The sequence below is a fragment of the Bombella intestini genome (assembly GCF_002003665.1).
Taxonomy (GTDB): domain Bacteria; phylum Pseudomonadota; class Alphaproteobacteria; order Acetobacterales; family Acetobacteraceae; genus Bombella; species Bombella intestini.
The window spans coordinates 57672-115342 of the sequence record NZ_JATM01000005.1; the positions used below are offsets into that span (position 1 = coordinate 57672).

At 56.4% G+C, this 57671-nt stretch carries 47 protein-coding genes and 2 tRNA genes (2 of these 49 cut by a window edge); 25 read left to right on the forward strand and 24 right to left on the reverse strand.

Annotated features, from left to right (window positions below):
• Both AL01_RS08095 and AL01_RS08100 read right to left on the reverse strand, forming a co-directional pair.
• Nucleotides 1-350 carry the beginning of an aspartate-semialdehyde dehydrogenase gene (locus tag AL01_RS08095; protein ID WP_077397043.1) on the reverse strand. The gene continues 715 nt to the left of window position 1, outside the view, so 350 of the gene's 1065 nt are visible here — the first part of the coding sequence; it begins with the start codon at nt 348-350; its stop codon lies off the left edge, out of view.
• Nucleotides 351-432: 82 nt separating this feature from the next.
• Entirely contained in the window at nt 433-1071 is a 639-nt protein-coding gene (locus AL01_RS08100; protein WP_077397044.1) for a 2OG-Fe(II) oxygenase, read from the reverse strand.
• Between the two features lie 143 nt (nt 1072-1214).
• On the opposite strand from AL01_RS08100, the gene AL01_RS08105 reads away from it, so the two are divergent.
• The 3 genes from AL01_RS08105 to trpA are packed head-to-tail and all read left to right on the forward strand — an operon-like array spanning nt 1215 to nt 6007.
• On the forward strand, nt 1215-3917 hold the full coding sequence (locus AL01_RS08105) for a 2-oxoglutarate dehydrogenase E1 component (protein ID WP_077397045.1): 2703 nt from the start codon (nt 1215-1217) through the stop codon (nt 3915-3917).
• Between the two features lie 30 nt (nt 3918-3947).
• Complete coding sequence (gene trpB / locus AL01_RS08110; protein ID WP_077397046.1) at nt 3948-5180, forward strand: tryptophan synthase subunit beta; 1233 nt, start codon at nt 3948-3950, stop codon at nt 5178-5180.
• An 11-nt stretch (nt 5181-5191) separates the two neighbouring features.
• Nucleotides 5192-6007, forward strand: a complete 816-nt coding sequence (trpA, locus tag AL01_RS08115) for a tryptophan synthase subunit alpha (RefSeq protein WP_077397047.1) — start codon at nt 5192-5194, stop codon at nt 6005-6007.
• A gap of 81 nt (nt 6008-6088) precedes the next feature.
• Here trpA and AL01_RS08120 read toward each other — a convergent pair whose 3' ends face one another.
• On the reverse strand, nt 6089-6334 hold the full coding sequence (locus AL01_RS08120; RefSeq protein WP_077397048.1) for a hypothetical protein: 246 nt from the start codon (nt 6332-6334) through the stop codon (nt 6089-6091).
• A 292-nt stretch (nt 6335-6626) separates the two neighbouring features.
• On the opposite strand from AL01_RS08120, the gene AL01_RS08125 reads away from it, so the two are divergent.
• Nucleotides 6627-9101, forward strand: a complete 2475-nt coding sequence (locus AL01_RS08125; protein ID WP_077397049.1) for a heavy metal translocating P-type ATPase — start codon at nt 6627-6629, stop codon at nt 9099-9101.
• Between the two features lie 57 nt (nt 9102-9158).
• On the opposite strand, the gene AL01_RS08130 is transcribed toward AL01_RS08125, so the two are convergent.
• Entirely contained in the window at nt 9159-10361 is a 1203-nt protein-coding gene (locus tag AL01_RS08130) for an amino acid aminotransferase (RefSeq protein ID WP_077397132.1), read from the reverse strand.
• A gap of 8 nt (nt 10362-10369) precedes the next feature.
• Nucleotides 10370-12061, reverse strand: coding sequence for an alpha-keto acid decarboxylase family protein (locus AL01_RS08135; RefSeq protein WP_077397133.1), 1692 nt, complete (start codon nt 12059-12061; stop codon nt 10370-10372).
• Nucleotides 12062-12235: 174 nt separating this feature from the next.
• Between AL01_RS08135 and AL01_RS08140 the strand changes: the two genes are divergently transcribed.
• The 4 genes from AL01_RS08140 (at nt 12236) to AL01_RS08155 (ending at nt 16838) form a co-directional block, all read left to right on the forward strand.
• A complete protein-coding gene (locus tag AL01_RS08140) occupies nt 12236-12697 on the forward strand; it encodes an Lrp/AsnC family transcriptional regulator (RefSeq protein ID WP_077397134.1) in 462 nt (153 codons plus the stop codon).
• A gap of 210 nt (nt 12698-12907) precedes the next feature.
• Nucleotides 12908-13798, forward strand: coding sequence for an acetyl-CoA carboxylase, carboxyltransferase subunit beta (accD, locus tag AL01_RS08145; RefSeq protein WP_077397050.1), 891 nt, complete (start codon nt 12908-12910; stop codon nt 13796-13798).
• Between the two features lie 91 nt (nt 13799-13889).
• Nucleotides 13890-15227 (forward strand): bifunctional folylpolyglutamate synthase/dihydrofolate synthase, encoded by a 1338-nt coding sequence (locus tag AL01_RS08150; RefSeq protein WP_077397051.1) that lies wholly within the window; start codon nt 13890-13892, stop codon nt 15225-15227.
• Nucleotides 15228-15314: 87 nt separating this feature from the next.
• Nucleotides 15315-16838, forward strand: a complete 1524-nt coding sequence (locus tag AL01_RS08155) for a replicative DNA helicase (RefSeq protein WP_077397052.1) — start codon at nt 15315-15317, stop codon at nt 16836-16838.
• A gap of 36 nt (nt 16839-16874) precedes the next feature.
• On the opposite strand, the gene AL01_RS08160 is transcribed toward AL01_RS08155, so the two are convergent.
• The 9 genes from AL01_RS08160 to rph all read right to left on the reverse strand — a co-directional run bounded on the left by AL01_RS08160 (nt 16875) and on the right by rph (nt 28288).
• On the reverse strand, nt 16875-17852 hold the full coding sequence (locus AL01_RS08160) for a DMT family transporter (protein WP_077397053.1): 978 nt from the start codon (nt 17850-17852) through the stop codon (nt 16875-16877).
• A gap of 122 nt (nt 17853-17974) precedes the next feature.
• A complete protein-coding gene (locus tag AL01_RS08165; RefSeq protein WP_408735444.1) occupies nt 17975-20224 on the reverse strand; it encodes a TonB-dependent receptor in 2250 nt (749 codons plus the stop codon).
• A 128-nt stretch (nt 20225-20352) separates the two neighbouring features.
• The gene (locus AL01_RS08170) at nt 20353-21120 is read right to left on the reverse strand and encodes a sulfite exporter TauE/SafE family protein (protein ID WP_077397054.1); all 768 of its coding nucleotides are present in this window, start codon (nt 21118-21120) and stop codon (nt 20353-20355) included.
• A gap of 157 nt (nt 21121-21277) precedes the next feature.
• Entirely contained in the window at nt 21278-23149 is a 1872-nt protein-coding gene (gene cysC, locus AL01_RS08175) for an adenylyl-sulfate kinase (protein WP_077397055.1), read from the reverse strand.
• Nucleotides 23150-23163: 14 nt separating this feature from the next.
• The gene (cysD, locus tag AL01_RS08180; protein ID WP_077397136.1) at nt 23164-23958 is read right to left on the reverse strand and encodes a sulfate adenylyltransferase subunit CysD; all 795 of its coding nucleotides are present in this window, start codon (nt 23956-23958) and stop codon (nt 23164-23166) included.
• A 65-nt stretch (nt 23959-24023) separates the two neighbouring features.
• Nucleotides 24024-24797, reverse strand: coding sequence for a phosphoadenylyl-sulfate reductase (locus AL01_RS08185; RefSeq protein ID WP_077397056.1), 774 nt, complete (start codon nt 24795-24797; stop codon nt 24024-24026).
• Nucleotides 24798-25036: 239 nt separating this feature from the next.
• Nucleotides 25037-26728, reverse strand: a complete 1692-nt coding sequence (locus tag AL01_RS08190; protein WP_158075957.1) for an alginate export family protein — start codon at nt 26726-26728, stop codon at nt 25037-25039.
• Nucleotides 26729-26919: 191 nt separating this feature from the next.
• Entirely contained in the window at nt 26920-27540 is a 621-nt protein-coding gene (gene rdgB, locus AL01_RS08195) for an RdgB/HAM1 family non-canonical purine NTP pyrophosphatase (RefSeq protein WP_077397058.1), read from the reverse strand.
• 31 nt (nt 27541-27571) lie between these two features.
• Nucleotides 27572-28288 (reverse strand): ribonuclease PH, encoded by a 717-nt coding sequence (gene rph / locus AL01_RS08200; RefSeq protein WP_077397059.1) that lies wholly within the window; start codon nt 28286-28288, stop codon nt 27572-27574.
• 174 nt (nt 28289-28462) lie between these two features.
• On the opposite strand from rph, the gene AL01_RS08205 reads away from it, so the two are divergent.
• The 8 genes from AL01_RS08205 (at nt 28463) to AL01_RS08240 (ending at nt 39576) form a co-directional block, all read left to right on the forward strand.
• On the forward strand, nt 28463-31024 hold the full coding sequence (locus tag AL01_RS08205; protein WP_077397060.1) for a penicillin-binding protein 1A: 2562 nt from the start codon (nt 28463-28465) through the stop codon (nt 31022-31024).
• Between the two features lie 39 nt (nt 31025-31063).
• Nucleotides 31064-32195, forward strand: a protein-coding gene (gene prfB / locus AL01_RS08210) for a peptide chain release factor 2 (RefSeq protein ID WP_143280743.1) whose coding sequence is annotated in 2 segments (ribosomal slippage) — nt 31064-31132 and nt 31134-32195 — 1131 coding nt in all. Because the reading frame shifts where the segments join, the coding sequence is not laid out codon by codon here.
• 517 nt (nt 32196-32712) lie between these two features.
• On the forward strand, nt 32713-33405 hold the full coding sequence (locus AL01_RS08215) for an energy transducer TonB (RefSeq protein WP_077397062.1): 693 nt from the start codon (nt 32713-32715) through the stop codon (nt 33403-33405).
• A 210-nt stretch (nt 33406-33615) separates the two neighbouring features.
• Nucleotides 33616-34611, forward strand: a complete 996-nt coding sequence (locus tag AL01_RS08220; protein ID WP_077397137.1) for a MotA/TolQ/ExbB proton channel family protein — start codon at nt 33616-33618, stop codon at nt 34609-34611.
• 4 nt (nt 34612-34615) lie between these two features.
• The gene (locus tag AL01_RS08225) at nt 34616-35038 is read left to right on the forward strand and encodes an ExbD/TolR family protein (RefSeq protein WP_077397063.1); all 423 of its coding nucleotides are present in this window, start codon (nt 34616-34618) and stop codon (nt 35036-35038) included.
• A 120-nt stretch (nt 35039-35158) separates the two neighbouring features.
• Nucleotides 35159-35599, forward strand: coding sequence for an ExbD/TolR family protein (locus tag AL01_RS08230; protein ID WP_077397064.1), 441 nt, complete (start codon nt 35159-35161; stop codon nt 35597-35599).
• Between the two features lie 2 nt (nt 35600-35601).
• Nucleotides 35602-36885 carry a tetratricopeptide repeat protein gene (locus tag AL01_RS08235; protein ID WP_077397065.1) on the forward strand — a complete coding sequence of 428 codons (1284 nt, stop codon included), beginning with the start codon at nt 35602-35604 and terminating at the stop codon, nt 36883-36885.
• 225 nt (nt 36886-37110) lie between these two features.
• Complete coding sequence (locus AL01_RS08240) at nt 37111-39576, forward strand: mechanosensitive ion channel family protein (protein ID WP_158075958.1); 2466 nt, start codon at nt 37111-37113, stop codon at nt 39574-39576.
• 105 nt (nt 39577-39681) lie between these two features.
• Here the strand turns inward: AL01_RS08240 and AL01_RS09340 are convergent, their stop codons facing one another.
• Nucleotides 39682-39849 (reverse strand): YqaE/Pmp3 family membrane protein, encoded by a 168-nt coding sequence (locus tag AL01_RS09340; protein ID WP_143280748.1) that lies wholly within the window; start codon nt 39847-39849, stop codon nt 39682-39684.
• Between the two features lie 213 nt (nt 39850-40062).
• Between AL01_RS09340 and AL01_RS08245 the strand changes: the two genes are divergently transcribed.
• The 6 genes from AL01_RS08245 (at nt 40063) to AL01_RS08270 (ending at nt 45078) form a co-directional block, all read left to right on the forward strand.
• On the forward strand, nt 40063-40350 hold the full coding sequence (locus AL01_RS08245; RefSeq protein ID WP_077397067.1) for a YciI family protein: 288 nt from the start codon (nt 40063-40065) through the stop codon (nt 40348-40350).
• Nucleotides 40351-40522: 172 nt separating this feature from the next.
• Nucleotides 40523-41395, forward strand: a complete 873-nt coding sequence (locus AL01_RS08250; protein WP_077397138.1) for a 3-hydroxyacyl-CoA dehydrogenase family protein — start codon at nt 40523-40525, stop codon at nt 41393-41395.
• Nucleotides 41392-42279 (forward strand): SMP-30/gluconolactonase/LRE family protein, encoded by an 888-nt coding sequence (locus AL01_RS08255; RefSeq protein ID WP_077397068.1) that lies wholly within the window; start codon nt 41392-41394, stop codon nt 42277-42279. Before AL01_RS08250 ends, AL01_RS08255 begins: the two co-directional genes overlap by 4 nt.
• A gap of 309 nt (nt 42280-42588) precedes the next feature.
• Nucleotides 42589-43413, forward strand: coding sequence for a MetQ/NlpA family ABC transporter substrate-binding protein (locus tag AL01_RS08260; protein WP_077397069.1), 825 nt, complete (start codon nt 42589-42591; stop codon nt 43411-43413).
• Entirely contained in the window at nt 43410-44447 is a 1038-nt protein-coding gene (locus tag AL01_RS08265) for a methionine ABC transporter ATP-binding protein (RefSeq protein WP_077397070.1), read from the forward strand. Before AL01_RS08260 ends, AL01_RS08265 begins: the two co-directional genes overlap by 4 nt.
• Nucleotides 44428-45078: a methionine ABC transporter permease gene (locus tag AL01_RS08270; RefSeq protein ID WP_077397071.1), complete on the forward strand. Its 651-nt coding sequence runs from the start codon at nt 44428-44430 to the stop codon at nt 45076-45078. Before AL01_RS08265 ends, AL01_RS08270 begins: the two co-directional genes overlap by 20 nt.
• Nucleotides 45079-45159: 81 nt before the next feature.
• Here AL01_RS08270 and AL01_RS08275 read toward each other — a convergent pair whose 3' ends face one another.
• The 9 genes from AL01_RS08275 to gyrA form a co-directional block, all read right to left on the reverse strand.
• Nucleotides 45160-46443, reverse strand: coding sequence for a cystathionine gamma-synthase family protein (locus tag AL01_RS08275; RefSeq protein WP_077397072.1), 1284 nt, complete (start codon nt 46441-46443; stop codon nt 45160-45162).
• A 277-nt stretch (nt 46444-46720) separates the two neighbouring features.
• A complete protein-coding gene (locus AL01_RS08285) occupies nt 46721-47305 on the reverse strand; it encodes a cytochrome b (RefSeq protein WP_158075959.1) in 585 nt (194 codons plus the stop codon).
• A gap of 113 nt (nt 47306-47418) precedes the next feature.
• Nucleotides 47419-47862: a pseudoazurin gene (locus tag AL01_RS08290; protein WP_164468765.1), complete on the reverse strand. Its 444-nt coding sequence runs from the start codon at nt 47860-47862 to the stop codon at nt 47419-47421.
• An 85-nt stretch (nt 47863-47947) separates the two neighbouring features.
• Nucleotides 47948-50188: a catalase/peroxidase HPI gene (gene katG / locus AL01_RS08295; protein WP_077397076.1), complete on the reverse strand. Its 2241-nt coding sequence runs from the start codon at nt 50186-50188 to the stop codon at nt 47948-47950.
• Nucleotides 50189-50681: 493 nt separating this feature from the next.
• Nucleotides 50682-50768: transfer RNA gene (locus AL01_RS08300), tRNA-Leu, on the reverse strand.
• A gap of 17 nt (nt 50769-50785) precedes the next feature.
• Nucleotides 50786-50861: transfer RNA gene (locus AL01_RS08305), tRNA-Lys, on the reverse strand.
• Nucleotides 50862-51002: 141 nt separating this feature from the next.
• Nucleotides 51003-51482, reverse strand: coding sequence for a peptidylprolyl isomerase (locus AL01_RS08310; RefSeq protein WP_077397139.1), 480 nt, complete (start codon nt 51480-51482; stop codon nt 51003-51005).
• A gap of 116 nt (nt 51483-51598) precedes the next feature.
• Nucleotides 51599-52105 (reverse strand): pantetheine-phosphate adenylyltransferase, encoded by a 507-nt coding sequence (gene coaD, locus AL01_RS08315; RefSeq protein WP_077397077.1) that lies wholly within the window; start codon nt 52103-52105, stop codon nt 51599-51601.
• Complete coding sequence (gyrA, locus tag AL01_RS08320) at nt 52098-54878, reverse strand: DNA gyrase subunit A (protein WP_077397078.1); 2781 nt, start codon at nt 54876-54878, stop codon at nt 52098-52100. Before gyrA ends, coaD begins: the two co-directional genes overlap by 8 nt.
• Nucleotides 54879-55006: 128 nt before the next feature.
• Between gyrA and AL01_RS08325 the strand changes: the two genes are divergently transcribed.
• The 3 genes in view from AL01_RS08325 to AL01_RS08335 are tightly spaced (at most 53 nt apart) and all read left to right on the forward strand, a layout consistent with a single transcriptional unit that may run on beyond the window.
• Complete coding sequence (locus AL01_RS08325; RefSeq protein ID WP_077397079.1) at nt 55007-56344, forward strand: anthranilate synthase component I family protein; 1338 nt, start codon at nt 55007-55009, stop codon at nt 56342-56344.
• A 3-nt stretch (nt 56345-56347) separates the two neighbouring features.
• Nucleotides 56348-57169: an aminotransferase class IV gene (locus AL01_RS08330; protein WP_077397080.1), complete on the forward strand. Its 822-nt coding sequence runs from the start codon at nt 56348-56350 to the stop codon at nt 57167-57169.
• Nucleotides 57170-57222: 53 nt separating this feature from the next.
• Nucleotides 57223-57671, forward strand: the start of a protein-coding gene (locus AL01_RS08335) for a S9 family peptidase (RefSeq protein WP_077397140.1). 1693 nt of this gene lie beyond the right edge of the window; only the first 449 of its 2142 coding nucleotides appear in the window; the start codon lies at nt 57223-57225; its stop codon lies off the right edge, out of view.

Below are 57671 nucleotides of genomic sequence, written 5' to 3' on the forward strand. Positions count from 1 at the left end.
AGGGCAGCGGCATTAACCTCCGGCACCACGAGCGGCACGCCCGGTTCCATGCGGAAATGCGAGGTATTGTCCACGACCAGACACTTTGCTGCCGCAGCCTTGGGCGCATATTTGGCAGACACCGCCCCACCGGGAGAGAAAAGCGCAATATCCCAGCCTGTGAAATCGAACGTCTCCAGATTCTGAACCTTTAGAACCTTCTTATCCCCGAAGGACACCTCGCGGCCAGCAGACCGGGCAGACGCCAATGCCACGATCTCATCCACTGGGAACTGACGTTCTGCCAGTGTCTTCAGAATTTCACGCCCAACAGCCCCTGTCGCACCAACGACGGCAACCCTGTAACCCATTCTCTCATTCTCCCTCAGGCGGGGTCTAACCTCGCCCTGTTTCATTCAGAAACCCATCCGGGCCTCATTATAAGGATTGTCTCTACCCGATGAAGGGCAACCGCTTGAAAAAGGCGGAAAAACGATGGCGTTGCAACTCACGGCGTGCACGAACATCCTGCGCCATGTAATTGAGCTGGACCGTATAACGTGGCCCCACATAAGGGCGGTGCCCATGCCATGTATCCGGCCCGTTCGGGAAAATGACCAACGTCCCCCCTGTAGGTGGAATCTCGCTGGCATAGTCCTCCACATCATCCGGCCCATTAAGAAAACGCAGGCAGCCTCCCTTATGGCCCCAATCCTTTGCCGGATCATTCAGATAAAGCAGGATAGTCACACGCTTGGAGGCACTGTCCCTATGTATCCGCCCATCTTTTGCCCGTGTCTGGCCCCGCATCGTCACCATGCTAGGAGCAGAGCGGACATCCAGCCCAAATTTTTCCGAAACGATCTCTTTTAGCTGCGGTCCGGCAAATTCCTCCATCATGACTTTTAGCTCTGGATGCAGCTTCAAAGCACCGAGAGGAAAAGACCCGCCTGCCCGTATCTCCGGCAGTAGAGAAACCGCCCGGGCAAGGGGCGGCCCCGCAAGAAAATCCGGCACTACAATGTGAGGGCATGGCGCCTGACTGACCGTGGCTTGCCTTACGGCTTCATAATTGAGAGAAATCGCACTCATAACGGCTACCACGCTACCGCCCCCCGGCAGGGCAAGCAAGCCATCCCGGTATTGTCGACTGACATAATGAGGGAAGATTTTGCCTTCACGTCATGATCGGTTAAAAATACGGCCCCAACGAGGCAAAAAGGAAAGAGGCCAGCATGACGGGCTCACCGCACCATCAGAATGCGATCAACGGCGAGAATATTGCCTATCTCGGTGAGCTATACGCCCAGTGGCTGAAAGACCCTGCCGCCGTCCATCCCGAGTATGATGCACTATTCACCACCATGGGCGACCCCACGGAGGCTGAAACAGGCACTCACACCCCAGCTTCAGAAGCGAGCCTTCGGGATGAACGGCTGAAAGAAGCCTTCCGCCTCTGCGGCCATTTGCAAGCGGAGCTGGACCCGCTGGGCCTGCGCCCTGCTCGCCAGATTGATGCCCTCACCCCAGACAGCCGAACAGACCCCGCCCTTCTGGCCCGCCTAAAGCGCACTTATTGCGGGCCTATTGGGGCCGAGTTCATGCATCTTCAGGACAGCCAGCAGCGGCAATGGTGGATCGACCGGCTGGAGGAAAAACCAGCAACGGCCCTCCCCCTTTCGCAGGAGCGTATCCTCAGCCTGCTGACCCATGCGGAGGGCTTCGAGACCTTTTGCCAGCAACGCTTCACCGGTATGCGCCGCTTCGGACTGGAGGGCGGGGAAAGCCTAATTGTCGCCCTTCAAGCCCTGCTGAATGAAGCGGCACGAGATGGCGTGCAATCCGTCTCGCTCGGTATGCCTCATCGGGGGCGGCTGAATGTCATGGCCAACATCCTGCGCAAGCCTTATGCGGCCATCTTCAGCGAATTTGCAGGCAAGGCCTTCTACCCGGAAGGAATCCGGGTATCTGGCGATGTGAAATATCATCTCGGCACCACGACAACCATCCGTCAGGGCCGCCACGAAATCCGCATCTCCCTCCTGCCCAACCCCTCCCATCTGGAGGCTGTAGACCCGGTCGTTCTGGGCCGTGTCCGGGCTGATCAGGACAAAAATAAGGACGAGGAACGCCAGAAGCATCTAGGGATTCTCGTGCATGGTGATGCCGCCTTTGCTGGGCAGGGCGTAGTGTATGAAACGCTCCAGCTATCCAAACTGGAAGGCTACCGTACAGGTGGGACAGTCCATCTCATCATCAATAATCAGGTCGGTTTCACCACCAGCCCGGACGCCGCTCATTCCGGCATCTGGAACACCGATGTCGCCAAAACAGTGCAGGCCCCCGTCCTGCATGTAAATGGCGACAACCCGGAAGCCGTGGCCCGCTGTGCTGCCCTCGCCCATGAATGGCGGAAGACCTTCGCCAGCGACATCGTAGTAGATATCATCAGCTACCGCCGCCACGGCCATAATGAGACGGATGATCCCGCTTTCACACAGCCTGCGATGGTGCAAACCATCAGCCAGCATCCGACATTACGGACCCTCTACGCAAAGAAAATTCTGGCCGAAACAGACATCCACCCTGCCGAAGTAGATGCGCTCTGGGATGATGTACAATCCCAACTGCACCGAGCTTTTGAAGACGCCAACACCTACCAGCCCGACCCGACCGATTGGCTGGATTACAGCCCGCAGGACCCCACCCGCCTGCTGGACACACCAGAACGCATCCAACCCATGACCGGCGTCCCCCTCCCCCGGCTCCAGCAGGTTGGCGAAGCCATGACGGCCATTCCAGCGGATTTCTCTGTTCATCCCCGTCTGGCACGGCTGCTCAAGGCCAAGCAGGCCACGTTAGCCGCTGGTGGCCCTGTGGACTGGGCCACGGCAGAGGCTCTCGCCTTCGGCACATTGGCCCTTGATGGCCACGCCATCCGCCTCTCCGGGCAAGATTGTGGCCGGGGTACTTTCAGCCAGCGTCATGCCGTGCTGACAGACCAGCATACGGGCCATCATTATACACCATTGGCCCATATCGCCCCCCGTCAGGCCCCTGTGAATGTATGGAACTCCCCCCTCTCCGAATATGGCGTGATGGGGTTTGAATATGGCTATTCGCTGGGCAATCCGGATGCGCTGGTGCTGTGGGAAGGGCAGTTCGGTGACTTCGCCAATGGGGCACAGATCATCATTGACCAGTTCCTCGCCGCTGGGGAAACAAAATGGCTGCGGACATCCGGCCTGACCTTGCTCCTGCCCCACGGCTATGAAGGGGCCGGGCCAGAACATTCCTCTGCCCGGCCGGAACGCTTCCTCCAGCTCTGTGCTGAGAACAATATGCGGGTTTGTATGCCTTCCAGCCCGGCGAGCTTCTTTCATCTGCTCCGGCGGCAGATCGCCCGCCGCTGCCGTAAACCGCTGATCGTCTTTAGCCCCAAATCACTCCTGCGGCACAAGCAGGCTGTGTCCCTGCTTAGCGAGATGGGGCCACAGACACGCTTCGTACCCGTTATTGCTGATGCCACTTGTGGTGGTGGGGCAAAGCGGGTCGTACTGTGCAGTGGCAAGGTCTATTACGACCTCCTCCAACAACGGGACGAAGCCGGGCTGAAACACTGCGCCATCATCCGGCTGGAGCAACTCTACCCCTTCCCTCATCACGCTCTTGCCGAAGAGCTGGGCCACCACCCGCAGGCAGAAGAAATCATCTGGTGCCAAGAAGAGCCAGAAAATGGCGGGGCATGGCAATTTGTGGATCGCCGCATCGAGGCCTGCCTGCGCGAGGCTGGGCACGCCTGTGCCCGCCCGCATTACGCCGGACGCAAAGCCTCTGCCTCCCCGGCGACCGGTCTACCCAGCATCCATCAGGCCGAACAAGACACACTCGTCCGGCAGGCTCTGGGGCTGGAAGCAACACCCACAACCATCGACTGATCCTTCATTCAAGACGTAAAGACACATATCATGCCAACAGATACATCCATCAGCAGCCAGCTCAATTCTCTCCGCACTGGGCCGGATGAACGGGGGCATTTCGGAATTCACGGAGGCCGCTTCGTTGCCGAGACCCTCATGCCCCTGATGTTGGAGCTGGAACAGGCCTATAACCACGCCAAAACTGACCCACAGTTTCAGGAGGAACTGGATTATTACCTCCGTCACTATGTAGGCCGTCCTAGCCCGCTCTGGCACGCCAAGCGGCTGAGTGAAACACTCGGCGGGGCGCAGATTTACCTCAAGCGGGAAGAGCTGAACCATACAGGCTCCCACAAGCTGAACAACGTGATGGGCCAAATTTTGCTAGCCCGCCGCATGGGTAAAACCCGCATCGTCGCCGAAACCGGAGCAGGACAACACGGTGTCGCCACCGCTACCGTCTGCGCCCTCTTCGGACTGGATTGTGAAATCTACATGGGTGCCACCGATGTGGAACGGCAGAAACCAAATGTCTTCCGCATGCACCTGCTGGGGGCCAAAGTCCATCCCGTCACGGCGGGGGCTGGCACACTAAAAGATGCCATGAATGAAGCCATGCGAGACTGGGTGGCCAACGTGGACAACACCTACTTCCTTGTCGGCACCGTAGCGGGGCCACATCCCTACCCGGCCATGGTGAGGGACTTCCAGTCCGTTATCGGGACAGAGGCCCGTGAGCAGATACAAGAACAGACAGGTCGCCTGCCAGATGCCGTTATCGCCGCCATTGGGGGCGGGTCTAACGCCATGGGGATTTTTCATCCCTTCCTTGATGATGCCGATGTTCCCCTTTACGGCGTAGAGGCAGCCGGTCTGGGGTTAGATAGCGGCAAAACGGCGGCCTCTATCGCCCGTGGCAAGCCCGGCGTCCTGCATGGCAACCGCACCTATCTGCTTCAGGATGAACACGGCCAGATCACAGAAGCCCATTCCATCAGTGCAGGGCTGGATTATCCCGGCATCGGGCCAGAACATTCATGGCTCAAGGACATTGGCCGGGTGAACTACGTCAGTGCTACGGATGATCAAGCCCTTGAAGCTTTCCAAACCCTCACGAAACTGGAAGGTATCATTCCAGCACTGGAAAGTGCCCATGCCGTGGCCCATGCCATCATGATGGCCCCGACCATGACAAAGGATCAGACCATCATCGTTAATCTGTCTGGCCGGGGGGACAAGGATGTCCCCACCGTTGCGGCCCATCTGGGCGTGAAACTGTAAGGAGACCCATCATGAGCCGCATTAAAGCCTGTTTCGACCGCCTGAAAAAAGAAGGCCGTGGTGCCCTGCTGCCTTATCTGGAAGCCTTCGACCCGGACCGGGAAACCTCCCTTGCCCTGCTACGCCAGATGCCCGAAGCCGGGGCCGATCTCATCGAAGTTGGCGTGCCCTTCTCCGACCCCTCCGCCGATGGCCCAACTATCCAGCTTGCCGCCCGGCGTGGCCTAAAGGCCGGTGCCACCCTAAAGGGAACGCTGGAGCTTATTGGTGAATTTCGCAAAGGGAATGACCACACACCGATCATCCTTATGGGCTATTACAACCCGATCGACCGTTACGGTGTAGAACGATTCTGCCAAGATGCCCGCTCCGCCGGTGTGGATGGACTCATTGTCGTGGACCTACCGCCTGAGGAATCCGAGGAGCTGGCTCCTTATGCCAAGGCGGCAGGGCTGGACATAATTACCCTCACCGCCCCAACCACACCCGATGACCGGTTAAAGACAATCCTTAAGGATGCTAGCGGCTTTGTCTATTATGTGAGCATTACGGGCATCACAGGCACACGCAGTGCTACAGAAGATCAGCTAAAAGCAGCCATGACCCGTCTCAAAGCCGCAACGGACCTCCCCGTTGTGACAGGCTTTGGCATCAGCACGCCGGAACAAGCCCGCATCGCCTCCCGTATCAGCGATGGTGCGGTGGTGGCCTCTGCCATCATCAAGGAGATGGCGGCCACCTACGATGAACACGGCCACGCCACCGACAGAAGCATCCCCACAGCACTGGAGAAAATCCGCTCCTTAGCCAAGGCCGTGCGGGACTAAAAAACAAGGCACAAGAAAAACCCCCGGCCTTTCGACCGGGGGTTTTTCAATGCATCTTTTTGTAGAGTTCGCCTTAAAGACTTACTTCTTCAGCCAGCGACCGATAGCACAGAGGCCCGCTAGAGCAGCGACAACAACACCACCCCACAGCAGTGTATGACCAACACACTGGCAACGGCTCTTCGGCTCTTTCAGCTCTTCACTGACAGACTGCAACGTCTCCTGAGCGCGTTTAGCGTACTGCTCAGCCTTGGCTTTGAGCTCATCGGTGTTGATAGCTTCCTCAGCTTTAGACTTGAGCTCATCAATATTGATAGCGTCTGCCATGGTCATTCCTCCCTAAACCGGCCACACCCTATCATTACATTGAATGACTGGTTGGGCAGATTAAATATTAAGTTTTCGTCAGAAAAATACTGACTATTGATAAGTATATCACTGATTATTTTACCAATCAGCAAATTTCTTTCATGGGTGCATCGTCTTTTCTGCATATGTCGGCCTCACGCCATGGCAAAAAAACATTTTTTCTTCTTCCTTGCCCGGCAAATGCTATCTTCTTCCTGCACTCTGCTCCACAGCGCATTCGCCCGATCCATCACGACACAGGGAACTCCTTATGCCTGCTTCATCATCCTCCCAGACATTCCCTGTAGAAGGGATGAGCTGCGCCTCCTGCTCCGCACGGGTGGAAAAAGCCCTCCGCAATGTTCCGGGAGTCGAGACAGCCAGCGTCAATCTGGCCACCGGCATGGCACAGGCCACGGGCACGGCCTCCCGCACGGACCTCATCCTCGCTGTGGAGCAAGCCGGGTACACCGTGCCATCCCCGCCGATCAAACTACGTATTGAGGGGATGAGCTGCGCTTCCTGCTCCACACGGATAGAAAAGACCCTACAAGATGTCATCGGCGTGAGAGAGGCCAACGTCAATCTTGCCAGCGGCACAGCGCAGATTACAGGCACAACCACACATCAGGTGCTGATCAGTGCCATCAAGGAAATGGGTTTTGCAGCCTCACTATTGGAAAATGAGAACCTACAGGACGCTGCTAAAGAACGACAGCAACGCATCAAACAGGCCACAAAAAGCCAATGGCGTGACCTGATAGCCTCAGCTCTACTCTGGCTGCTCATCATGCTTATGACGATGGGCCACGGGTTAGGCCTTGTTCCGGCTGGTATTCAGCCTCTGTTGCAATGGGCGTTGGCCAGCGTTGCCCTACTAGGGCCGGGGCGGCGATTCTATCAAACGGGCATCCCGGCTCTGCTCCGCCGGGCACCGAACATGAACTCACTTGTCGCATTGGGGACAGGAGCCGCTTACTTATATTCCAGCCTTGTAGTTTTCTACCCCGCCCTGCTGCCAGAGGGAACGCAGCATCTCTATTTTGATACCGTGCTGGGTATTCTGACACTCGTTCTGCTGGGCCGTATGATGGAGGCCAGAGCAAAGGGCCGTACATCCGCAGCACTGGAGAAACTGACCCATCTACAACCACAGAAAGCCCATCTTCTGACGGATGGCCAATGCAATGTCGTCCCCATCGCCCAGATACAGCTAGGGGACCATCTCCTCGTCCGGCCCGGCGAACGGGTGCCGCTAGACGGCCTAATTCTGGAAGGAAAGAGCCATCTGGATGAATCCCTGCTTACGGGAGAGCCTATGCCCACGTTCCATCAGGTGGGAGATAGTGTCATTGGGGGGACCATCAATCAGGAAGGAACCCTAACCATTCAGGCCACGGCAACAGGGGCCGATACCGTGCTTGCCCGCATCATCGACATGGTGGCACAGGCGCAGGGCGGTAAGCTGCCCATCCAATCTCTTGTGGACAAAGTAACGCTATGGTTTGTCCCGGCAATCATTCTACTATCCGTGCTGACATTCATCGTCTGGTTGATTCTGGGGCCATCCCCCGCACTAGGCTATGCGGTCGTTAATGCCATTGCCGTGCTGATTGCCGCCTGCCCCTGCGCTATGGGCCTCGCCACACCAACGGCCATTATGGTCGGCACAGGCACAGCAGCGGAAATGGGTATCCTTTTCCGCAAAGGAGAAGCACTTCAAACGCTGGAAAGCACACGGCTGATCGCCTTTGATAAAACCGGAACCCTGACATCCGGCCAACCGCAACTAACGGAATTCTATCTGCTGGATAAGGAAGCCTCCAGCGATCCTGAACAGGCTGAAAAAACCCTTCTGGCTCTTGCTGCCTCTGTGGAGAAGCAGTCTGACCACCCTGTCAGCCGGGCCATTGTCGCAGCAGCACAAGAACGCAAGCTACCTGCTGTAAAAACCAGTCATGCCCACATCATCGCTGGGCTAGGGATTACGGCCCAAGATGAGGAGGGACAGGACATCCACCTTGGCAGCCAGTCCTTCATGAAAACGCTAGGCCTCTATAATGCCGAGGCCAACCGACTCGTTGATGGTCTGAGCCAGAAAGGCACATCCCCTCTCTTCATGGCTCACAGGGGGCAGATCGTCGCTCTTATGGGCGTTGCTGACCCTGTCCGCTCTTCCGCTAAAAAGGCCATTGCCGCCCTAAGGGCGCAAGATATCCGAACGGTCATGATCACCGGTGACATCGAACCTACGGCCCGCCATATCGCCCATCTAGTCGGAATCGAAGATGTCATCGCCCAGGTGATGCCACATGAAAAAAGTCAGACTGTCCAAAATCTTCAGAAGATTCACGGCTCTGTGGCCTTTGTGGGGGATGGCATCAATGATGCACCCGCTCTAGCTCAAGCGGATACGGGGCTCGCCATCAGCCACGGGACAGACATCGCCATAGAAGCTGCAGACCTCATTCTGACAGGTGAAAACCTAATGGCTGTCCCTCATGCCATTGCCCTATCCCGGGCAAGCATGACCATCATCAGACAAAATCTCTTCTGGGCTTTCGCCTATAATATCGTGCTGATCCCGATTGCTGCGGGTGTCCTCTATCCCTTTACCGGCACCCTGCTATCCCCCTCCTTTGCGGCGGGAGCCATGGCTCTTTCCAGCATCTTTGTGCTGAGCAATACGCTAAGGCTGCGGCGACTGCGTACCGTGGTAGAGGCCGAAACAGCCACGGCCTCCTAAAACCAATCCGGGGTGGGCCACCAGACAAACCACCCCGGGCTTCATGCGGCTCTCATCTTATGCTGAAGCCAGAACAGCAGCTAATGCCTCCACAACAGGCGGCAGGTTACGTTCATTCAGCCCCGCCATACAGACCCGACCACTCCGCAGAACATAAACTCCATGTTCCTCCCGCAGCCGGTCTACCTGAGCAGGAGAGAGCTTCATCATGCTAAACATGCCCCGCTGTTCCAACAGGTAGCGGAAATCCTGACCCGGCAGGCGAGCGACAAGCTGCTCATGCAGCTTTTTCCGCATTTCCCGGATACGTGCCCCCATGGCCGCTACCTCATCCTGCCAGAGACCTGATAAAGCCTGATCCCCCAGAACGATATCCACAAGCTGCGCCCCACGGACCGGCGGACTGGAATAGTTCCGCCGTACCGTCACTTTAAGCTGGCTCAGCACCCGTTCTGCTGTGCCCTCATCCGGACAGACAACCGAGAGCGCCCCGATACGGTCCCCATAGAGGGAAAATACCTTGGAAAAAGAATTGCTGAGCAGGAACTCAAGCCCTGCCGCCACCATCACCCGGACGGCATAAACATCTTCTTCCAGACTACGCCCCAACCCTTGATAAGCAAGGTCCAGAAACGGAATCAGCTTCCTCTCCTTAAGGACAGGCACAAGCATATCCCACTGTTCATCTGTCAGGTCAGCCCCTGTCGGATTGTGGCAACAGGGATGAAGTAAAACGACATGTCCTGCTGGAATCTGGCGGATACAGGCCAGCATCGCCTCAAAATCTACACCACCCGTTGCCGGGTCGAAGTAAGGGTATGTGCGAGTTTTGAAGCCGGCCCCTTCAAAGATGGAAATATGATTTTCCCATGTCGGGTTGCTGACCCACAATTCAGCCTGCGGGAAATAGCGATGCAAGAAATCCGCACCGACTTTCAACGCCCCGGACCCACCGAGAGTCTGCACCGTGGCGATACGACCGGCCTGCACCGGCTCGCTACCACGGCCAAAAAGCAGATGCTGAACGGCCAGCCTGTAGGAGGCCAGCCCTTCCATCGGCAAGTACAAATCCGGCCTATCCTGCTGACTAGCCAGCCTCTCATAAGCCCTGCGGATGCAAGCAAGCTGCGGGACATGGCCTGCTTCATCATAATACAAGCCGATGCTAAGATTGACCTTCTGTGCCCGGTCATCTCGCTTGAAGTCCTCCACCAGTGACAGGATGGGATCCCCCGGAGACAGTTCAACAGACTGAAACATAGACTTCTTCATCCTTTTTTCGTGCTCGCATTGCGTGGACCCTGCGGACCGTAATCATAATCCGCCACGACCATGCCGAATTTCTTCAGAGCATCTGGAGCATCCATCTCTGGCAAAAGGACCTCAATAAACACGGCCCGGTCAGCCTGTTCTGCCTGCTTCAAGGCCTCTTCCAACTCACTAACCGTCTCCACCACGAGGGACAGAGCCTTATCGTCACGGTCAAACGCACGGGGCAAGTCCGCATACCGCCAGTTAGCAATATCATTATACTGGGACCGTTCCCCCAGAATCAGACGTTCGATCGTGTAACCCTTGTTATTGAGCAAGAAAATGATGGGCTTCTGATCATGCCGTAGGATGATAGACAGCTCCTGCGCTGTCAGCTGGAAAGAACCATCACCGATGAAGAGCAGATGCCGCCGCTCTGGGCTGCCACACTGGGACCCGAACAGGGCAGGCAACGTATACCCGATCGCCCCCCAAATCGGCTGGGCAATATAATGGGTGTTTTTGGGGAAAGGCGTGCCCAACAGGGCTGTATTACTCGTCCCAGCCTCACCGACCACGACATCCCCTTCTTTCAGAAAATGGGCTACACGCGGCCAGAGAGCCGCATGGGTCAACCGGTCTCCAGCTTCACCGGGCAGGGCCGCAGCGGATACAGCCGGACGAGACGGCAACGTACGAGAAGACGGCTTCACCTGTCCCAGAAGGGCCTTCAACACCGCCCCAACAGGAGCAGCTGGAATTGACCGCCCTGCAAGACTGACTTCATAGGCCTGAAGGTTGATGAACGCCTCTGGCCGAATCTCATGTGTAAAGAATCCCGTATTGATCTCCGTAAAACGCAGACCGATCCCGATTACACAATCAGACTGACTGACCAGCTCTTTAATGTCCGGGCGGCTCGCCCCGCCCACATAGCCACCCAGATAATAAGGGGCGGTCTCATCCAATACAGCCTTGGCCGGAGCCGCTGCCACACAGGGAATCGCACAGCGTTCTGCCAGCGCAGCAATCTGCCCTGCCACGCCAAAACGGTCAGCGTCAGAATCGAGAATCATCACCGGCGAACGAGCAGCGGCCAACCGTGTGGCAATATGCTCGGCGGCTAGTGCTACCTGTTCGGCATCACCCTGCAGGTTTGCAAAGGCAAACGGTTCATCAGGCACATCAATGCTCAGATGTGTGATGTCAGAAGGCAGCTGAAGATGAACAGGCCGCCGCTCCCGCCAGCAAGCCTGGAGGACACGGTCGATTTCCTCCACGGCATTTTCCGGCGTCAGGCGGGCCTGGGCGACCGTATATTCCGCCATGCACCGCCCGATGTTGCCATATCCGCCATCGCCCAGCGTATGATGCAGCAGGGCACGTCCCTCTACCGCATGCAGAGGAGGAATCCCGGTGATGTGCACAAACGGAACACGCTCAGCATAGGCCCCCGCAATGCCGCTGATAGCCCCGAGGTCACCCACGCCGAAGGTCGTCACCAAACCACACAGGCCGGAGGTGCGGGCGTAGCCATCGGCAGCGTAGGCAGCATTCAACTCGTTACAGTTCCCCACGAAGGTCAGGGACGCATCCGCCTCCACCTGCTCCAGAAAAGAAAGATTGAAATCCCCCGGAACACCGAAAAGATGGCTGATTCCTGCCTCGACAAGGCGGCGGGTCAAATAGGTCCCGATCTGCATACGCATAAACAAATTCCTAAAATATGTGGAGAGGATATGCTCCGGTACAGGCAGGGCTGCCTGATTGCCCGAAATCCTTTTTCCAGTTTCCAAGCATACCGCAACATGCATGCAGCCTGTGTGCAAATATGATCTAATATGCCGCTTTCTTCGCACAGATCACGCATGGATACGCACATCATGGATCATCTTGACTGGAAGCTCCTTTCCGCCTTGCACCGCAACGGGCGTCTGACCAACCGGGAGCTAGGCGAAACGGTCGGTCTCTCACCGTCCCAGTGTTCCCGCCGCCGACTCCTATTAGAAAAGGCCGGTGTCATCCGGGGTTACGGTGTCACACTGGACCAACAAGCTATGGGGCTCGGCGTCATGGCCTTTGTCCAGATCATCATGAAGGGCCATGCTGCTGGAGCCTTCGAACGTTTCCAAGCTCTCATAAACGGCACCCCTATGATTCAGGAGGCTCACGCCGTCAGCGGGGATGCTGATTACATCCTTAAAGTCGTGACGAAAGACCTACCCAGCCTCTCCGCCTTTGTTACAGACCAATTACTAGCGCATGACACAATCGGCCATGTGAAATCATACATTGCCCTCCGCCCCTTGAAGACAGACAGCCCTTTACCGCCATTTATGCCCTGAAACCGGCTCTCCCAACCGGGTTACGCCCTTCAATAAAAGAGAAAGCTGGCATCTTCAGGCAAGCCCGGATAAAGTCCCCCCACCTGTGATACCCTTCCGGTTCCCGTGCCACGGTGCCCCCGCCTCTGGAGGCTCCATATTCCCCATGACGGACCGGCAGGCATAGGACCACCTGATGATGCACCACTGCTGGAGAGTGAACAGAACACCATGAGCTGGCTGACCGAACATGTCCGTCCCAAATTGCGGAGCCTACTGCAGAGGGATGTGCCAGATAATCTCTGGACCAACTGTGAATCCTGCTCGCAGATGATGCTTACTAAGGAGCTCGTCCGCAAAAAGAAGGTCTGCCCCCATTGTGGGCACCATATGCGTGCCTCGGCCCATGAACGGATGCAGTGGACCTTTGATGATGGAAAATACACCACCATCGACCTGCCCACCGTACCGACAGACCCGCTGCATTTCCGGGACTCCAAGCGTTACACGGACCGCCTGAAAGCTGCCCGCTCCAAATCCAGCCTTGATGATTCCCTGCTCGTTGCCCACGGCACGATCTCCGGCAGGGAGACGGTTGTGGCTGTCATGGCTTTTGAGTTCATGGCCGGGACAATGGGCAGTGCCTTGGGTGAAGCCTTTTTGGCCGCTTGTCAGGAAGCGATCCGCCGGAAGGCTCCCCTCGTCATCTTCACGGCTTCTGGCGGTGCCCGTATGCAGGAAGGCGTTGTCAGCCTGATGCAGATGCCCCGCACGACCATCGGCGTGGAAATGCTGCGGGACGCAGGCTTGCCCTATCTGGTTGTCTTCACCAACCCGACCACGGGCGGCGTCTCTGCCTCCTTCGCCATGCTGGGCGACATCCATATCGCCGAACCCAATGCACTGATCGCCTTCGCTGGCCCCCGTGTCATCCGTGATACCGTGCGTGAGGAACTGCCAGAGGGCTTCCAGCGTTCCGAATATCTAAAAGATCACGGCATGGTGGACATCATCGCCAGCCGTAACGAGCTTCCCGCTCTTCTGGGCCGTCTGGTCGGTATGCTGTCTCCCGCCGCCGCTACAAGTGCGAATGCCGGGCCAGCACCCAGCCACACATCCTAAGCCTGCCCTATCCTGCCCTACCCACCTAGCGGGGCAGGATAGGCGACCTCTTCTTTCTGCCGCTCCCTTCGAGAAAACCGGATTTATAATCATGGCAACAGGCCAGCATACTAACGCCCCGCAAAGTGAATTCCACGGGCGGACGGGGGCGATAGTGCGCCGCCTGCAAGAGCTGCACCCCAAACTGATCGACCTTTCTCTGGACAGGCTGGAAATCCTGCTTGCCCGCCTAGGTCACCCTGAGCGAGCCTTGCCCCCTACCATTCATGTAGCGGGAACCAACGGTAAAGGCAGCACCTGCGCCAACCTGCGGGCCATCGGCGAAGCAGCGGGCCTCAGAGTCCATGTTATGACCAGCCCGCATCTATTGGATGTAACAGAACGTTTCCGTCTGGCGGGGCAGCTAGTTAGCGAGGACCAGCTTGTCGCCACTCTGGAAGAGATTGAACGGGTCAATGATGGGGCTCCCATCACCGTTTTTGAAGTTCTAACAGCGGCGGGCTTCCTCCTCTTTTCCCGCGTCCCGGCTGACCTGCTGATTCTGGAAGTAGGGCTTGGCGGGCGGTTTGATGCCACCAATGTGATTCCCACCGCACGAGCCTGCATCATCACCTCCATTAGTCTGGACCATCAAGGCTTTCTGGGTGATGATCTAGCAGGCATCGCACGGGAAAAAGCAGGCATCATCAAACAAAACGTGCCGGTTTTCGTGGCCCCCCAGCCTGACAACGTCATGGCGGCGATCACAGAGATTGCCAACACCCACGCCGCCCCTCTCCAGCGGCTAGGCCATGAATTTACCATTACCCCGCAAGGTAATGGACTACTCTACCAAGACGATGCTGGACGCCTAACCCTGCCCGCCCCGTCCCTGCATGGTCCCCATCAGGCACAGAACTCCGCTCTCGCTGTGGCAGCCCTACGCCATGCCGGGCTTGGCCTTCCAGACAGTGCTTTTGCCGGTATTGCCAAAACACACTGGCCCGCACGCCTCCAGACACTACATGGCCTTCTTACCCAGAATATCCCCGCCAACTGGGAGCTGCTGCTTGATGGCGGCCATAATCCCGGTGCAGGCACTGTTCTCGCCGATGTCCTCAAAACATGGCAGGACCAACCTCTTCATCTCATTGTCGGGCTGAAAGACAGCAAGGACGTGCAAGGCTTCCTTCGCCCGCTGATCCCCTATGCCACCACCATACAGGCCGTGGCAGAAGAGGGGCAGCATCTGGCCATGCCGGTTCAAACCATTCTGGAAGCCGCCAAAACAGCCGGTGGAACAGCCCAGCCCGGGCCGGACATTCGCACAGCCATAAACCGCTTGCGTGACGAGGCCGGGGCCAACCCTAAACCGGCACGAGTTCTTATCTGTGGTAGCCTCTATCTGGCAGGCTGCGCCTTAGCATTAGATGGCGCTGCCCCTCACTAATCAGGCCAACAACATACCCACCCGGTCCCTCTCTACACTCTGCCCCGGTGCGGACCGCCCACCCATAATGGAGCGAAACAGACCAGCATGAGCGACCAAACACCTACCCCCCAGCCTACCCCCGCAACGGATAATAGTGGGAACCTTCAGGAACTGCTCCAACGTGTTCCGCCTGCCAACCTTCGGGCAGAGCAAGCACTGCTTGGGGCTATCCTGACCAACAACAAGGCCTATGAGAGTGTATCGGACTTCCTGCACTCCTCCCATTTTGCCGATGCCGTCAATGCTCACCTTTATGAGATGATCACCAGACGCATCGAACGCAGCGGCGGTAAAGGCAGTGTCGATATCATCACAATGCAGAATGATTTCGAGGCTAGCCCCATATTAGCGGCCGCCGGGGGAGCCGAGTATGTCGCCAAGCTGCTCAATGCCATGGTGGGCATCGTCAATGCCCGTGATTATGGCAAGGTCATCCATGACTGTTGGGTGCGCCGCCAGTTGGTCGGCATTGGGACGGACATCGTCAATAACGCCCATGGCGCCCGGCCCGATCTAGATGGACCAGAACAAATCTCCGCCTCCGAAGAAGCCCTCTTCGCTCTAGCCACGGATAAAGGACAAGAAAGCGGCTTTCTTGTTTTCTCCAAGGCTCTGAAAAAAGCCCTCGATATTGCCGACCAAGCCTATCAGCACACGGGTGATATTGTTGGTCTGACCTCCGGCTTGCGGGATTTTGACAAAAAAACCGGTGGCCTACACCCATCTGATTTGCTGATTCTCGCAGGCCGCCCCGCCATGGGTAAAACGGCCCTCGCCACAAAGATCGCCTTCTCCGCCGCCAAATCCATCATGCGAGAAGCGGAGGAGAAAGGGGAATCACCTCATGGCAGTGTGGCCATCTTCTCGCTAGAAATGTCCGCCGAGCAGCTTGCCACCCGTATTCTCTCCGAACAGGCCGAAGTCTCCGGCGAACGCATCCGCCGAGGTGATATCGGACCGAAAGAGTTCGACCGCTTTGTCCGTGTTGCTACAGAACTGCAACGCCTCCCCCTGCATATTGACGACACACCCGCCATCTCCCTCTCCGCTATGCGGACACGCTGCCGCCGTCTGGCACGCACACAGGGGCTGAACCTTGTAGTGGTGGACTATCTCCAGCTCATGCGCCCCGCCGTTGGTACCAGACCGGACAGCCGTGTGCAGGAAATCTCAATGATCACACAGGGGCTCAAGGCCATCGCTAAGGAGCTGGAAGTGCCTGTCATTGCACTTTCCCAGCTCTCTCGTCAGGTCGAGTCTCGTGATGATAAACGCCCGATGCTCTCCGATCTTCGTGAATCAGGCTCGATTGAGCAGGACGCCGATGCCGTTATGTTTGTCTATCGTGACGAATATTATCTGCAACAGCGCAAACCCAAGGAAGCCTCCTTCCCGGGTGCGGACAAATACCAGATCGCCCTTGAGGAATGGCAGCGGAAAATGTCGCTCGTCCATAACAAGGCCGAGCTAATTCTGGAGAAACAACGTCACGGGCCAACGGGCACCATTCACCTCTACTTTGAAGGTGAGTTCACTCGCTTTGGTGATCTGGATACCTTCCACGAGTAATCAGACCAATAGGGGGCTTTAACAGCCCCCTCCCTCTCACTCGTGGGGCTTTTCATCAAGCGGAGGGGTAATAACAGCGGCAGGGGTCGCCGCAATAACCTCCGGTGTGGGCTTACGCCGCCACCACCAGCCACGATGCAGCATCTTCTCGAAGCGGATCTTCTGCCGCAGCCAGTTCAACATCCCGGAGAGGGTGACAACTGCAATCCCAATGCCATCCCACATATCCACGGGCTGGTTAAAGATGAAGTAGCTGAAGGCCACGATCCAAACCATCTGACTATATTGCGGTAGGGCTACACGATTTGCCGGGGCAATAGAGGCTGCCAGCATGAGCAAAAGCTGCCCCGCCGCTGCCAGAAACCCATACCCAAACAGCAAAAACCATTCTCCTGCACCATGCGGCATGACAAAATGCTGCACCATCAGGATACCGTCACCCACCAGAGGCCCGAACAGGCTGGAGCCGTATAGCGTCAGGCGGGATGTTTCCTTGCCTGCAAACCGGTAGGCGATCACGCTCACAGCAGAGGCCATGGCCACCACAATGGCACAAAGATGCCCAAACTGAAGGGCCTTCACTCCGGGGCGCAGAACAATCATCACACCGGCAAAACCCATCAGAACGGACAGCCACGCCCAGCCCGTCACCTGCTCCTTGAGGAACAACACGGAAACGATGGTGACAAAGAACGGCATCAAAAACATCAAGGAGAGGGCTTCTGGCATAGGCAGAAGCATGAAGGCTTCCACACTCCCCGCCGTGGCTACGAACACCGCCGCTGCCCGCACGAGCCAAAGCCATGGATGGCTGGAAAGCACCAGTGTTTTGTAGGACTCATTCGGCCGCTTCAAAAGCGGGACGATCAGCAGCCCGAATACCCCCCCGAAGAAGGCGACCTCAAAGGGGTCTAGCCGCCCGGCCAGCCCCTTGGAACAGGCGTCACTGATGGAAAAGAACGCATAGCCCATGAAGGCAAGCACAATGCCCGATGTAAAAAGTATCTTCCTCATGTGTTCCCTGTCCCTGATACATTGTCGCTACTGCGCTACCCAAGGGTAAGGGTTAACCCACCAAAAAGAAACCGATCAACCACATCTCCACAGGATGACAGCCCTGTGATGATGCCCCATCCTCACAGAGACAAGGCCACACCGCCCATCACGCTGCGCCGTAGGCCATATTGTGGAGCACCGACACCAATACCGCTGCCATCACGCAACATGTAACGCCGGTCGAACAGGTTGAGGACATCAAGCCGCAGCTGCATAGTGTGCCCGCCCAACCACGCCTCATGCTTCAAGGTCTGTACCAGCCCCAGATTGAAGGTGACATATTGCGGCACATGCGTCCCATTGGGGATAGTCTCATCCCCCATTTGCTTATCCTTACGCAGGCCACTGCCATAAACCATGGTGCTGGATAGCTGAAGTGGATGGTTTGTTCTGTGGAAGAACGCATAGGACCCACCAGCCGAGGCCGTTATCAGCTGGTCATGATCCAAATGCACCCAATGATTCCGCATATAGTGGAGGTCATCCGTATCAAAATTCCACTGGGCCGAATTGATGTCTTTCCCCATAGCTTTTGAAACCGCCAGATTACCATAAAGGGTCAACGGCCCTGTGTTGTAATCGGTCGTCAGCTCCACACCACGGACACGGCCCCGGCGGTAGTTATAAGCTGTTAGAATAACAGGAGCTCCAAACTGCCCTTCATCAATCAGGTTCTTTGCCTGCTTCCAATAGGCATCCAACCCGACATGCCAGTTCCGGGTGATCTGCTGCATGAAGCCGATATCATAGTAATTGTCCCGCTCTGCTTTCACACGGTCATTCTGATAATTGGCTGGGGCAGCAGATGTGCCTGCAAAACGGCTCAGCGATGTTGTGCCAACCGTTTCAAAAGGCGGGGGGGTCAGATACCGTGCATACCCCACATGGAACCGCCCGCCATGCCACGGTGTCCAGACCAATGAAATACGAGGGCTGAGCTGATGCGCATGAACGTATTCCTCCACACCATCAAACCTCACCCCACCATTAAGAACTAAAGACCGGGTCAGATGCCATTCATCCTGAAGATAGGCCCCGTATAACGCCCCTGTTTTGCCGGATGAATCATGTACTGTCATGGGATGAAGGTTGATATTCCCTTCCTCATCCACCGGATAGACCTGTGAATTGCTTTTGCTCACAGCCCGCTCGCTATAAGCCTGCACACCACCCCGCACAGTATGCGCCCGACTGACACGCCACGTCACATCACTCTGCACACCGCTGGAAAAAACCGACCGGGCTGCCTGCTGGGCAATACCATTATAAACGAGATCGCCTAGCCAATCGGGCGAATAGCGCATAGAGCTATAACGTAAAATGGCCGATGTCTGGGCACTGACCTTTTCATGATCCTCTTGCCAAGAGAGAATGGCAAAGTCCGTGATCTGCTGCTGATGTTCATCCAGATGGGCACTGTCGGGCGCATCTTCCTGCACGGGCCGATTATCCGCCTTAAAAAGCGGCGTGGCAAACTGATGCTGCTGGCCGGGATTATTAGGCAGCTGATACCACGCATTAGAAAGACCCGCTGTCAGGCTAAAACGTGTCTCCGGCCGGAGCGTATACCGCAGATGCCCCAACACATGATACTGATTGGATAAGTCATGTATGGCATCATAACTAGGTGTCGTATTCTCGATACCCACCCGGTTATGGATGGCATCCGCCGTGATGAACCCATCCCACTTTCCCCAATGTCCGCCATACTGAATGGAAGGCTGCACATAATCCCGCACGCCACCATAGCCGGAGAGTGTTCCTCCTTCGTCAGAGACGCCGTTTTTAGTCTGAATGTCGATCACACCGGCCTGCCGAAACCCGTATTCTGCTGGCAGAACACCGGTTGTCAGGCTCATGGAATGGGCAAAGCGGGTCATCAGGGCCTGTCCAAACACGTTCACCCCTTCTGGCAGGGCCACCCCATCCAGCCGGAATTGAACGTTATTATGGTCCCCACGAATGTGAATCTGCCCGTAGCTATCCTGCGTCACACCCGGAGCCTGTAACAAAATGCTATTCAATGAGGCATTATCGGCACCGGGATTCGCCTCAATAGCCTTACGAGAAAAGTTCGTCTGCGTCGCCCCGATGGCGGGCTGGAGAGCTGCACGGGCCTGATCCAATCGCCGGGCTGTAACATGGATATGCTCTTCCTTGCGGTCCTCATGGCGGACAGCATCATCGCTGCCGACCTGATCTTGTTCCGCTGTGGAAATGACCGGCTTCCTCTGGCGTGAAGCGACACTATCATCAGCCTGCGCTGCTTGAACCAGCCCTCCAGATGCTACCGCCAGAAGCACATAAACAGCCCCGCCCCGCCTCATCACCGCCATGCTGCTCTCTGTCCCTTTGATATGCTGTTCTGATACGTCATGAATGTTATGTTATAATATAACAACTGTGAAGCATCTTTCTACAGCCATAAAAAAAGACCGGGTCAGGCACCCGGTCTCTTTCAAATCATCTTCACACCAATCAGCAACAGCAAACTGCCCAGAATAAGCCGCTGCCAGCGTTCCGGGCATCGCCCAGCGCAATGGGTGCCAAGCCAGATACCCGGCAGCGACCCGCTCAACAGAAGCAACAGGGTTGGCACCATCACATCGCCTTCCATCCAATGCCCTACCCCGGCAATTAATGTCAGGGGGATAGCATGGGCGATGTCGATCGCCACAAGCTCCCGCAGCGGAAGGGTCGGATACAGCATCACCAACACAGCCATGCCAATCGCCCCTGCCCCGACCGAAGACAAACTGACCATGCAACCCAGTACGAAGCCCAACACGACCGTCAGCACCCGTGAGCGTACCGGCCCACCCAACTGATGACGCAGAACCCATTCTTTAAGTGTCGGACGGAACAGGATAGCCGGGGCGGTTACCAGCAAACAGATACCCAGCGACAGACGGATGACATGAGCCATCTCCTGCGGGGACCCTAGATGACGCAGCCAGAGCAGAGCCACCGCTACACCGGGAAGGCTGCCTGCCATCATCCACAGCACGATAGACCAACGCACCGGCCCGCACCGCCGGTGTAGAAACGTGCCGAACAGCTTCGTCACAGCGGCGTAGACGAGGTCCGTCCCCACAGCGGCCTTGGGGTGAATCCCGCAAAGCAGGATAAGAAGCGGCGTCATAAGCGACCCACCGCCCACACCCGTCATCCCTACCAGAAACCCGACCAGTGCGCCGGAGATGACATAAGCCAGATGCCCCATCATCTTATCCTTCTCCTAGAACGGGCAGGGCTTTTTCCAGATAAAGCTCCCCCCACCGGCATTTCCCTGCTGGAAAAACCGGGCTTCTGTTCCACTCTCTTGCAGAAACTGATGCCCGCCGGGTCACACCTTATGGAGGGAGACCCGGCAGAGCAGGCTCTTAACGTACGGCCTTATGCACGGCATCAATCAGGTGCTGCACACTCCGGGCCACGTCACCATCACCGGGAACAACAACATCCGGCCGTTCTGGTGCCTCATAAGCCGAAGATACACCGGTGAACTCAGCTATCCGGCCCTCCTCTGCCTGAGCGTACAGCCCTTTCGGATCACGGCTACGGCATAGCTCAGGGGCTGTATCCACAAAGACCTCATGCCAGTCTTCCCCGATGATCGTCTTAGCCAGCGCACGATCCCTGACCAACGGAGAGACCAGAGCCACCAGCACGATCTGTCCAGCATCTGCCAGAATACGGGCCACATGAGCCACACGGCGGATATTTTCTCGCCGGTCTTCTGGAGAGAAGCCGAGATCGCTGCACAGGCCAGAGCGAACCGTATCGCCATCCAGCACGGTGACGTTCAGCCCTTCACGGCTGAGGGCCTCCTCGGCATGACGAGCAATGGTGCTTTTGCCAGCACCGGGCAAACCGGTCATCCAGAACACGGCCCGACCATGCCCACGCAGGCCAGCCCGCACGGCATCGCTCACACCGCTGGCTGTTGGATGAATGGCATGTGCCCCTTCAGGCAGAGCCGCTGGACCAATCAACGGAGCACCACCAACGATCTTCTGATGACGATCCACCAACACGCCACGTCCGTCCGGCATACCCGGCGCAAAGGGGTCAAACAGAATGTTACGGGCTACAGCAAGGGTAATCTCGGCAAAGCCATCCGGTGGCACTTCATCCGCCGGACTCAGGCTGAGATCGTCAAGGTCCACCACAGCATCAATAGCCGCCACAGTGACATCATATTCCGCCGTTGCAAGGCGCAGCCGGAAGCTCTCACCCACACGCAGCGGCTCACCACGCAACCAAAACAGTCGTGTTTTGAGGCGAGCAGCCTTCAGTGGAGCAGCAGCCTCATCCCCGGCAGGGAACAACAGATCACCACGATCCGGCACCAAATCAGGCTCCAGACGTAGGGCAATGGATTCACCAGCTCCAGCAACAGGGTGATGCGGGGCGTGCCAGCGGCAGACTTCGGCCACGGTGGCCTCCTGCCCCTGCCCACCAATCACCAGCCGGTCACCCTCCCGCACCGTGCCACGCTCGACACGGCCTGCCACATAACGGATACCTTCAAAACGGTACACATCCTGCACCGGCATACGGAACGGAAGAGCATGACGAGAGGCTGGAGGCTGAATGAGAGACAGAGCCTCCAACAAAGTTGGCCCCTTGTACCAATCAGCCTTTTCGGAGCGTGTGGCGATATTGTCGCCATCCCGAGCGGAAGCAGGGATGACCTGATTGACGTTAATCTCCAGTTGCCCCAACAGCTGGCGGATATCGCCTTCCACCTGCTTCAGTCTGGCTTCATCAAACCCGATGCTATCGGCCTTATTCAGCAGGACGATCACATGATTAATACCGATAAGCCGTAGCAACATAGCATGGCGGCGGGTCTGCTCCCGTACACCCTCGGCAGCATCTACCACCAACACAGCGGCTTCGGCATCAGCGGCACCGGTAATCATATTACGCAGGAACTGCCGATGACCCGGCGCATCCACAATGACGAAATCCCGGCCATCTAGCTGGAAAGGGATGCGGGTGGAGTCCACCGTCACGCCCTGATCACGCTCAATCTGGAGGGAATCGAGCAGGAAGCTCCACTCCACGGCCAAACCACGCTTACGGCTGCTTTCCACGATCTGGACAAGGCGACCATCTGGCAAACTGTCCGTATCGTACAAAAGGCGGCCAATCAGGGTAGATTTACCGTGATCCACATGACCTACGATCACGATCGGCGTGCTGACGCCATGACGGACCTGCGATGATGGTGAATAAGTCTGTGTCATCGAAATAGGTCCCCTCACAGATAACCGGCAACACGAAGACGCTCGAACGCATCTTCTGATTCATGGTCCATGGCACGGCCTGCACGCTCGGAAGTGCGGCTTGTCTCCAGCTCGGCAATCACTTCGGCCACGGTAGAAGCATTGCTCTCAATCGGGCTGGTAATGTCCTGATCGCCCAATGAGCGATAACGCTTGCCGTCCTTGGCAAAATAGAGGTCCACGAGCGGAATATTCTCACGCTCAATATACCGCCAGATATCCAGCTCCCGCCATGCCAACAGCGGATGGACACGGACATGCATCCCATCCTCATAAGGTGTGGCGTACTGGTCCCAGAATTCCGGTGGCTGGTTGCGAACATCCCACTGATGGCTTGCCCCACGAGGGCTGAAAACGCGCTCCTTGGCACGAGTAGCCTGCTCATCACGCCGGATACCCGCCACAATACCCCGGAATTTGTGCTTGTCGATCAGGTTTGCCAACCCAACCGTCTTACGAGCTGCGGAGCGGGCTGCCGGTGGCAGGGAGGGATCCATCTCCTCCACGGGAGGACAATCACCAAGCACGAGGTCCAGATTCCACTTTTTAGTGTATTCATCCCGGAACTCATACATCTCCGGGAATTTCTTACCCGTATCCACATGCATGACAGGGAAAGGCACATGCCCCATGAAGGCCTTGCGGGCCAGCCAGACCATCACGTTGCTATCCTTACCCAATGACCAGAGTAGAGCCATGGGCTTCAGCTTGCGATAAGCCTCCCGCAGGATGAAGATGCTCTGGGCCTCCAGCTGGTCCAAACCATCCATGGTACGTGCTTCTTCCAGAGCCATGACTGCTCCCTTTCCTTCATGGTGGGCCGTGCGGCCCGGTCTTACCGTGCGGGCCGCTCTGCAATCAGGGCAGCGGCTGAAACTTCTTCGGCATTAGCATCGGGTGGGGCCGGAACGGGCCGGTGCAACCCACATTCTGTCTTGGTCAGCCCGGCCCAGCGTCCGGCACGACTATCTTCCCCCTCACCGACCGGCCGTGTGCAAGGCTCGCAGCCAATAGAACGATACCCTTTTGCCACCAGTGGATGCGGCGGCAGGGCTTTGTCCTTCATAAAACGGGCAATCTGCTCTTCGCTCCAGCCCGCCAAAGGGTTCAACTTCACGCTGCCATCCTCTTGCCGCTCTGCCACAGGCAAAGCGGCCCGGGTAGCGGCTTGCATCCGCTTACGCCCCGTCACCCAAATATCGAACTCTGGCAGCACCACTTCCAGCGGTTCCACCTTCCGCAAGGCACAACAAGCATCAGGATCGAAGGCTACAAGCTGCCCCCCGGGGTCCCGATACGCTACTTCGGCAGGGGCTGGTTGCAGGGTGCGAACATCCTCCAACCCTAGGTGACGGCTTAGCTCATCCCGATAGGCCAGAGTTTCAGGGAAATGCCGCCCAGTATCGAGAAAGAAAACCGGTACGGCCTTATCCTGCGCGGCAACTTGCGCCAACAGCACCGCTGATTCTGCACCGAATGAGGAGATCACCGCTACACGCCCCGGAAAACGAGCCAGCACGGAGGACAGCACACGACCTGTTTCTTCCTCCGAAGCAGCTACGTCTCCCTGATGGGGCAGGGCTTGGAACTCGCTGTCCGATATCGCCATGTGATCTGCTCCCCGATGGAAAAATACGATGCGTTGTAAAGTAATTACATATTTAACTGGCTTCAATGTTCATTTTTGAAAAATCATCAATTTTTGATGATATAAGAATATCTTTATGTTTAAAAAAGACAACTTCATGCGATCATAACCCACGAAAAACAGGGAAAAATCCATAAGTCACAACCTAGGGAGCCGTCTCATATTAAACTTACCAAGATAGTGATTTATACAGCACACTCTCAGAAACGGAGCGTAATGGTCGACAGCATATAGGTTGCATTCTGCCCTCCTGCCCGTCTCATACGGTGTGTTAACAGAGTCGCCCCGCCATCAATCTGCCAATTAACATGCTGCTGAAGCTGGAACTGCACCTGCCCTTGCGGCTGCAACCCCACGGCCCGCCCTACCCGCCGTAGCTTTGCCCCGGTCAGAAAGGCGAAGGGAGATGATGAGTTATACAAACCATCATTCATGCTCTCCCGCCAGAGATAAGGCACCCGGATGCGAATATTCATAAAAGGCCGAGGAGCAATACTCACGAGCGGCCCAGCACTAATGATATTTGCCCGCGTGATTGTGCGGGTTAGGTCAAATGTCCCATTACGGGGAGAAAAGGGAGCCGAAAATGTCCCGACCGTGCCTTCACTGCGGCGATTATCACCCCCGCTATAGGCCTCGGCTTGCACACCCAAAAATGGATGCAGAGAAGAGGATGAATGACGCCACCCCAGCACACCCCGCACCGCCCATGCACTCACAGGGCGGCTAGCAACGGCAGAACTGCCGGGATGGAAGCGTCCCCCCTGATACACACCTCCCAACTCATACTCGAAAGAAGGTGCCGAGCCATACCAACGGAAACCGCCATTCTGGCGTGTCTGCGTGCCCGCCTCGGACCCTTTGTAACGAGCCACAGCGGCGGATTTTCCGCCGTAATGAAACCCCATCCAAAAGAGATCGAGAAAAGAATGAACCTGTTCCCCAACGATGGAAAAAGGTTGCAGAGCAATACCGATATTTCCCCCATAAAGGCGGGTGTCGTCATCAAAACCACCCCCCATGATGGTATCTCTCGTCACCTGCGTGCCCACGAAATTATAGAGGTCCAGCCGCACCCGGTTCCACATGGCGTAGCCACGGACACCATTCCATGACAGCGGAACATTGGGTGTCTCCCGCATATAAACGAGCCATGACGGGGCATCGAGAAACTGCTGCCGCCCTACCAAAATACCGGTTTTTGCACCCAAAAGCTTACGCTCATAACCGACAAAAAGCTGTTGCACACCCAGCCTGCGCCGCCATGTGGCGTTATAGCCATAATAATTCCAGCCTGCGGCCTCACCATTATTCAGCTGGCCGAAGATCCGCCAATGCTGCCCTAAATGAAGGTCCATCCCCAACAGGTTACGCACCGTAAAACGCCCAGAATGCCGCTTGCCAGCCGTCCCCAGCTGGGGGTTAGACTCATACCAATTGCGGATACGGGATTCACCGGACAAGGACAGCCATATGCTACCGGATTCATTCAGACGAATAGCCTTCAAAGGGTCGAGAAAATCCGTATAGTTTTTAGGGTCTTTTTTACTGCTCCAATCCTCAGCCCACGGTGCCACCCCGTAAGTACCTACCGGCCCAAACCCAGCGAACTCGCCATTCCCCCAGTTAAAGGCCCCCCAGTCGCCCTGATGCCGCTTACGAGACCGGTTTTCTGCTGGTGTGACACGGCGGGGCTGGCCGATCACCCCCGCACCCGGCATCGTCTCCACAGCAGGCGGTACTTTATCAGCAACCTGAGCTTCCGCCCGTTTCTGCCCCACTAGAAAAGCCGAGGCCATCAAAGCGACAGAAACCCACGGAATCCGCCTTCTTGTCTCGGGTGATACAACGCCGCAACCCAAAAAGACCGGGGACGATCCCTTCTGCTTCATTACACGCCATGATTGCCCGCCTGTCTGCATGAAGCGTCCAATTACAACTTTTGTTAATCGTGTTTTTTATTAAATACTCTTTTATTTCACTTGTGAAGTCGTGATTTGTTTTTATCAAAAAACTGTCACACACCTTACCCATCTCTTGATGGGCTGGCAGGCGCAGCACAACACTGCGCCTGCCTCCTCCTTCAGCTTACGCACTCTTTCAGGAACTGCTCCATTGCCTGCCCACGATGGCTGAAACGATTCTTCTCCGTCTCGGCCATCTCAGCAAACGTGCGACTTTCCCCTTCAGGAAGGAACATCGGGTCATAACCATGCCCATGCTCACCTCGGGGCGGCCATGTAACCTGCCCACGACACTCCCCCCGCACGAAGCGATAAGCTCCATCCGGCCATGCCAGACACAGCACCACCACAAAGGACGCCGTTTTATCGACTGATCCACTGGCCTGCATTTCCTCATGAACACGGTTCATCGCCAGTGCCATATCCCGTTGCGGGCCTGCCCAGCGAGCAGAATAGACACCCGGCCTGCCATCTAATGCAGCCACGCAAAAACCGGAATCATCAGCCAACGCAGGCAGGCCGGTCGCCTTCGCAGCAGCTTCCGCTTTGATGAGCGCATTACCCTCAAAGTCAGTTGCCGTTTCCTCCGGCTCTGGCAGGTTCATTTCAGCAGCAGAGCAGACCGTAATGCCGCTCTCTGCCAGCAGAAGGGAGAATTCCCGCAACTTGCCTTTATTATGGCTTGCCAGAACAATCTCGCTGCCACGCTCCAAACGGCGGGTACAATCCTGTCCGCTCATTCAGCCATTCCTTCTTTCATCTCGCCGATACTCAGCCCTTCTTGCGGGCTAGAGCTTCCTTCTGCACGGCGAACAGCTCTTTCGTGCCCTTCTGGGCTAGATCGAACAAAATCTGAAACTCTTCAGGCCGGAAGGGGCGGTCTTCTGCCGTGCCCTGAATTTCCACAATGCCGCCATCGGCTGTCAGAACGAAATTAGTATCAGCCTGTGCGCTGCTATCCTCTGCATAATCAAGGTCCAGCACCGGGCCAGCTGCTGTCAGCCCGCAAGACACAGCAGCGACCTGCCCCGTCAGAGCCTTGGACTTGCCCATGCCCTCCAGAGCGATGGCCAGAGCCACCCATGCCCCAGTGATGGAGGCGCAACGTGTTCCACCATCAGCATTCAGCACATCACAATCCAGCGTGATCATGCACTCACCCAGAGCCTTGAGGTCCACACAAGCCCGCAAAGAGCGGCCAATAAGACGCTGAATCTCCTGCGTGCGGCCGGACTGTTTGCCTCGAGCAGCCTCACGAGAGCCACGAGTGTGGGTAGCACGGGGCAACATCCCATATTCCGCCGTGACCCAGCCCTGCCCCTGCCCCCGCAGGAACGGCGGTACCCGTGTCTCGACAGAAGCCGTGCAGAGAACCTCCGTCCCCCCAACACGAATCAACGCAGAACCTTCCGCATGAGTAGAAAAACCGGTCTCGATCGTAACCGGGCGAAGGGCATTATCAGTACGGCCAGAGGGACGTTCAGACATGAAACATAATCCTTAAAATCTCTTCAGAAACTCTACACGGGGCGGGCTAAAAACCGCCCTCATGACAGAACACCACCATAGGCACCCCCTGCCCTGCCGGCCATACCCACCCACAAAAAACAGGCAACACTCTGCTTCTTCCCGTTCTTTTGCAGGCCATGTTATAGAAAAGGCATGAAGCGTTCCTCCATGCTGCCAGACAGCCCGCCATCACCATCCCAGAAGCCCCGTTTCCGCCGTTGGCGGTTTCTGCTGGGGGCTGCCCTTGGCATTGGCACGTTCGGCTTTTCTGCCGTCATTCTCACAGGGGTGGGGCTGTATGCCCATCTCAGTGCCAATCTGCCCAGCGTGGACGCTCTCCAACATTACAAGCCGCCCGTGGTCAGCCGCCTTTACACATCCGATGACCAACTCATGGCCGAGCTGTCCCATGAGCGGCGCATCTATGTGCCTATCCGGGCCATCCCACCACTCGTCCGCAACGCTTTCATCGCTGCCGAGGACCAGAACTTCTATTCACACGGCGGTGTGGACCCTCTGGCCATGCTACGGGCGGGCGTGACGGATATTGTCAGCATCCTCACCCATCAGGGGAAACGACCACTGGGGGCCTCGACCATCACCCAGCAGGTGGCCAAGGTCATGCTGCTGAACAATAACAGCCTGACCATCGAACGAAAGGTTCGGGAAGCCCTTCTCGCCATGCGGATTGAGCATACGCTCTCCAAAGATCGGATTTTAGAAATCTATCTGAATGGCATCTATCTGGGTAACGGTGCTTATGGAGTCGAGGCAGCGGCGCAGACTTACTTCAACAAGACGTTGGACCAGCTAAGCGATGCCGAGGCGGCCATGCTCGCCAGCATGCCCAAATCACCCAGCAACTATAATCCATTCCTTCACCCTAAAGCTGCCATGTGGCGGCGCAACTGGGTGTTGGATCGGATGGGCGAGACCCATGCCATCCCCACTGACGAAGCCCAGCAGGCCAAGCAGGACCCGCTCGTGCCGCAGGGACAGGTGCGTTTCGGTCCGCTTGCCAACTCCGAATGGTTCGCTGCGGAAGTCCGCCGCCAGCTAACATCCCTCTATAGTGAGGAACAGACAACCGAAGGCGGGCTGGATGTCCATACCAGTCTGGACCCGCACCTCCAGCAGGTTAGTACGAAGCTTCTGCGGGAAGGGTTGATGTCTTATGCCCGCACTCATGAAGGCTGGCACGGTGCTGTCGGTCATCTGGACAGTGACGCTCTGGCAGACTGGCAAAACGGTATCGTCAAACAGAAAAACCCAGCCGGGATGCTGTCCACATGGCGGCTGGCTGTTGTGCTTGCCACCACTCCGGCGGTCCGTGTCGGTTGGGTAAAGGCTCATGACACCCACACAGCCATACTCCACAAAGCCGATGAGGTATGGAGCCACCGGAGCCATCCACTTCAAACGGGCGACCTCGTGATGGTCGAACCACAGGATGACGGGTCAGCCGCTCTGGAACAGATTCCCCAAGTGGAAGGAGCGACTGTCACGCTGGATGCCCATACAGGGCGCGTTCTCGCCCTTGTGGGTGGCTGGTCTTTCCAACAGAGCCAGTTCAACCGTGTGACACAAGCACAGCGTCAACCGGGGTCATCTTTCAAACCGCTGGTCTATCTGGCGGCAATGGAGCGGGATATTTCCCCTTCCGAGACATTCGATGATTCTCCCATCAGCTTCGGGGACTGGAAGCCGCAGAATTACGAACATGACAACTGGGGCCCCACCACTCTGCATGATGCCCTGCGGGAGAGCCGCAACCTCGTAACCATCCGTGTGGCAGCCCATCTGGGTATGAAGGCCGTCAGTGACATGGCCGTGCGGTCCGGCATGGTCGATAACATGCCGCCCTACCTCCCTGCTGCCCTCGGTGCTGTAGAAACAACCGTTCTGCGGGAAGCTGGGGCCTATGCCGCCATTGCCAATGGGGGACACAGCATTACACCCAGCCTGATTGATTACATCCAGAATCCGGATGGCACCATCATCTGGCGCAATCAGGCCAATCAGCGCACCGTAACGACCGAAAACGGCCTGCCCGTAATCCGTGATGGCCGTCCGGTCTTGGCCTCACCACAAAGCACCTTCCAGATCACCACTATGATGCGGGATGTCATCGCCCGTGGGACGGGTGTCCGGGCCGGGGTAGGAATCGACCGCCCCATCGCTGGTAAAACTGGTACCAGTCAGGATTACCATGACGCATGGTTTGCCGGTTTCTCCCCTGATACCGTCACGGTGGTGTGGATCGGCTATGATGCACCCCGCAGTCTAGGCAAGAATGAGACAGGTGGCCATCTAGCCGGACCAATCTGGAATGGCATCATGAAGGCCGTCTTCGCCACGCACCCCCGGTTGGACTTCCCCGTGCCGGAGGGTGTCACGCTGGCCGAATATGATACGGGACGCATCCGGGCCATTGATGCCTTCAAGACCGGTCAGATTCCGGGGGCCTCCGTCCCACTGCATGGATTTGGTGCCGGAACACAGGCCCTCACCGCTGCCGATACAGGCGCAGACATGATTCCTGATTCCGAAACGGATATGCCTAGCTCCACCCCATCCAGCACCAATCCTACCAAGGATAATGCGCTGGATGGAAACGTGCCCCCGCCACCCTCTTCCGCCCCACCTGTGGAGGCCCCTCAGGAGAAAGCAAACCCTGCAGAGGGAGGTGACATTGGTGTCGGTGGTCTGTACTAAAGCAGCAACACTAACCTGAAGGAAACAGGAGAACGCCTGATGTCGGCTGAGACCGAAGCCCTCTCCGAACAGATCAAGCAGTCGGTGGCACTGCTGAGGAGGCATCTTTGACTGGGATGTCGCCAAAACACGCCTTGCCGAACTGAACCACCTCTCCGAAGACCCGGACCTCTGGAACAACCCAGATGCCGCCCAAAAACTGATGCGTGAGCGCACCATGCTCGCCAATCAGATTGAGGGGGTCGAAGCCTTGGAGGCCGACGTGCAAGACACGTTGGACCTTGTCGAGCTGGCCGAGATGGAGAATGATGACGCCGTAGTGCAGGAAGGACTTGCCACCCTGCGGAGCCTCGCTGCTCAGGCCCAGCAACGTGAGACAGAAAGCCTTCTCTCCGGTGAGGCTGATAGCAATGACTGCTATCTTGAGGTCAATGCCGGTGCTGGTGGTACAGAGGCGCAGGACTGGGCAGAGATGCTTCTGCGCATGTACACGCGCTGGTCCGAGAAGCACGGCTATAAAGTATCTCTGATGGAAAGCAGCGAAGGAGAACAGGCTGGACTGAAATCCGCCACCATCCTCGTCAGCGGTCCTAACGCCTATGGCTGGCTGAAGACAGAAGCCGGGGTGCATCGCCTTGTGCGCATCTCCCCCTTCGATTCCGCTGCACGGCGGCAGACCTCTTTTGCCTCCATCTATATCTCGCCCGTCGTGGATGATTCCATCGAAATCGAGATCATCGATTCCGACTTGCGGGTGGATACATTCCGGGCCTCCGGGGCTGGTGGGCAGCACGTCAATAAGACGGACTCCGCCATCCGTATCACCCATATCCCGACCGGCATCGTTGTGGCCTGTCAGACAGACCGTTCCCAGCATCGCAACCGGGCCACGGCCATGGAGATGCTGAAGGCTCGCCTCTATGAGGCTGAACTTCAGAAGCGGGAAGCTGAGGCCTCCGCTGCCGAAGCTGCCAAGACGGACATTGGCTGGGGTCATCAGATCCGTTCCTACGTTCTGGCACCGTATCAGCTCGTCAAGGACTTGCGGACCAACATTGAGAAGGGCAACCCTGATGCCGTTCTTGATGGCGATCTGGATGAATTTATGGCGGCCTCTCTTGCGCAGCGTGTCAGTACCACACGCTCCGAGGCAAGTGCGACAGCCCAGTAAGCCATCCGGCTGCAGGGCTGTTTTGCCTGTCCCCATATGAAAAGAGGGGCTGACCTTACGAGGTCATGCCCCTTTTTTACGTTATTTATCATAAAATACTATTTAAAATAGTTATTTTTAGGGATAATTTCCAGTATTATTTGTTTTTCCCATAAGACTAACCAACCAAAACAATTCACAGAACGCCCCATTTTCTCCTCATAAGAAAACTCTACAAAACCCTTGAAAAACCGATGGATATTTAAACATCCTAGCAGATATCCACATGGATACCCCTTTTTATACACAGATGGTCCTGCGAAAGAGTCGCATAACAACCCTTGCATCACAGGGGCCGCTTAGGCCATTGGTAAAGAGGACCGGCGCGGGAGTGATCCCATGCCAGTGCGCTGGCAACCTTCTGGAGGGAATAATCCTCTAACGTGGAACGTCGGCACGGCGCACATACCGCAACGAGCAAGCGTCTTTATAGGGAACGCCGAACCTACGGCGTGGAAAAGGGTAAAAGGGTTTTGAAATGAGAAGCTATGCCGCCCAGCAACGCAAGCCGACCGATTACATCGTCGCTGTTGTCGTGGCTTTTCTGGCCATCGGTCTGGTGGTCTATGCCCTGACTCTCAATAGAGTAGAAAAGCAAGAACCCTCACACCCACCCATCCAGACGCGCGTCATTACAGAGGCTCCGCCACCGCCGCCACCGCCGCCACCGCCGCAGCCGGTGATGGTCCAGCCGCCGCCGCCTTATATTCCACCGCCGAAGATCAAGGTAGCACCACCGCCCAAGCCGCCGATCCAGCATAGCCACCAAAAGGCACCGAAGCCGAAGGCTGCTGCCCCTCAGCCTGCGCCTTCTGCTCCGGCCCAGTCCTCGGCAACGGCCTCGTCATCGACAAGTGCCAGCACCAGCTCGTCCGATAGCGACCATTCTGCTGGGGCTATGCCCATCAACAACGTACGGCCGGAATATCCAGAGGAAGCGCAGGAAGAAAACCGCGAAGGTTCCGTTACGGCCTCCTGCGATATTCTTACCAACGGCAAACCCGCCAACTGTAAATTGTTGAGCGTAAAGGGAGGACACGACTTTGCTGAAAGTGCGCTGGACTTCCTAGAACACTCACCCGTCCGCTACCAGCCAGCCATATCTGGCGGCCAGCCGGTCGTAGAACATAACCACGTCCTGCATGTGGACTTTACTCTTGGTGATGAATGATGAGAACGCATTGATCCATCACAAGCCAGCATAACGCTGCCCTGCCCCCCCAAACAGGCAGAACCTTAACAGGGGTAGGGTAGCAAACGTTTTCACATTGTCCCGACCTGCCATGAATGGCAGGAATGACAGGGAGACCGATACGGGAGGTTTCTCCCACCGGTGCACCACTTTCAGACTGGTGCTTTTTTAGACAAGGATATGGGATTCATGACCAGACTGTTCCGCCTCCCCGTAACTGCTGCTGCGCCCAAAGCGCGCGCTGTCTATGGCACGGCCCTGGCCCTGACTCTGGCTGCCATGCCGTTGGCCTCCGCCGCTTTCGCACAGGAAGCCGCACCGGCCGCCCCACCTGCCGGAGCCACAATGAGCGCTCAGCCGCCCGTTGGCACCACACCAGCCGCACCGCCCGCCGGTACTGAAGGTGGCACCCCGGTGACAGCCACACCGATAAGTGACAAGCCCGCCGAGGATGCCCCCAAAGAAAACCCCTACGGGCTGGGTGCACTCTGGAAAAACGGGGACATCATCGCCCGGGGCGTTCTGCTCATCATGGCCTTTATGTCTCTGGGGACATGGATCATCATGATCAGCAAATTCATCGAGCAGGCACGCCTTTTCCGGGCTTCCAAAGCTGTGAACCAGACTTTCTGGACGCAGAAGACCATTCAGGAAGGTGCCCAGACGCTGAAAGCGGATTCTCCCTTCCGTTACATTGCTGAAACCGGCATCGTGGCCGCACGCCATCATGAAGGCTCCATGCGGGATTCTATCGACCTCCAGTCATGGACGAGCATGTCTATCCAGCGGGCTCTGGAGACCATCAATACACGCCTTCAGGGTGGGTTGGCCTTTCTTGGTACGGTTGGGTCCACCTCTCCCTTTATCGGGCTGTTCGGTACGGTCTGGGGTATCTACCACGCTCTGACAGCCATCGGCATTGCTGGTCAGGCTTCCATCGATAAAGTGGCCGGCCCGGTTGGTGAATCCCTCATCATGACAGCCATCGGTCTGGCAACCGCCGTCCCGGCCGTGTTGGGCTACAACCTGCTCGTCCGCCGCAATAAAGGGGCGATGGACCGTGTTCGCAACTTCGGGTCTGACCTGCACTCTGTCCTGATCGGCGGGTATCGTCACGATGCCACGTTCACCAACGAGGCAAAGGATAACAGCCCGACCACGACAACCACCAACGAGCGGATCTGATATCATGGCATTCAACACCGGAAACACAGGTGATGATGGCGAGGTGGTATCGGCCATCAACACGACACCGCTCGTTGACGTCATGCTGGTGCTGCTTATCATCTTCCTCATCACCATTCCGGTGGCCACCCATACCGTGAAGGTCAAGCTACCGGTGGATCGTAACCAGCCGACCCAGACCAAACCCGGTAATATCGTGCTGGCCGTGACGGCAGATGGGCAGACCTACTGGAATACCCTTCCCGTCAGCGACCATAAGGACCTCGTCAACCGCCTTATGGAAGCAGCACGCCAGCAGCCCCAACCACAGATACAGATCCGCGGTGATGGCTCGGCACAGTATATGCCGATCGGCAAGATCGTAGCGGCCTGTCAGGAAGCGGGCATCCAGCATGTTGACTTCATCACAGAGCAGCCACACGACTGACCTGTGGTCTATCTACCCCCGCCCGCCACGAGGTAGCGGGGGTGTCTACTCCTCATCGGCTCCCCCGGTCCGGTTTACCGGGGTGTGCCGTCCGAGACAGACAGTTTTTGGAGATTCCTCATGGCCATGAACGTTGGCACGGGCAGCACACACGAAGATGAAGCCATTGTCGACATCAACACGACACCGTTGATCGACGTGATGCTGGTGCTGCTCATCATGCTCATCATCACCATTCCTCTACAGACCCATTCCGTAGCGATCGACCTGCCGCAGGGTAACCCGCCACCCTCTACCGTGCAGCCACAAGTCGTTACCATCGGCATTAACTACGACAACACGCTGAGCTGGAATGACACCCCCATCGCCTCCGAGGAGGACCTCCAGTCCCGTTTGGATGGTGCTGTGCATCCCATGACAGGTGAGCAGCCAGAAATACATATCCGTCCCGACCGTCTTGCTACTTACAAGACTGTTGCCCATGTCATGGCCGATGCCCAGCGTCTCGGCGTAACGAAAATGGGCATTGTCGGTCTGGACCAGTATGTAGAAGGACAGTGATCATGAGCCTGCCGTATCTGAAACACCCGCAAAAATGGCTTCTGGCCGGGATGCTTGGCTTTTCCGCTACAGCTTGTGTTCCTGCCATGTCCGGCCTATCCCCTGCTCGGCTACTGGTCAGTGCCGCTCAGGCGGATGATGAGCTGGGGGCAGATGTCGGCAAGCAGCTCCAGCAGGCACAGTCGGCACTTGCCAGTCATCAAGCTGGCAAAGCGTTGGAGTTCGTCAATGCTGCCGCTGCAGTGACGAATAAAAACGACTACGAAAGCTATGTCATCGACCAAATGCGAGCTGCAGCAGCCAGTCAGGCAGGCAATGTTCCGGTCGCCTTGAAGGCCTATGAGGCCCTCATCAAAAATAGCCGCACCGCACCAGCAGCCCGACAGCAAATGCTCATGGCACAAGCCAGTCTGGCCTACAGCATCCGTGATTACGCCACCGCTGCCAATGCCGCCAGCCGTTACCTCAAAGAGGTTGGCCCAAGCCAGCAAATGCAAACGCTTCTCCTCCAGTGCCATTACCTCCAGCAAGACTGGAAGGGCACAATCGAAGCCGGGCAAGCCATTCTAGCTGCTGACCAGAAAGCAGGGCAGATCCCTGCGGAAAATCAGCTCCAGATGCTCGCCACCGCTTATGACCAGCTGCATGATTCAGCTGGCAAAGTCAGCGTTTATGTCAAGCTGGTGAAGTATCATGCCCGCCCACAATACTGGCAGATGCTGATCCACGATCTAACGGCCGACCAGTCCCTGACGCCACGTATGGTCTTCAATCTGCAAAGGCTGCGTCTGGCCACTGGCCTGCTGACCAACCCGGCTGAATTTCAGGACATGGCCGAGCGGGCCGTACAAATGAATCTGCCTCAACTGGCCCTGAACCTGCTTGATGAAGGCTATGCCCGTCATCTTCTAGGTACGGGTGCCAATGCGGCGGCTCAGGCCCATTTCCGGGCCTTTGTGGCCCAACGTGCTGCCGAGGCCCGCACCGACCTACCTGCCGCTGTGGAGAAAGCCAAAACCTCCCCAGACGCAGGCCCCTCCCTAACAGCTGGGTATAATCTTGTTCTTAACGGGCAGGTGGATCAGGGGCTTGCACTCATGCAGCAGGGTATGGAAAAACACCCCCATCAGCCGGAGCTGGCCCGCCTCACGCTTGGCATGGCCATGATGGATGGTGGCCGCCGTACTGAAGCTCTCCAGCTTCTCAACGGCATGGATGGTAATGGTACCGCCAGCAACCTTGCCCAGCTATGGGCCGTGCAGCTCGCCTCGCATCAGGTCCATTAAACAGGCTTACACCGGCCTTGATACTCTGGCAGCCAATCCGTATTCCGGGACGGACTGCCGGAACTTTATGTGCATCATAACCTTTCCCCGAGGAACGGGCCGGGGAATTCAAGAGAATTAACGATCCTTTCAAAGGATCATGTCTTAAAATCTCACTGCCTGCGCAGAAACGGCCGCACCGTGGCCACATCCATCACTTAATTAAAAAAGGAGATGCGTATCTACATGACTGACAGAATACCGCACCCCACCAGGGGGCCTGCTTCTTACCGGCGTTTTGCCGGTCTGTTCATACGCCGCATGTTGCCAGCCCTGCTACTGGCCTGCCTAACATTGTTCGCCCCTTCTCCTGTCCACGCTGCTGAAGGCGCACAAACAACACCAGCTGCCACGACCACCCTCTCAGCTGAGCAAGCCCAAGAACTTATCTCTGTCCTGAGCAATGATGCCCAGCGTCAGCAATTTCTGACAACCCTTCAGAATCTGACACAGGCGAAGGCACAGACAAAGCACACCTCTATTATTGATCTAGCCCGTGAGAATATTACCCTTTTTGGTAATCGGGCACTCCAGCAACTGCGTATCCTGCATCAAAACATCATCGATTTTGGTGCAATCGCCCCTTGGGTCCATGCACTCATTTATGATGCCGCCTTACAAACCAGCATCGCCCATATCGCCCTGCGTGTGGTCATCATGCTGGTCTGCAGCTATCTGCTGTTCTTTGGTGTGCGTATTGTCCTACGCCCCCTTTACCAGCGCATCAGCAACATGGCGAAACGGCATGACCATATGGTCTTCCAGCGGGAGGCCGAGAAGCTGCGCCATGCCCGCACCGAGGCGACAGAAGCAGTCGCCGACACCGCCCGCACAGCTGCGACTCACCACGATGAGCACATAAAAGAGGATACGGCCGCCGCACAGGCTAGCCTGCAGGATAGTCTCCGCCATCAAGGCGCACTGACCCAGCTCATGCTCTGCCTGCGCCGTGCCCCCTACACATTGACCTGCGCTCTGCTGGAACTGGTCACGATCTTCACCTTCCCGCTAATCGCCCTGCTAATGGGGATTCTGGACCCGACCACATCCCCACAGGCAGGCCATGCTATATGGAGCATTTCCTGGCTGATCGGTATTGGGCTGGGTGTGTGGACACTGGTTCTACGCATTTTCCTTGCTCCGCAGACGCCGTGGCTACGGCTGAGCATTCTACGGGACAGCTCTTCCACCTTCATCTTCCGCTATTTCCGCCAAATCGGCGTTATTCTGGCATGGGGCTTCTCTCTGCTTGCCGTGCTGCATAGCATGGCAATGCCTTCCGCCGTTTCCAACGGCCTCCAGAAACTCCTGCTGCTGGTGGTTCACCTCTTCTTGGCGATCATGATCATCCGCTCCCGCAAGCGGGTGCAACATGCCTGCCAGCATATTGGTGCCAATAACCGCCGCCTACAATCAGTCATGGCACTGTTTGCTGGCAGCTGGTGGGTTGTTGCCCTCTTCTTCGACCTCGCCCTGTGGCTTGTCTGGGCAGCCGACATCAGTGGTGGGTATCAGCTTATCCTCCAGATTTTCATCCGTACTCTGATTGCGTTGGTGGCTGTCCGTGTCGTCAGCATCCTGTTCTATGGAGGGCTGGAACGCTTCATGCGGGCTCTGGATAACTGGAACCTCAATGAAGAAACGCTGTTCCGTATCCGCCGTTATTATCCGGCCGCTACAACGGTCATCCGCATCATCGTGGCTGTCCTGACGGTTCTGGCCCTTGCTCTGGCATGGGGGGCTCCGGTTTATATCCTCTTTGGCCATGGGACGCTCGGCCCCCGTATCTTCCAGGCAGCTGTAACCATTCTGCTGGCCCTGATTATCGGGATTCTGGCATGGGAAGTGGCCAATGTGACCATTGAACACCATATCCGTCGCCTTGGTGAGCAGGACAATAAAGATGTAAAAATCCGCATCGCCCGCCTCCAAACACTGACCCCGATGTTCCGCATCCTGTTCCTGCTGGTTCTGGCTGTCATCATCGGGTTAACGGTCCTATCCCAGCTGGGGATTGATACTGGCCCGCTAATTGCCAGCGCATCCATCTTCGGTGTGGCTCTGGGTTTCGGTTCTCAGAAACTGGTTCAGGACTTTATCAGCGGTATTTTCCTACTGTTGGAAAATGCTCTGACCGTTGGTGATTCCGTAACTCTGAACGGCACCTATGGTGTGATTGAACGCCTCTCCCTGCGCTCTGTCCACGTTCGGGCGAATGATGGGTCGATGAACATCTTCTCCTTCAGCTCCCTCAGTCAGGTTACCAACTATAACCGTGACTTCTCCCGTGCGATGATCCTCGCCACGGTCGATATTGATAGCGACACGGATCAGGTAGCCGATATTCTAGTGGAGATTGGCAAAGAAATGCGCCATGAGGCCCCCTATAAGGACCTCATCCTTGCTGACTTTGACCTGTGGGGCGTCTCTGCCATTGGGGAATCTTCTGTCTCCGTAAAGGGTGTCTACCCCACAACCAATGCCGGACGTTGGACGGTGGAATGGGAGTTCAACCGCCGTATGAAGAAACGTTTCGAAAAGGCGGGCATCCAGTATCCTCGTGATGTAGTGGATATTCAGGGCCCAGCGTTGGAACGCTTCATCAACAACAAAGGAGCTGCTCAGGCAGCGGCTGAACAGGGCAAAGCCTAATCTACACGCCCATAACGCCCTCTTCCCGGCACGACTGGAAGAGGGCTGATACAAAAAACCCCTGCCCTTTCAGGCAGGGGTTTTTTTCATACCTGACTGAAAAGATCAGCGGGCAGATTCATCATAGGAGCGCAGAGCCAGCAACGCCCAAATGCTCGCCGGAACCCAGCCCAGAATGGTGATCTGAAGCAGCAGACAGATAATGCCTGCAATCGGACGGCCGATGGTGAAAAAGGTCAGCCAGGGAATGAAAAAAGCGATCAGAATACGAATCATAGTTATTCCTCCATGCAATCAAGAACGACTGCAAAAACAGTGGGCTTCCGGTACGGAAAGCCACCCCTCTCATCCTTAAAAAAAATGCCATTATTATGAAAGTGTTATTCTGAATGCTGGCTGTTTCTTCCCAAATCACGCTACTGGAGAGATAGGGTAACCTGAACCCTACCAGGCCTGACTGTGCCATATAAGGAGAGATTTTCTGTCATGATCATTGCTGAAGTATCCTACCTCGCCTCCCCGGACGACGTGCAAGTCCAGCGTCCTGCACACAGGGCTTTCCTAGCAACGCTTTTCACGCAGCGTGTCCTTCTGGCTTCTGGCCCCAAGCTCTCGGGAGATGGGGGTGTTCTCATCGTTCGTGATGGTATTACAAAAGAGGAGATCGAAACCCTTCTTGCAGAAGATCCCTTCGTCACCTCCGGTGTAGGTCAGTACACATTTACCGAGTTCAAAACTGCCCAGCTTGCACCAGAACTGACTAAAAACCACTAAAGCCAAATCTATATAACATCCCGCGGATACTGTCTGATTGGGCAGTATCCCATGTCACCTGAGCGTGATCAGGATAATTCTTCTGTAATGTTAAGGTTAATATCAGCGAGTTTATAATAGACTGAAAGCCCGAGGCTGGATGACCTCCAGCCCGTCATCAAAGGAAAATGCCATGGCAGATTTTCTAAAAGAAAAAGCATCAAAACGCCCGGCCACTATTCTGGGAGCTGGGACAATGGGCTCCCGCATTGCCTTGATGCTGGCAACACGTGGCAGCACGGTCCGCCTTTTCGACAAACAGGCAGCAAGCACCCAAAAGGCCCTCGCCTATATCGAAAAGAACCTGCCCAGTGTCGTTGCTTCTGTTCAAGGCGGGCAGAGTGGCCATGTAGTGGCAGCCGCTACAATGGAAGAAGCACTGGAAGATAGCTGGCTCGTCATCGAAGCTCTTCCAGAAAAACGAGACCTCAAAACAGACATCTTCGGCCAGCTAGATCAGATCGCTCCTGCGGATGCCATTCTTGCGACCAACTCTTCCTCATTTCCATCCAGCCAAATCATCGGCAAGGTGACGAGAAAGAATCGGGTTCTCAATACCCACTTTATGATGCCCCCCGAAAAGCGGGCCGTGGAGCTGATGTCCTGTGGGGCGACTGACCCAGACATCATAGAAGACCTAGCCCGCTATTTCCGGGAAGTAGGACTGTCCCCCTATAGCGCCCGGAAGGAAAGCCTAGGCTTCATCGAAAACCGCATCTGGGCCGCTATCAAGCGTGAGGCTCTCTGCGTTGCCGCAGAGGGCGTGTCAGACCCCGAAACAATCGACCGGCTCTATTGCGAAACACAGGGCACCGCCGCAGGCCCGTTCAGGATGATGGACCAAGTCGGACTCGATATCGTCCTCCAGATTGAAGAACATTATGCCGAGGCCTTCCCCCATCTCCCCGAAGCTCCCCGTATACTGCTCCGCAAAATGATCGCCGAAAACAGGCTAGGCGTGAAAAGCGGGCGGGGCTTCTATGATTACAACGAGACAGTCCCATGACCCAGCGCATGACACTTTATTCCCTTGAGATCGAACCGGCACGGGTCACAGCCCTTTCCACGCAAGATGGTCACCCAGTATCCCATATCAACATCGGCTGGGGCACACCGGACGGCATATGGATCGACACAACAGAGGGCCGGGTTTACTGGACCAACATGGGTGCCGATGCCAATGCGGCCGATGGCAGCATCGAGACGGCTTTGCTAGATGGCAGCGATCATAAGGTCCTTGTTGCGAACGGATTGGTCGTCACCCCCAAGCAGCTGACCTCCACACCGGGAGGCGAACATCTTTACTGGTGCGACCGTGAGGGGATGCGCATCATGCGCTGTCGGCGTGATGGCTCCAACGTAGAAGTCCTCTTACAAACCGGCACCTATCCGGCAGACGTAAAGGATGCCACCCGCCATTGTGTCGGCATCGCTCTTGATACGCAGAATGGCCATCTCTACTGGTCCCAGAAAGGCCCTCCAAAAGCGGGGCGAGGCCGTATCTTCCGTATGCCGCTGGCCCTCCCCGCCGGTACGGACCCCGCCAATCGTAACGACATCGAATTGCTAGCCGACCGGCTGCCAGAACCCATCGACCTGCATGTTTCGCCTACTCTAGGCAAGCTCTGGTGGACAGACCGAGGGGCACCACCCGATGGCAATAGTCTTAATGTCGCCCGGATAGATGAACATGGCCTGCACGACCATCAGGTCATCCTACGGGAACTAAATGAGGCGATCGGTCTGGCTGTCGATGCTAGCGGAACACTAGCCTTTGTAAGCGACCTTGGCGGCTCCATTCGGGAGGTCATTCTTGAGAGCGGACAGGCCAGACTCATCACAAAGCAGGCTTCTACGACAGGCCTCTGCCTAATCATTCAGGATAACTAAATCTCCCTTTACGGAGGAAACCGATCGCCCGCTGGTAGAGCAAAACCAGCGAGGCGATCTTCTATAACCAGTATATATGCGCTAGCCTTTATATTCCTCTATCATTAACTGTTCATATGGTCATCTCTTTACCTTGACAGAACAGAGTGACCCGCTAAAAACTCTTCCCACGCACGGCCTTCTCGGCCAGAGAGAGAGCATTTCGTCCAAACGGAATACAGTGGTGCGGCCCAGACGGTGCTTTTCCACCCTCGTGGAACTGTTTATGATACCGTACTTATCCACTCCTGAATGTTGAAAGGTACTATCATGTCCCGGTCATCCTTCCTTTCCCGGCGCCATTTTCTTGGCCTTTCAACGGGGTTAGCTGGTGCCGCTGCCCTTGGCCTGCCAGGAATCGCCCATGCCGAAAACCGTACGCTGAAAATCGGTATCATGTCCGGTGAGGATGAAGATATCTGGCGTCTCGTCAGCCAAAATGCTGCCCAGCGTGGCCTAACGTTAAAGATCGTCCCTTTCTCCGACTACAACACGCCCAATGAGGCTTTGTCCGAGCATGATGTGGACGCCAATGCCTTCCAGCACCGTCCTTTCCTTGATGCCCAGATAAAGGCTCATGGCTATAAGATCATCCCGGTTGGCGACACATACTTCCAGCCGATCGGCCTGTATTCCCACAAATGGCATTCCGTTGCTGACATTCCGAAGAATGCCCGCATCGGCATCCCCAACGACCCCAGCAATGAGGGCCGTGCCCTGCATGTGCTGGAGACATTGGGGCTGATCCGCCTGCCTGCTGATTCCGGCCTCTTCCCCACAGCACTGGATGTCACCGAAAACCCCCGCAACATCTCTATCGAAGAGCTGGATGCCGGTGTGGTTGGTCGCTCCCTGCCTGATCTGGATGCTGCTGTTGTTAATATGGACTGGGCACGCAAGGCTGGCATTTCCGAGCAAGAGCGCATTGGTGTCGAAGGGCTAAAGAACAACCCTTACGTCAACTTTATCTCTGTCAATGAGAGTGACGCCAACGCAGAATGGGTCAAGCCGCTGGTAGAAAGCTACCATCAGCCGAATGTTCATCAGCTCATTCTGGACATCTATCACGGCACAGTCACACCTGCGTGGCCATGAACCCTATCCTCGACATACAGCACGTTACCCACAGTTTCGGCCAACATACGGCCCTACAGGATATTTCCTTCTCAGTGAAACAGGGGGAAGTCGTAGGGCTGATCGGTCGCTCCGGGGCAGGGAAATCCACCCTGCTCCGTTGCCTGTGTGCGTTGGAACGCCCTCAGCAAGGCCATATCCTGCTTGATGGCGTGGACCTCACCACCCAGCCAGAGCGTCAACTTGTCCGCATCCGCCGCCGGATTGGTCTGGTCTTCCAACATTTCAACCTGCTGACATCCCGCACCGTGGCAGGTAACATCGCCCTGCCCCTCCAGATCGCTGGATGCCCCCGTAAGGAGCAGGCCGCACGTATTGCGGAACTGCTGGACCTTGTCGGGCTGAAGGGTTTTGAGAAGAAATATCCCTCCCAGCTTTCTGGCGGGCAGAAGCAGCGTGTCGGCATCGCCCGGGCACTGGCTGCCAACCCAACGTTGCTTCTCTGCGACGAGGCCACATCTGCGCTGGACCCGGAATCCACCAATTCCATTCTCAATCTGCTGGCTGACATCAACCGGAAGCTAGGATTAACCATCGTCCTCATTACGCATGAAATGGATGTAGTCCGCCGCTTTGCGCAGCGGATTTTGGTCCTTGACCATGGCCGCCTTGTTGAAGACGGTACCCTGCTGGACTTCCTCCGGGATGGTCAAAACAACCGGACTCTCCAGACCCTTCTGGCCGATATCCGCCCTTCCCTACCCACCTTCCTTACTGGAACACTGGCTGACACCCCGCAGCAAGGCCCCCATAAGACCATCATTCGGTTAGTCCTGAGCGGTGACAGTGCCAGCGAACCACTCTTCAGCGAACTATCCGCACAATTTGGCGTGCAGGCGGCTCTACTTCAGGGTGGTGTGACGACTGTTGGCGAACATCTGAGTGGCGACATGATCCTCAGTCTGGAAGGGGATAGAACGGAACAGGCCCTGAGCCATCTGAAAATGGCAGCGCAGAACATGGAGATTCTGGGATATGTCCCCTCTCATTCTTAAGCTGATTCTCCATTCCACATGGCAGACGCTGGAAATGGTCGTGGCCTCCACGGCCCTTTCTGTCATCCTCGGGCTGCCTCTGGCCCTGTTTATGATCGCCACTGGCCCACAAGGGCTTTACCGCCTGCCTTTTGCGGCCCGGCTTATGGGTATGGTGGTAGATGCCGTCCGGGCTGTGCCCTTCATCATCCTGCTGGTGCTGCTCATCCCCGTTACACGTTTTATTGCGGGGACATCACTGGGAACAGAAGCCGCCATCGTACCGCTTTCCATTGCTGGGATCCCCTATTTTGCCCGCATTGCGGAAATGGCGTTGCGTGAGGTGGATTCTGGCCTTGTGGATGCTGTTCGGGCCATGGGTGGTACACGCATGACCATCATTCGCTCGGTTCTGATTGCCGAAGCCCTGCCGGGGCTGGTCACCGGTGTGACAGTCACACTCATCACTATGGTGGGGGCCTCAGCTATGGCGGGCGTCATTGGTGCTGGCGGGCTGGGTGATTTGGCTATCCGCTACGGCTATCAGCGTTTCAACACAACCGTTATGTTTGGGGTTGTGGTGGTCCTCATCATCATGGTTAGCCTGATGCAGGTCCTTGGCAACAGTCTGGCCCGCTGGCTGAAGCACTGAAGCTCCCAACCTATTACACATCAAAAAAGCCCGTCTCCTAAACAGGGGACGGGCTTTTCTATTAACTCAGGCCATCCTGTATTAGGCGGCGTCCAGAGCCTGTTTTACATCCACCAAAAGGTCTTCAATGTGCTCCACACCGATAGAAAGGCGCACAGTGGAGGACGTGACACCAAAACGTTCCCGCACCTCTTTCGGCACACCAGAATGGGTCATCGTAGCTGGATGACTGGCCAGAGACTCCGTACCACCCAGACTGACAGCCAGTTTCATGATCTTCAGTGCATTGAGGAAACGGAAAGCGGCTGGCTCACCTCCTTCAATATCAAAGGAGAAAGTCGAACCGGCACCGCTGCACTGGCGTGCATAAACTTTTCCTTCAGCTGAATCAGCCTGATAGAAAGGAGGGAAATGCACCTTGTTGACTTTGGCATGGTCACGCAGCAGCTCTGCCACACGCTGCGCATTGAGCGTAGCCCGTTCCATACGCAGTCCCAACGTCTCTAAAGAACGCCCCAGCATCCAGCAGCTATGCGGATCCAGATGGGTGCCAATAGCCCCACGAAGCTGACGCACCGGGCGGGTCATCGCTTCGCTACCCAGCACAGCCCCGGCCACAAGGTCGGAATGACCACCAACATATTTGGTCAGGGAGTACAGGGAGAGATCAGCCCCATGTTTCAACGGGTGCTGATAGAGCGGACCAAGCAGCGTATTATCACAGACGATGACAGGGCGGCTGCTCTGCTTCGCCTCAATTTCCTCAGCAATGCGGCGTACCAGCGTTAGATCCACAAGCCCATTAGTCGGGTTGGCTGGGGTCTCAATCAGGATAAGAGCGACACGGCCTTCCGCAAGGGCCTGTTCTGCGGCCTCACGCATGGTGGCCTCATCCACACCACAGTTTCCCAACCCTACGGACTTAATACCCAAAGACGCCATCGTCTTGGTCAAAAGTGTTTCCGTGCCACCATAAAGTGGCTGGGAATGGAGGATCACATCACCGGGGCGGGCATAGGCCAGCAACGTAGTCGCAATGGCAGACATGCCAGAAGAAAACAGCACGCCACGCTCTGCTTCTTCGTAAACGGCCAGACGGTCTTCTACAATTTCACTATTGGGATGGTTAAAGCGGGAATAAACAAGCCCCTGCCCTTTGCCCTCAGGCGGCTCTTTCCGACCAGAAACATAATCGAAGAAATCCCGTCCATCTTCCGCTGTTGGAAAAACGAAGGTTGATGTCAGGAACACGGGTGGCTTAACCGCTCCCTCCGAAAGGGCTGGGTCGTAGCCGTAATTGAGCATCTGTGTCTCGGGGTGCAGTTTATGACTGCCGATATGGGTCTTTTTGTGATCTGACACCATTGGAAATTTTCCTTCAGAAGGTACCTAGCCTGTATGTGATCCATCTACCCAGCCTCATAGCTGCCAGATGGTGCCCACTCCAGCACTACGGCAGCCAGTCTGGAAAGCAAGATTAGGATATGTTGTTTCCCTTATATCCTTCCTAGCTTCGTTGTTTGATACCACATCCCCCAAAACGGATAAAGAAATATGAAACCGCCCTCTGCCGCCATAAAAAAACACCCCCATCTCACGACAGGGGTGCGTATTAATCAGCCTACCAGAAATCTGAACAGCCTTACCGCCCAGCACCGTGCCGCGGCAAAATACGGTCCACAATCTGATCCTTCTTAATGAAACGATGATACAGAGCGGCCAGTACATGCAGGGCGATAAAGCCCCCAAAAACCCAAGCGAGCCAATTATGGATATCCGGCATGACTTCAGCCAAGGTTCCGCTATCCATCACACTTTGCGGCAGAGGGATCAGCGGCCATGACACCAAACCGAACAACACAATCGGCATAGCCATGGAGGAGACCATCAACCAGCCTGTTGCTGGCAGGAAAATCTGAAAGAGATAAAGAATCCCCTCCATCCCACCAATTGCCATGCGCTGAGCTGGCAACATATCCTTCGGCAACGCCGGGGCCTTATGCGTCAAACGCCATATGACACGCACCACGATCAGCAGCATGGTCACAATGCCGACAGACTTGTGGAGCTGATGCAGAGGCATCGGGTCGTTGACGGGGATGTGGTCCATGTACAAGCCAAGACCGATCATAAAGAGAACCAACAGGGCAATCACCCAATGCAGGAAGATAGTCACCGCATCGTAACGTGCTGGCTGGCCAGCCCCTATTTCCACTTGCTCTGACACGCATTGCCTCCATAGATCATGGAATAAAAAAATCGGCCCCTCTGCCTCCACGAAACGGAACAAAGGGGCCGACCCGACAATAAGCAGTCTCCGGCCTTCAGGCCAGACCTCTCTTACTTGCCCTTCTTGCTGTCCACATCCTGGAACAGCTCATCGAAACGCTGCTTAGCCTTCCCATAAAACGTAACTTTACGAGCTTGGGCTTCATTATTCGCATTATCGACCACAATCAGGCCAACCATACCCATGGAAACATGCGGCAGGCACTTGTACCCATACAGGCCCGATTTGGTAAACTGGACAGTCTTTTCCTGACTGAAAGGAACATTGATGGGCTCGGCCCCATCAGGTGTCATGCCCGGAATGGACTGGACATTGTGGCCCTTGTCCGTTGGCACGAAATGCACGCTGTCGCCAGAATGAATATAAACGACAGCCGGCTCGAAAGAGTAACGGTGTGTGCCATGGTTCAGCATCTGCACATCAACCGTGGCCGCCGTGGCGGACAGGGCTGTTGCCATAAACAGGGCGAAAGCACCACCAGCAAATTTCAACATACTATCCTCCACTTCTTAACAAACCGCCGGGGACGAACCCCGGCGGAATGCGTTCCGATTCTTCTTTTATTAGAAGAAACAGATCTTAGCGCTGCAGGTCAAAGCGGTCGAGGTTCATCACCTTCGTCCAAGCCTTCACGAAGTCGTTGTAGAACTTCGCCTTACCGTCGTTGGAGGCATAAACCTCAGCAACGGCACGCAGCTCAGGGTTAGCACCGAAGACCAGATCCACGTCTGTAGCTGTCCACTGCTTCTGGCCGGAGGCACGGTCAAAGCCCTCATAGAGGTCTTCCTGACCAGCAGCCTTCTCCCAGCGTGTGTCCATTGTCAGCACGTTGGTGAAGAAGTCCGTGCTCAGAACACCCGGGTTCTTCGTCAGCACACCATTAGCGGAGTGACCCGTGTTGATGTCCAGAGTACGCAGACCACCCAGCAGGACTGTCATCTCAGGGATGGTCAGACCCAGTGTATCAGCCTTGTCCACCAGAGCGTTCAGAGGCGGTGTGTTGTCCGCATCTGCACGATAGTAGTTACGGAAGGCATCAGCTGTCGGCTCCAGCAGGTTGAAGGAGTTGACGTCTGTCTGGTCCTGTGTGGCATCGCCACGGCCCGGAGCAAACGGCACCTGAATCTTCACACCAGCCTTCTTGGCAGCATCTTCGATACCGACGCTACCGCCGAGAACGATGATATCAGCCAGAGCAACCTTGCGGGCGCTGTGAGCGTTGAAGCTGTCACGAACCTTCTCGAGCTTCGGCAGGATTGTCTTCAGCTCTTCCGGATCGTTCACGGCCCAGCCGTTCTGCGGCATCAGAGCCAGACGGCCACCGTTAGCACCACCACGGTGGTCGGTCACACGATGGGAAGAAGCAGCAGCCCATGCCGTCTTGATCAGCTCACGATCGGACAGACCGGTTGCAGCGATCAGCTTACGCAGCTCACGAACGTCAGCCTGGTTGATCGGCTTAGCCGGCATGTTGATCGGATCCTGCCACACGAATGTTTCCTTCGGAACTTCGCTACCGAAGTAACGGCTCTTCGGACCCATGTCGCGGACAACCAGCTTGAACCATGCACGAGCGAAGGCATCAGCGAACTCGTTCGGATGCTCGGCCCAACGGGCAAGGATCTTGTGGTAGACCGGATCATTCTTCAGAGCGATGTCCGTGGTGAACATCATGATCGGACGCATCTTGGACGGATCATTCGGGTTGGCCGGATCCGGCGCAATCTTGTCATCCGTCTTGGTGTGCCACTGATGAGCACCGGTCGGGCTTGTGCCCAGCACCCAGTCATTGTTCAGCAGGTTGTCAATGTACTGTGTGGTGAAGTGGATCGGATCGGCAGACCAGGAGCCTTCCAGACCACTGGTGGAGGCATCGTCAGCTGTCTGCTTGCCCTTGATGCAGTGATCAACCCAGCCCAGACCCTGATGCTCGACACCGTTAGCAACCGGCGGGCCGCTCAGGCAGGAGTTCGGATGAGCACCGTGAGCCTTACCGAAGGTATGACCACCAGCGATCAGAGCCACAGTCTCTTCGTCATTCATAGCCATACGGCCGAATGCCAGACGGATCATCTGGGCAGACTTGGCAGGATCAGGATCGCCGTTCGGGCCTTCCGGGTTCACATAGATCAGACCCATGTGTGTAGCAGCCAGCGGGTGCTTCAGAGTACCATTCTGACCGACCTGGAAGGAGCTCTTGTTCGGGAAGAACGTGGTGCCCGGACCCCAGTAGATCAGCTCGGACTGCCAGTCATCCGGACGACCACCGACGAAGCCGAGCGTCTTGAAGCCCATCTGGTTCAGCGCAACGTCACCCGTCAGAACGATAAGGTCACCCCAGGAGAGCTTCTCACCGTACTTCTTCTTGACGGGCCACAGAAGACGCTTAGCCTTATCGAGGCTGGCGTTATCCGGCCAGTCATTCAGCTGAGCGAAACGCTGCTGAGCACCTTCTTCACCACCACGGCCGTCGATGGCACGGTACGTACCAGCATTGTGCCAAGCCATACGGATGAAGAACGGACCATAGTTGCCGTAGTCAGCCGGCCACCAAGGCTGAGAGGTCAGCATGACCTTCTCAATGTCCTTGCGGACTTCCTGCAGGTTCAGCTGCTCGAACTTCTTGTGATAGTTCGTGTAATAATCTGCACCGTACGGATCAGACTCTGCATCGTGAGCACGCAGCTTGGCCAGATTCATGCCCTTCGGCCAGTAATACTGGTTCGGGCTCGGAACATCGGCAGCCATAGCTGCAGAGGCGAAAGATGTCAGGGTCGTGCTGGCAATCAGCAGAGCTGCCCCGAAATTCTTCAATTTCATCCTGATCAGTTCCCTATTCATGGATAAGATCTCGACAGATTGCATAGCAACAACGAGCCAAGCACGATCTGATCAGAACCGTACCCCACGCCACTACTATACATCGCAGGATTTATATTATCGGTGGGGGATGAAACAAGTAAATCGTTATTTTTAATAACTCTTATAGGTCAACTTGTTTCGGAATAACCCTTCCTCATATAGGAAAGTTAACACATCTACAAGAGAAACTACTGATATAAAGCTCTCATATTAAATTTATTGTTCATTTTATGCCGGTTTTCTGCCATTTCATGGTTGCACTTTTCATACAAAAAATAACCCGCACAACCCCGCCACCTGGCGTTATACGCCCTCTTCCAGCCCGTTACCCCTATAAAATAGAAGGGCCATTTTTATCAGCTGTTAAATATTCATTCAGCAACAAAGACAGTAAGTACCGGCCTAACCGAACTGTTTTGATGTAAATCATTTTTTTCTTCGGGAAAAATATTGGTGCCCAGAAGAAGACTCGAACTTCCACGTCCTTGCGGACACAGGCACCTGAAGCCTGCGCGTCTACCAATTCCGCCATCTGGGCACACACTCTTGCGAGTATGGTGAACCGGCTGGGACTCGAACCCAGGACCATTCGATTAAAAGTCGAATGCTCTACCAACTGAGCTACCGGTTCACTTGAGGAGGCTATCTACCTGCTCACCGGGGGAGCGTCAACCCCGATAGGGTCAGAAAACGTCCCCCTTACGATTTTCTTTATCCGCACGGACGATAATACCCCATGCGGATAAGAATCATCGGCTTTCAAGCGATTATATCAGTTCTCGATATAAGCCTTGATGATGTGATCCGGGTTCTGAACCATACCGGAAGAACCAGAGCCACGCTTAATCTTATCTACATGCTCCATGCCTTCAATCACCTGACCAGCAATGGTGTACTGACCATCTAGGGACGGCACACGGTCAAACATGATAAAGAACTGGCTGTTGGCGGAGTTCGGGTCCATCGTACGGGCCATGCCCAGCGTACCACGGTCGAAAGTGGCCGTCTGGCTGAACTCGGCCGGCAGATCCGGGTAGCTGCTGCCGCCCGTGCCTGTCCCTGTTGGGTCACCACCCTGAGCCATGAAGCCTTCGATCACACGGTGAAATTTCACACCGTTATAGAAACCATCATTAGCCAGCGTTTCCAGACGCTCCACAGCCTTGGGGGCCAGATCGGGACGCAGAGCGATGACCACTTTGCCATCTTTCAGCTCCAGAACCAGCTTCTTGCCTGTTGTCGTATCTGTCATTGTCGTGCTCTCCCTGAGCTGATCATTACCATCCTGATCACCGGCCTGTGCCTGTGTCAGGGTTCCACCGGTCATGGCAGAGACTGCTACAAGACCAGCAATAAAATGCCGCCGTCTCATCTCTGTTCTCCTGTCAATTTTGCCCGTACGAGACGGGCCGTCATGGGGCTGACAAATGGAGAAATATCCCCCCCAAGACGGGCGATTTCCTTCACGATCCGGCTCGCCGTCGTACGGTGGCTCTCAGATGCCAGAAGGAAAACTGTTTCAATCTCCGGGGCTAAACGCCGCAGCGCACCGGAAAGCTGGGTCTCGAAGTCAAAATCCCCGGCAGAGCGCAACCCTCGGATCACCGTTCCCGCCCCGGCCTGCCTTACGGCATCCACCAGCAGCGTATCAAACCCGATGACAGAGATACGATCGTTATGCGGCAGAGTGGCAACTTCCCGCTCTATCAGCTCCCGCCGTTCCTCAAAGCCAAGTAAAGGACCTTTGGCATCATTCACAGCGACCCCAACCACGACATGATCGAACAGGGCCGCCGCCCGGTCTATCACGTCCAGATGACCGAAAGTGATCGGGTCAAACGTACCGGGATAGAAACCGATGCGCCGGTCAGTCATCCGCCTTATCACCATCTGCTGAAGAAGCAGGCGCCGTCTCGCCGCCCTCCGTGCTAGCAGCGTCTTCGGCCTCCGCACCGTCTTCCGTTTCCGTGTCATCTTCCATCACGGGGAACACGCTGATGATGCGCTCATCACCATCCACACGGAAGAGCGTCACCCCTCCCGCCTGACGGGACATGACACGCACCTGCTCGACCGGCAGACGGATGAGACGGCCCGTATCGGTCACCATCATCACATCCGTGCCATCCAGCGTCACGAGCGTGCCCACAACCTCACGCCCACGGCGAGCGTTGGAGAAGGTCATGTTGTTGATGCCCTGCCCACCACGACCGGAAACACGGTAATCATATGCCGAAGAACGCCGCCCGAAGCCTGTATCGGTCACAGTAAGCAGAATCTGCTCCTGTGCCTCCAGCTCAGCATAACGGTCTTCACTCAGCGGGCTATCGGCCAGAATCTCTTCCAACCCTTCATCATCGGAAGCCAACTCGCTGTTGTCCTCGATCTCTTCCTCCAGCCCTTCATCCCCGGACTGAGCGGCAAGGACACGGCGATGAGCATTAGCAGCCCGGAGATAGGCCGCCCGCTCCTCCACGCTGGCTTCAACGTGATTCAGAACGGCAAGGGACACAACACGGTCGCCATCAGCAAGACGGATGCCACGCACGCCAGTGCTGCCACGACCTGCGAAGACACGCAGCACATCATCCGTAATCTGGAAGCGAATGGCTCGAGCATTACGGGTGGCAAGGAACACATCCTGCCCCTCACGGCACGTTGCCACGCCGATCAGAAGATCATTCTCATCCAGCTTCATAGCAATCAGGCCAGAAGAACGGATATTGCGGAAATCGCTGAGACGGTTACGCCGCACGTTCCCGCTTGCCGTAGCGAAGACGAGGTGCAGGTCTTCCCACAACTCTTCATCCTGCGGGAGAGGCAGAACGGCAGTAATAGTGTCTTCACCCAGTTCTGGCAGCAGATTGACCAGTGCCCGCCCCTTGGCTGTCGGGGCAGCTTCTGGCAGGTGCCAGACCTTCATCCGATAAGCTTTTCCGCCAGAGGAGAAGAACAGCACCCACTGATGCGTATGGGCATTAAAGCTGCGAATAACGATATCATCACCACGCCGCCCCGCTGCCGTGCGACCACGGCCACCACGATTCTGCGAGCGGAATAGCTCCAACGGTGTGCGCTTGATGAAGCCATCCCGCGTGATGGTCACTACCATCTGGCCCGGCTCGATCAAGCTCTCATCAGACTGATCGCCCAGCGCATCGGAGATTTCCGTGCAGCGTGGGTCAGCTAGGGCAGCACGAGCGGCCTGAAGCTCGTCCCGCATGACCTCCATACGGCGCACATGGCTACCGATGATCTCCAGAAGCTCCGTGATGCGCGCACTGACTTCTGCCAATTCCCCCTGAATCTTCTCACGCTCCAGACCAGTCAGACGCTGGAGGCGCAGTTCCAAAATTCCACGGGCCTGCGCTTCAGTCAGGTGGACACGGCCATCGACAATCACATTGCCTTCATCGTGGATCAGCTCCAGCAGCGGCTCCACATCGGCGGCAGGCCATGTGCGTGTCATGAGCTGCTCACGGGCTGTAGCGGCATCCGGGGCGGAACGGATAAGAGCGATGACCTCGTCAATATTGGCAACAGCCAGTACCAGACCAACCAGCAGATGCCCCCGGTCCCGGGCCTTATTCAGGTCGAACCGAGCACGGCGGAGAATCACATCCTCACGGAAACGGATAAAGGCATCCAGCACATCCCGCAGCCCCATCGTGCGAGGTCGGCCTTCATCCAACGCCAGCATATTGACGCTGAAGCTCGTCTGTAGCTGGGTGAAACGGTAAAGCTGATTCAGTACCACTTCCGGCGTGGCGTCACGCTTCAGCTCGATCACCACCCGCATACCGGAACGGTCGCTTTCGTCCCGAATATCGGAAATGCCCTCAATGTCCTTAGAACGGACGAGATCAGCAATCTTCTCCTGTAGGGTGGCTTTGTTAACCTGATAAGGAATCTCCGTCACCACGATGGCGAAACGGTCCTTGCGGATCTCCTCAATCTCGGCACGAGCACGAACAGGGATAGAGCCACGGCCCGTCTCATAAGCCTGCCGGATACCCCGGCGGCCCATGATGATGCCCCCGGTCGGGAAGTCCGGCCCCGGAACAATCTGCATCAGCTCTTCCAGCGTCATATCCGGATTGGCAATCAAAGCCAGAACGGCATCAATCACCTCACCCGGATTATGCGGGGGGATATTGGTGGCCATACCCACCGCAATACCGGATGCCCCATTAACCAGAAGATTAGGGAAAGCAGCCGGAAGAACCTGCGGCTCCTGCTCGCTTTCATCGTAGTTGGGCTGGAAAGCAACCGTATCCCGGTCGATGTCATCCAACAGGAAAGAGGAGGACTTCGCCAGTCGGGCCTCGGTATAACGCATGGCCGCCGGACTATCGCCATCGACAGACCCGAAGTTACCCTGCCCATCCACCAGCCGTACACGCATGGACCAAGACTGCGCCATGCGGACCATAGCGTCATAAATGGAGCTATCACCATGCGGGTGATATTTACCCATTACGTCACCGACTGCGCGGGCCGATTTACGGTAAGGCTTGTCTGCCGTGAAGCCACTCTCCCGCATGGCGTACAAAATACGCCGATGCACAGGCTTAAGGCCATCACGCACATCTGGCAGCGCACGGGAAACAATCACCGACATCGCATAGGCCAGATAGGAGGAACGCATTTCCTCCTCAATCGTCACCGGGAGGCGGTCGGAAGGCAAAATATCGTGCGGCTCGCTCAAGACAGGTCCACCCGTTTTCTGTAATGGTTAGTCATTAAGCATAACCCATTCTGCATCAGGTGCCTAGTTTGTTCCTGTCCGCCCCCTCTTCCGTCCCCCGCATCACCGAACTACCGTGGCAGCCACCAGAACGGCTTTTTCCTCTCTGCCGGGATGAAGACAGCTCCGTCTTTCTCGATAGTGGCGGGCCAGCAGAGCAGGAGCGGCACCGCTGGAGCTTCCTGTGCCCCCGGCCAGCTGGGCATGTCATACTTCCACTAGCAGAGATGCACCTTTTCCCCCGGCATCTTCGGGAATTTCTGGCCGCTCATGCGCCAAAAGGCGCACTCTCCTCCCCTAACCTTCCCTTCACCGGTGGGGTGATCGGCCTGCTCAGTTATGAAGCTGGCATGGCCTGTGAAGGGCTAACCTCCCGCCATGAAACAGACTGCCCCGCCTTCACAGCTCTAGCCTGCCGGGACCTATTCATTATTGATAGGCTGGAACAAAAGCTCTGGTGGGCTAGCATAGACGGCCTCCCCCCGCCGGAACTACCTGCCGCTCTTCCTCCAGCCCACGGCTACCCCACCATCACAGCCATGCCGGAGCAGAGTGCCAGTGCATGGCAAGCCGCCGTCCGCACTGTGCAAGATTATATTGCGGCAGGAGATATTTTTCAGGCCAACCTGACCATGCGCTGGGTTGCCTCCCGCCCAGCAGGGCTGAATCTACCCCGCCTATATAAACAACTCCGCACAGCCTGCCCGGCACCTTTCGGAGCATGGTTCCATACGCCAGACTTCACACTGCTCAGTGCCTCGGTCGAGCGGTTCCTCTCGCTGGACCATCAGGGTCGGATCGAAACACGGCCCATCAAGGGTACCTGTCCCATCAGCACCGACCTACAGCAGAATGACGCCCTAAAAGACGCTCTGCGCCGTGATGAGAAAGAACTCGCCGAGAATCTTATGATCACCGACCTGATGCGCCATGACATCGGGCGAGTCTGCCAGCTAGGCAGCGTGGACGTTCCCCAGCTTTTTGCCGTGGAACGCTTTGCCCACGTTCATCATCTCGTCTCCAGCATCACGGGGCAACTACAGGCCGGATATGACGCAGCCGACCTGCTAGCGGCTACGATCCCTCCCGGGTCTGTCACAGGGGCTCCAAAATATCGGGCCCTAGAAATCATTGATGAGGTCGAGACCTCCGCCAGAGGGGCTTATTGTGGCACGCTCTTCCGGCTGGGGTGGGATGGAGCATTAGATAGTGCCGTCATCATCCGCAGCATCAGTGCGACAGCGGATCATCTAAAAGTAGGTGCAGGCGGGGGCATTACCTACCCCTCCCACCCAGAACGGGAATATGAAGAAATGTGCCTCAAGGCGGCCCCGTTGCTGAATGTGTTGCACACTCACGGACGCTAACCCATGCCCGCATCCCCCTGCCCCTATCTCTGGCTAAACAGTGATCTTTTCCCCGCGGACAACCCGGTCATCACAACGCAGGACCGAGGCCTGCTGCTAGGTGATGGGCTTTTTGAAACCATGCAACTCCGCAATGGGCAGATTCCCTTTTTGGCAGCCCACCTCACCCGACTAGAAGAGGGCTGCCGCATCCTGCACCTCCCGCCCCCTAAACGGGACATCATCCAAACCGCCCTAGGCCGTTTAATCGCCGCCAATGGCCTAACAGATGGCTCCGCCCGCCTAACCCTTACACGGGGGTCCGGCCCTCGGGGGCTGGCACCGCCCGCCACACCTCATACTACGCTGCTCATCACCACAGCCCCACCGCCCAACCATGCCCCGCATCCTGTTCGGCTACATATCAGCACGCAGCGGAGAGACCGACAGGCCGTGCTGAACCGGGTAAAGTCCATCAGTGCCCTGCCCGCCATCCTCGCCCGCATGGAAGCTCAAGAACTAGGAGCCGATGACGCCCTCTGGCTTACCCACGAGGGCGAGATTGCCGAAGCGACCGCCGCCAGTTTTCTAGCCCTCATGGACGGACAGCTCATCACGCCGCCCCTCTCTGCTGGGATTCTGCCCGGTATCTCCCGTGCCCGCTTACTCTCTGCCACCCTCTGCACAGAACGCCCCCTGATGGAAGCCGACATTCCCCAATTTCAGGGTGCATGGCTCGTCACGGCCCTTAGCCTGACACCTGTAACCGCCATAGGAACGCATGACCTACCACCCCAACCAGAGCAAACCGCCCGGTTAGGCCATTTTCTCCATGGCACCCCATGACGTATCCCTCTCAGCCATTGAATCCCTCCCGCTCAACCGCCACATCTCTTTCCATGACTGCTGATAAACACACCACACCCTCCCTGCCTAAGGCTCCCGTAGCCCGACGCAACCCCATCGTGCTGGAACAGCTTGGCCGTACCCGCACAGATTCCTACGCATGGATGAAAGATGAAAACTGGCAAAAGGTCCTGCGGGACCCAGCCGTCCTGCGGGAAGACATCCGCTCCCATCTAAAGCAAGAAAATGCCTATACGGATGCCGTGCTAGCCGAGACGGTGCCGCTGCAGGAAGACCTTTTCAAAGAGATGGTTGGCCGCATCCCGCCTGCAGAAGAATCCGTGCCCCTGCCGAGTGGCCCATGGCTCTACAGCCTGCGTTTTGAAAAAGACGCCCAATATCCGCTCCATGTCCGCCGGCCCCGCAAAACCGGCACTAATGAAGCTGATGGACCGGAAGAAATTCTGCTGGATGTAAACAAGCTAGCCGCTCAACACAGCTT

Coding starts and splice junctions, on each gene's coding strand:
- AL01_RS08100 (WP_077397044.1), bottom strand. CDS start 1,071: ATGAGTGCGATTTCTCTCAATTATGAAGCCGTAAGGCAAGCCACGGTC.
- AL01_RS08105 (WP_077397045.1), top strand. CDS start 1,215: ATGACGGGCTCACCGCACCATCAGAATGCGATCAACGGCGAGAATATT.
- trpB (WP_077397046.1), top strand. CDS start 3,948: ATGCCAACAGATACATCCATCAGCAGCCAGCTCAATTCTCTCCGCACT.
- trpA (WP_077397047.1), top strand. CDS start 5,192: ATGAGCCGCATTAAAGCCTGTTTCGACCGCCTGAAAAAAGAAGGCCGT.
- AL01_RS08120 (WP_077397048.1), bottom strand. CDS start 6,334: ATGGCAGACGCTATCAATATTGATGAGCTCAAGTCTAAAGCTGAGGAA.
- AL01_RS08125 (WP_077397049.1), top strand. CDS start 6,627: ATGCCTGCTTCATCATCCTCCCAGACATTCCCTGTAGAAGGGATGAGC.
- AL01_RS08130 (WP_077397132.1), bottom strand. CDS start 10,361: ATGTTTCAGTCTGTTGAACTGTCTCCGGGGGATCCCATCCTGTCACTG.
- AL01_RS08135 (WP_077397133.1), bottom strand. CDS start 12,061: ATGCGTATGCAGATCGGGACCTATTTGACCCGCCGCCTTGTCGAGGCA.
- AL01_RS08140 (WP_077397134.1), top strand. CDS start 12,236: ATGGATCATCTTGACTGGAAGCTCCTTTCCGCCTTGCACCGCAACGGG.
- accD (WP_077397050.1), top strand. CDS start 12,908: ATGAGCTGGCTGACCGAACATGTCCGTCCCAAATTGCGGAGCCTACTG.
- AL01_RS08150 (WP_077397051.1), top strand. CDS start 13,890: ATGGCAACAGGCCAGCATACTAACGCCCCGCAAAGTGAATTCCACGGG.
- AL01_RS08155 (WP_077397052.1), top strand. CDS start 15,315: ATGAGCGACCAAACACCTACCCCCCAGCCTACCCCCGCAACGGATAAT.
- AL01_RS08160 (WP_077397053.1), bottom strand. CDS start 17,852: ATGAGGAAGATACTTTTTACATCGGGCATTGTGCTTGCCTTCATGGGC.
- AL01_RS08170 (WP_077397054.1), bottom strand. CDS start 21,120: ATGATGGGGCATCTGGCTTATGTCATCTCCGGCGCACTGGTCGGGTTT.
- cysC (WP_077397055.1), bottom strand. CDS start 23,149: ATGACACAGACTTATTCACCATCATCGCAGGTCCGTCATGGCGTCAGC.
- cysD (WP_077397136.1), bottom strand. CDS start 23,958: ATGGATGGTTTGGACCAGCTGGAGGCCCAGAGCATCTTCATCCTGCGG.
- AL01_RS08185 (WP_077397056.1), bottom strand. CDS start 24,797: ATGGCGATATCGGACAGCGAGTTCCAAGCCCTGCCCCATCAGGGAGAC.
- AL01_RS08190 (WP_158075957.1), bottom strand. CDS start 26,728: ATGAAGCAGAAGGGATCGTCCCCGGTCTTTTTGGGTTGCGGCGTTGTA.
- rdgB (WP_077397058.1), bottom strand. CDS start 27,540: ATGAGCGGACAGGATTGTACCCGCCGTTTGGAGCGTGGCAGCGAGATT.
- rph (WP_077397059.1), bottom strand. CDS start 28,288: ATGTCTGAACGTCCCTCTGGCCGTACTGATAATGCCCTTCGCCCGGTT.
- AL01_RS08205 (WP_077397060.1), top strand. CDS start 28,463: ATGAAGCGTTCCTCCATGCTGCCAGACAGCCCGCCATCACCATCCCAG.
- AL01_RS08215 (WP_077397062.1), top strand. CDS start 32,713: ATGAGAAGCTATGCCGCCCAGCAACGCAAGCCGACCGATTACATCGTC.
- AL01_RS08220 (WP_077397137.1), top strand. CDS start 33,616: ATGACCAGACTGTTCCGCCTCCCCGTAACTGCTGCTGCGCCCAAAGCG.
- AL01_RS08225 (WP_077397063.1), top strand. CDS start 34,616: ATGGCATTCAACACCGGAAACACAGGTGATGATGGCGAGGTGGTATCG.
- AL01_RS08230 (WP_077397064.1), top strand. CDS start 35,159: ATGGCCATGAACGTTGGCACGGGCAGCACACACGAAGATGAAGCCATT.
- AL01_RS08235 (WP_077397065.1), top strand. CDS start 35,602: ATGAGCCTGCCGTATCTGAAACACCCGCAAAAATGGCTTCTGGCCGGG.
- AL01_RS08240 (WP_158075958.1), top strand. CDS start 37,111: ATGACTGACAGAATACCGCACCCCACCAGGGGGCCTGCTTCTTACCGG.
- AL01_RS08245 (WP_077397067.1), top strand. CDS start 40,063: ATGATCATTGCTGAAGTATCCTACCTCGCCTCCCCGGACGACGTGCAA.
- AL01_RS08250 (WP_077397138.1), top strand. CDS start 40,523: ATGGCAGATTTTCTAAAAGAAAAAGCATCAAAACGCCCGGCCACTATT.
- AL01_RS08255 (WP_077397068.1), top strand. CDS start 41,392: ATGACCCAGCGCATGACACTTTATTCCCTTGAGATCGAACCGGCACGG.
- AL01_RS08260 (WP_077397069.1), top strand. CDS start 42,589: ATGTCCCGGTCATCCTTCCTTTCCCGGCGCCATTTTCTTGGCCTTTCA.
- AL01_RS08265 (WP_077397070.1), top strand. CDS start 43,410: ATGAACCCTATCCTCGACATACAGCACGTTACCCACAGTTTCGGCCAA.
- AL01_RS08270 (WP_077397071.1), top strand. CDS start 44,428: ATGTCCCCTCTCATTCTTAAGCTGATTCTCCATTCCACATGGCAGACG.
- AL01_RS08275 (WP_077397072.1), bottom strand. CDS start 46,443: ATGGTGTCAGATCACAAAAAGACCCATATCGGCAGTCATAAACTGCAC.
- AL01_RS08290 (WP_164468765.1), bottom strand. CDS start 47,862: ATGTTGAAATTTGCTGGTGGTGCTTTCGCCCTGTTTATGGCAACAGCC.
- katG (WP_077397076.1), bottom strand. CDS start 50,188: ATGAAATTGAAGAATTTCGGGGCAGCTCTGCTGATTGCCAGCACGACC.
- AL01_RS08310 (WP_077397139.1), bottom strand. CDS start 51,482: ATGACAGATACGACAACAGGCAAGAAGCTGGTTCTGGAGCTGAAAGAT.
- coaD (WP_077397077.1), bottom strand. CDS start 52,105: ATGACTGACCGGCGCATCGGTTTCTATCCCGGTACGTTTGACCCGATC.
- gyrA (WP_077397078.1), bottom strand. CDS start 54,878: ATGCGTTCCTCCTATCTGGCCTATGCGATGTCGGTGATTGTTTCCCGT.
- AL01_RS08330 (WP_077397080.1), top strand. CDS start 56,348: ATGCCCGCATCCCCCTGCCCCTATCTCTGGCTAAACAGTGATCTTTTC.